Below are 56527 nucleotides of genomic sequence, written 5' to 3'. Positions count from 1 at the left end.
CCTCACCGTCGCCATCTGTTGGTACTTCATCTGCAAGCTCCTCAATGTTCGCGCAGCACCACCACCGCCTGAAGCGTTTGAGGAACGGCCGGCACGTGCAAGCAAAAGGAGGCGTGCATGACTAACGCCTCCGTCAGCAGCGCCACCTCCGGCCCTGCCTGCAGCACACGCGTCCCCATTCTGCCCATTCGTTATCTTACCGCCCAGTCGGTCAATACCATGGTACTCAAATCGGGCGGAGGCGGTGGTTTGAATGCGGGGATGCTGTGGTACAACATCATATCGCTCCAGACGGCCTACAACAGCCTGCAGAAAAGCAATGCCCCGGAATACACCTTGGGTTTTGCTTCGTCGATTTTCGGGGTGATCGGTGCAGCAGCGGCGATGCTGGTCAGCGTAAGGGCGACGCAGAAGGCCGTGATGCTGAGATTAAGTTCGACAGCGCCGGGGATGGCGTTTGGCAAAGGAATTATCAAGTTCTTAAGCAGTAATCTGTTTGCGCGTTTAGCTGGATATCCTGCGATAGCGTTCGGCCTGCTCTCAGATTTGTCAAAGGGATCACGCCAGTTCGATAACGGTAACTCTACAGCTGGCAGATACACAATTGCTGATGGGTTTACCATGGCCATTGGCTCTGCTGTCACCCTTGAAGCAGGTCTTGCCGTTGCGGGCGCGACAACATTGGTACCCTTTGCCGGATGGGCCGCAGCCGCCCTGGTCCTGGTAGGCGTAGCCATCATTGCAGGAGGCCTGTACCTGCACGCTAAGGCACATGAGCACCTTCACAGCCCCATTGAGCTTTGGGCCGCACGCAGCATTTTCGGTAATCGCATCAATGACGGAGAGGTGCGTCCTGATATTACCTTGGACTATGAGAAAAAACTGCCTGCTTACGCCTCACTAAAAGCTGAGGTCAAAGCCTGGCAAAACGAGCATTACGACCCCAAACTACTGTCCGCTGAGCAGGCCCTATCACTCGGTATAACTAAGGTCGACACGAAATGGCATCGAAATGATCACTGGTCTCCGCCCAACTGGACCGCTATCACACACAACGAAGTAGCCACACCTCAAACAACCGTTGAATTCACCGTGCTGCTGCCTGGCTTTAGGCTAGGCGTAAGCGAATGGTCAGGAAGCTTGAGTACCCTCCGTGACGACCAAGGAATGGACGTATTCCCTATCGCCCCGACCAGCCACATCGTAAGTGCGGGCTTGGTCCTGCATTTCGAGAACACACTGGCCAACCAAAATCATGTCTCACTGCATCTAACTTACAGCGCCAATCAAGGATTGGATCAAGACAATTAGGTTTTTTTCAATTTTTCGCCTGGAGCACTGATCATGGCAACCTTCTGGATATTCAACTCATTGTCGGACTCTGGGCACAACCCTGCAATCAGGGGACAATTGGCAAATATATCCGATAACATCTTATGCCTAAGAAACCCATGGGTAACAGACTCCGTGTTTATGGGGAAATTATATTGCGCAATGACGATCACCCTACTAATGGGCACTTACCCTTACCTCTACCCCAGCTTCTTGGACATCTACAACGAAGACATCATATTATTGATCTTGTTTCTAATAACGCCCTTTGTATTCACTCCATTCCTTGCTTATCGAATTTTCTTTATAAAAGGCTTATCAACCATTTGCCTCAACCGCTCAACTCAAAAAATCTACTATCAACGCTTGAGCAAGGTATTCGTCTTTGAGTGGAGCAATACCGGCGGTGGCCTGTTCAAACGCACCGAAAGCGGCGGCTCATCCTTCAGCACCAGCTACGCCCTCGCCTTCGCCCCGCGCCGTGCGGACGGCAGCCTCCACCAAAAAGACTGCCTCTGGGTCGACAGCAACGAACCCACCGAACCCGACGTTAGGCACGTCGCCGAAGTCTGGGAATACCTGCGCCACTTCATGGCCCATGGCCCCGACAAACTCCCCCCACCCGGCGAACCCAACTGGTGGCACAAGCCACTGCATGCCATCTGCCTGACCCCGGCTGAAGCCTGGCGCCACTACGCCCCTTGGCGAACCGGCGAGCCCGGTGAAATGCAGGGTAAGAAAAACTGGCAACTGCCCTTCTGGGCCGTGCTGTTCCCTTACAACCTGACCGTCGCCATCTGCTGGTACGGCATCTGCCGCCTCTTCAACGTTAGAGCCGCGCCACCGCCCCCAGCTGCCTTCGAAGAAGCCCCTGCTAGACTCAACAAAAGGAAGCGCAAATGAGACCCATCGTATTGGTAGGCCATCGCCACAGCTGCCCGATCCATGGCGAAGGCACGGTGCAGACCGGTGCAAGCGCAACCTTCGTGGATGGCAGAGCCGTGGCGCGTGTGGGCGACCGCATCAGTTGTGGCGCCGTCATCGAAACCGGCGCAGCTTGCACGATCATCGAGGGCCAACCCGCGGCAAGGGAGGGGGACACCACCAGCCATGGAGGCACGCTAGTCGAGGGTGACCCGGGTTGGCTCATTGACTGACTACGACTATCAGCACGTTAGCCACTCTCTTTTGCACCTCGCAACCGTTCGATAACCGAACAGTAGCCCGTCTCGTGAATTGACGCTGCCATCTTCACTGCGCACCATGCACCGGCCTTGCGTGCCCCCTGCCTGGGAACCGGCCACGTATCCGTCGTACCGCAGCTGAATACAATTTCAAGAAACGAGCAGTTTATGAACCACTCCAAGATCACCCCCGCCGCACCCCGGATGCACCCGGGTTCGATCGGCGACAAGCTTCGCGGCGCGTTCGGCGTCGGCAAAACCCGTTGGGGCATGCTTGCCCTGGTGTTCTTCGCCACCACCCTGAACTACATCGACCGTGCCGCGCTCGGCATCATGCAACCCGTGCTGGCCAAGGAAATGAGCTGGACGGCGATGGACTACGCCAACATCAACTTCTGGTTCCAGGTCGGCTACGCGATCGGCTTTCTGCTGCAGGGCCGGCTGATCGACAAGGTGGGGGTAAAACGGGCCTTCTTCTTCGCCGTGCTGCTGTGGAGCCTGGCCACCGGTGCTCATGGCCTGGCGACTTCGGCCGCCGGCTTCATGGTCTGCCGCTTCATCCTGGGCCTGACCGAGGCCGCCAACTATCCGGCCTGCGTCAAGACTGTGCGGCTGTGGTTCCCAGCGGGTGAACGGGCGATTGCCACCGGGCTGTTCAACGCCGGCACCAACGTCGGCGCCATGGTTACCCCGGCCCTGCTGCCGCTGATTCTGGCCGTGTGGGGCTGGCAGGCCGCATTCATCGCCATGGGTAGCCTGGGCCTGGTGTGGGTGGTGCTGTGGCTGCTGAAGTACTACAACCCTGAAGACCACCCCAGCGTGCGCCAGAGCGAGGTGCAGTACATCCAGCAGGATGACGAGCCCGAGCCGACCCGCGTGCCGTTCAGCCGCATCCTGCGCCTGCGCGGGACCTGGGCTTTTGCGGTGGCCTATGCGATTACCGCGCCGGTGTTCTGGTTCTACCTGTATTGGCTGCCGCCGTTTCTTAACCAGCAGTACAGCCTGGGCATCAACGTGACCCAGATGGGTATCCCGCTGATCATCATCTGGCTGACGGCGGACTTTGGCAGCATCGGCGGCGGCATTCTGTCGTCGTGGCTGATCGGACGCGGCGTGCGTGCCACCACGGCGCGGCTGGTATCCATGTTGATCTTTGCCTGCACCATGCTCAGCGTCATCTTTGCCGCCAACGCCAGTGGCCTGTGGGTCGCGGTGGCGGCCATCTCGCTGGCGGTGGGCGCGCACCAGGCGTGGACGGCGAATATCTGGAGCCTGGTGATGGACTACACGCCAAAGCACCTGGTGAGCACGGTGTTCGGCTTTGGCAGCATGTGTGCGGCAATTGGCGGAATGTTCATGACGCAGATTGTCGGTAGCGTGCTGACCGCTACCCACAACAACTATGCCGTGCTGTTCACCATGATTCCGGCCATGTACTTCCTGGCGCTGGTGTGGATGTACTTCATGGCACCGCGCAAGGTCGAAAGCGCCTGAGTGCGCTAGCCACTTTCCTCTACGGGGCCCTTGCGGGCCCTTTTTTTGGTCTTGTGATCAGGCCATTACAGCGCGCCGTCGGTATGAGCGCGCTGCTTGTTCGAAGTCAGACTGCGGCCAACACAGCCTTGGCCTTCTCCAGTGCCATACGTGCCCGCTGCTCGCCGCTGATGCCTTGTTCCAGCAACTGCCGCGTGGGAATTTCCAGGCTTAGCGGTACGTTCGACGGCAAGGCGCGCAGCAAGCCTGCAAGGTCGGCATCACCCTCACCCGGGAAGCGTCGCTCGTTACGTGCCTGGCGCAGGATCTCATCCATGTCGGCCGGTACCGGACCGGCAACGTCGCACAGCTGGGCATAACGCATGCGCTGCGGTGCCAACTGCGCCAGGTCATCCAGTGAAGACCGGGAGCGGTTGAAGTGGAAGGCGTCCACCAGCACGCAGCCATTGCCATGGTCGGCGTTGGCCACCACCCGCATGGCCTGGCGCAGGTCACGTACGTCGGTCCAGGGCATGAATTCCAGGTGTGGGTGAATACCATAGCCCGCCGCCAGCTCGCACATGGCAGCAAAACGCTCGGTCAGGCGTGCTTCATCGGGGTCGTTGCCAGCCACCAGCAGTTCAGTGCCACCCAGTTCGGCGCCCACCGCAAGGATCGGCTCGAAATCAGCCACACAGGTCTCCGGCTTCAGGCGCAGGATTTCCAGGTCGAGCACGTTGATGCCGGTGTCGCGCAGGCGCGCCTGGGTCTGCCGGCGCAGCTCGGCATCAGCCACCAGCGGGAAGTGCTGTTCCTGCTCGGTGGCGGGTACCAGGCGCAGGCCAACGTGGCTGTAACCGGCACGGGCTGCCGCCTCTACCATCTCTGGCGGGGACAGTTCGAGTACCGTCAGGGCGGCAAGGGAGAAAATACGGTCAGTCATTTATCGTCACCAAAAGAGTAGAGGTTGCGTCAGGCGATGTGCTCGGGCGCGCAAGCCCGGCCCGTTTCCGCCGCCTGGCGGATCGCTTCGATCAGCGCCAGCGTGCGGCCACCGTCGGCGGCATCGATCAGCGGCGCCTGTTCGCCCCGGGCAACCCGCACGAAGTGCTGCAACTGCAGGGTCAAGGCCTCGCCGGCGGGAATGCTCTCCTCGCTTTGAAGCAGCGGCGTGTGCCAGCCCGAGCCCGCTTCGGCGTAGTGCCAACGCTTGAGCTGGGGAATGCTCAGCGCCCCTTGAGTGCCGGCCAGCAGGTAGCACGGCTGGCCATTCTGGCGCGGGTACACCGGGCTTTCGCCAGCGTCCAGCTCCCAGCTCCACGGCGCCGCCACCGCGTCGGAGCCGGTCAGGCTACCCAGCGCGCCGTTGGCGAACTGCAGTAGCACCGCCGCGCTGTCTTCGTTGGCAAAACCACGTACATCGTTACGGGTGAATGCCTGCACCTGTACCACCTCGCCGCACAGATGGCGCAGCAGGTCGAGGTCGTGGATCAGGTTGGTCAGCAGGAAGCCGGCGCCCGGTTCGCGGCGCCATGGCGTTTCGAAATAGCTGTCGGGTTTTTGCAGTTGCCACAGCGCGGTGACATTGATCAGCCGGCCCAGCTTGCCGTCGGCAATCACCTGGTGCGCCTTGGCGATCAGCGGGTTATGCCGCCGGTGATGGCCGACCAATACGGGTACGCCACAACGGCGCGATGCTTCTACCAAGGCGCGAACCTCATCCAGGTGCACGCCCACCGGTTTTTCGACCAGCACCGGCACGCCGGCTTCGACGCAATCCAGGGCGGTCGCCACATGCAGGTTGTTCGGGTTGGCAACGATTACTGCCTCGGGGCGCGCGCGCTCCAGCATCTGCCGGTGGTCGGCAAAACAGGGCACGCCGCATTCAGCGGCAAAAGCCTCGGCCTGCGGGCCGGGGTCGGCCACCGCGCACAGCTGGGCGTGCGGCACATTGCGCAGGTGCTGGTAGTGCTGGCGGCCCATGATGCCGGCGCCGATCAAGGCAATACGAAGGGGTTCGTTCAACAGCCTGTCCTCTTGTCATTGTTGTTTTATGAATTATGGAACCCTATTCCAAAACTCATACAGCACAATTTAGAACCAAGTTCAGCCTTTCAGAAGAACCCGCAGGACAAGCTGTTCGGTAATCGACCGGAAATGCGCGTCAGGCAAACAATTCGCTTGCCCGGCTGGCCGCCGACAGCTCTTGTGCAGCAGCCAGCAGTAGTGGCGCCAGCTCTGCCAGGCGGCTTTGCGCCATCCGTGCACTGGGCCCGGCAATGCTCAATACGCCGATCACCTCGTCAGTGTGCGGGCGGCGCACCACAGCAGCCAGGGCCGAGGTGCCGATGGCCGAGGTTTCCTCGACCCAGGCATAACCACGCTCGCGGGCACGGTGCAGATAGGCGAGCAGCTCGTCGGTAGAGCGCGGTGCGTTGGGGCCGAACTGCGCAGGGTCGGCAATACCTTGGCGCAACACCATCTGCAGCGCCTGCTCATCGTCCAGGCTGGCCAGCCAGGCATGCCCGGACGCTGTATAGAACAGCGGCGCATCGCGGCCCATGTCGGGGTCGTAGCGCAGTCCGGAACGAGCGCCCTGAGACTTGGCGATCCAGGTCTGGCGGGCACCGTCGATCACGCCAAGACGCACCAGCTCACCACTGTCCTGGGCCAGGCGGTCAAGAATCGGCTGAATGATGTCGGCACCGTTGCTCGACAGGTAGCGAAACCCCAAGGCCACCAGTTTGGCCGACAGTTGGTAACGGCTGTTGTCGCGGTTCTGCCGCACGTAGCCCAGCCGCACCAGCTCGGTGAGCATGCGGTGGGTGGCGCTTTTGGGAATGTCCAGGCGCTCGGCCAGGGTTTGCAACGGCAGCCCCGAGGGTTCGCCGGTAAGGGTTTCTACAAGACTGAAGGCGCGTTCGATCTGACTACCAGCCATGACTACAGGTCCCTGATTTTTTTGCCGATTCTAGAAGATGATTCCACATGAGCGGTAGCGGCCGCAGCGAAGTCGCGCTGAAGTGTCCGGTTATCGCCCAGTTGTTGCCTGCGCGGGCTGCCATACCCTTGCGGGCAAAGACGCCGCTGATAAAAATATGGAACATTGTTCTAATAACAACACAGGAACACCGCGATGCCCTCAGCTGCTCTGGATACCGAATACGATGTACTGGTCATAGGCTCCGGCGCCGCCGGGCTGGCTGCGGCCGTGACGGCGGCCTGGCATGGGCAGAGGGTGATCGTGGTAGAGAAGGAGCCCGTGTTTGGCGGTGCCACCGCCTGGTCCGGCGGCTGGGCCTGGGTGCCACGTAACCCGCTGGCACAGCGGGCCGGCATCGTGGAGGACATCGAGCAGCCGCGAACTTACCTGCGCCATGAACTGGGAACCCACTACAACGCCGAGCGCGTCGATGCCTTCCTTGAGGCTTGCCCGCACATGGTGGCGTTCTTCGAGAAACATACGGCGTTGCAGTTTGCCGATGGCAACGGCATCCCGGACATGCATGGCGACACGCCGGGCGCAGCCCAGGGCGGGCACCAGGTGATCGCGGCGCCGTATGATGCCCGCGAGGTGGGTGCCTTGCTGCCACGCCTGCGCAAGACCCTGCGCGAAACCTCGTTCATGGGCATGCCGATCATGGCCGGTGCCGACCTGGCGGCCTTCCTCAACATGACCCGTTCGCCCAAGGCATTGCTGCACGTATGCAAGCGTTTTGGCCGTCACCTGTATCACCTGGCGCGGTATGGTCGGGCGATGCACCTGGTCAACGGCGTGGCACTGGTGGCGCGGCTGGCCAAATCGGCACAGGACCTGGGTGTGCACCTGCAGGAATCGGCGCCGGCCAAAAGCCTGCTGGTCGAAGATGGCCGGGTGTGCGGGGCTCGGGTGGCCACGCCGCAGGGCGAGCGACAGATACGCGCCAAGGCCGTGGTGCTTGCAGCAGGTGGCTTCCCCAACGACAGCGCCCGGCGCCAGCAGCTGTTCCCGCGCGATGCCAGCGGCCACGACAACCTGGCCCTGCCGCCACAGGGGTGTTCCGGTGACGGGCTGCGCCTTGGCGAGGCGGCCGGCGGCGTGGTGGCCACCAACCTGAAATCGCCGGTGGCCTGGGCGCCGGTTTCGCGCGTGCCACATCGCGATGGCAGCATCGGCCACTTCCCGCACATCATCGAGCGGGGCAAGCCAGGCATCATCGGCGTGCTGGCCAACGGCAAGCGCTTTGTCAATGAAGCGCATGGCTATTACGACTATGTATCAGCCATGGTCGCGGCAGTCCCGCAGGGTGAGGAAGTGTGCTCGTGGCTGGTGTGCGATCATCGCTTCTTGCGCCGCTTTGGCCTGGGCTATGCCCGCCCGGCACCGCTGCCGGTGTGGCCGCATGTGCGCAGCGGTTATCTCAAGCGGGGTGTCACGCTTGAAGCGCTGGCGGACGCCTGTGGCATTGAACCGGCCGGGTTGCGTGCCACGGTCAGCGACTTCAACAAACATGCACGAGATGGCCAGGACCCGGCATTTGGCCGTGGCTCCACGCCGTTCAACCGCAAACAGGGTGACCCGCAGCACAAGGGCCCCAACCCGTGCGTGGCGCCCATCGAACACGGGCCGTTCTATGCAGTGAAGGTGCAACCCGGCTGCTTTGGTACCTTTGCCGGGTTGCGCACCGACGGCAGTGCCCGGGTGCTGAATGAAGCCGGGCAACCCATCGCAGGCCTGTATGCGGCGGGTACGGACATGGCCAGTGTGTTTGGTGGCTGGTACCCGTCGGGCGGCATCAACCTGGGGCCAGCGCTGACCTTTGGCTATGTGGCCGGGCGGCACATTGCCGGGGTGCAGGCGTATGAGTGAGGTGGGCCAACCGGTTCCGGCAAGGAAGTGTTCGCCAAAGCCCTGCATGCCCACTGCTGCCCTCAGGCCCCGTTCGTTGCGATCAACTGCGCGGCCCTGCCCGAAAGCCTGATCGAAGCCGAGCTGTTCGGCTATACCGAAGGCAGCTTCACTGGCGCCCGCAAAGGGGGTGCCATGGGCCTGCTGGAGTCAGCCGGGGACGGTATCCTGCTGCTCGACGAAATTGGCGACATGCCGCTGGCCCTGCAAAGCCGGTTGCTGCGGGCACTGCAGGAACGGCAGGTCACCCGCATTGGCAGCACCACGGCAGCGCCCTTCAAGGCACACATTGTCGCAGCCACCCACAAAGACCTTGGCGCGCTGGTAGCCAACGGGGGTTTTCGCGAAGACCTGTTCTACCGCCTGGACGGCCTGCGTGTCAGCCTGCCCGGTTTGGAACAGCGCCTGGATAAACAACAACTGATCGAAGCCTTTTTCCAGCGTCCGGGCTTTGCGCCGCTGCAGGCCGAGGCCAGGCGCCGGCTGCTGGCCTACCACTGGCCGGGCAACCTGCGGCAACTGGAGAACGTGGCGCGGCTGGTCGGGGTGCTGGCCGCGGGTGAGCCCAGCATAGGTGTGCAGCACCTGCCAGAAGACCTGCAAGGCCAGCCGGTCGCGGCGCCGCGCTCGCTTTCAGAAGCCACCCACGACGTGATCGAACGCGCCTTGCTGGCCCATGAGGGCAATGTCAGTGCTGCCGCCAAGGCGCTGGGTATTTCCCGTACCACCATGTACAAGCGCCTGGGTTCGCGCTAGCACTCAGGCCGGGCAGCGCATCTGCGCCAGCCAGTACGGCACATCCACCTCGTCGATCTGCTCGGCACGCAGGAACTGCTCGGCATACTGGCGGTACACTCCGGTGCTGAGGAACACCTCCAGCAGTTGCCCGTCGATGTGCCGGTCACGGGCCATGAACACCAGGATCTTCACCGATTCGGACAACGTCTTCGGCGGCTTGTAAGGCCGGTCGGCCGCCGTCAGTGCTTCAAATATGTCGGCAATGGCCATTACCCGCTCGGCAATGCCCAGGTCATGCTCACCCAGCCGGCGTGGGTAGCCGCTACCATCCAGCTTTTCATGGTGGTTGCCGGCGATGGCCGGTACGCGTCTCATCTGACGTGGAAACGGCAGCGAGCTGAGCATGATGATGGTTTGCACGATGTGCTCGTTGATCTTGAAACGCTCCTCGTCATTCAGCGTGCCACGCCGGATCGACAGGTTATACAGCTCACCGTGGTTGCTGGCGTGGGCTGGCAGGCGCATGTCGAAGCCCCATCGGTTACACGGGTCGCCCTTGGTCACCGGGGGTTTGCGCTCGCCCCAGGGCACACGATGCTCGGGGCGGTCGGCCAGCAGCGATTCTTCTACCGGCAGCGCGGGTTGCGGTACGCCGGTATAGCGCTGCGCCTCATCGCGGGAGATGCCCAGGCGGTTGTCGAAGTGGCGCTGCCAGCGCTGCTGGCTGATCTGCTGCAGGCGTTCGATATCGGCATCCTGCATGGACTCGCCGCCGATGTTGGCCTGGGCGACAAAGGCGAAGTCATCCTGCAGCTGGGCCTGGCTATGGACTAGCGCGGCTTGCAGCACCTGCGGGTCGGCGCCGCTGGCCAGGCCTCGCCAGTAGGCCAGCTCGGCATCACGCCACAGCACTTCAAAACGCATGCGTACTTCATGAATACGGTTGTACAGGGTCTCCAGCTTGGTCGGCTTGTCCACCACGTACTCAGGGCTGGTGACCTTGCCGCAGTCGTGCAGCCAGGCCGCTACGCGAAATTCGTAGCGTTCGGCTTCAGTCATGCTGAAGCTGGCATAGGGGCCGCTGTCGGCATTCACCACCTGGTCCAGCAGCATCTGCGCCAGTTGCGGCACACGCTCGCAGTGGCCGCCGGTATAGGGACTTTTGGCATCGATGGCGTCGGCCAGCAACTTGATCATGGCATCCATCAGGCGTTGCTGGGCTTCGGCAAGCTGGCGTGTCTCGATGGCCACTGCCGCCACGCCAGAAAGCTCTTCGACAAATTGCCGGAACGGTTGGCCCAGCTGGTCGCGCGCCTGCGCCTCATCCAGCTGCAGCACCAGAATGCCCAGCAGCGCCTGGCTACGGTCTTTCAGCACCACGGCCTGGCTGCGCTCGTCCAGGCCGAGGGCCTGCGTCACCGCAGCGGCCAGCGTGCGCCGGGCACCTTCATCCACGGCAAGCTCGCCGGGGTATTGCTCACCCCGGCAGGCGGCGGCCAGGCGCAGCAGCGTGTGCTCGGCGTCGAACAAATACACCACACCGGCCTCGACCCCGGCAGCGTGCACCAGGTGATCCAGGACGCCGTCGAGCATACGCGCCAGGTCGCGCTCGCGGCTGAGCGTGAGGGTAATGGCCTGGAAACCGCGAATGGTGCCGGCCATGCGGCTCAATACATGGCTCAGCTCTCGTACTTCGGACACCTGCGATTTCACCCCCACTTCGCGGCTGAAATCAAAGCTGGCCAAGCCCTGCACCTGTTCAGCCAGCACCTTCAGCGGGCGGACGATACGCCGGCCGAGCACACCGCCAAGCACCAGCAGCACGGCCATCAACGCCAAGGTCCAGAGCAACTGCTCGAACAACACCTTGCGCGCACCGGCCAGCAGCTCATGGCCCGGCACGGCAATCAACACCTGCAGATCCTGCCCGGCCAGGCTGGTCAGCGGAATGCGCATGCCATACCAGGTCTGGCCGTCCACCTGGTATGGCTGTGCCTGCGTGCCTGACGGCAGGTCAGCGTACAGGTGCTGCAGGCTTGCGATGTCCAGCTCGCTGAGTCGCGACAGGCGCACGCCCTGCCCTTCATGCACGATCACCCGCTGCAAGTCCGGGTAGGCCACAACATTGCCCTGGTCGTCGAGCACGGCAATTTCGGTGCCGGGGGTGATGCGCAAGCCCTGGGTTTCGCTGGCCAGGTCGTTGACCGAAACATCCATGCCGATCACCGTTTCTCCGTCAACGCTGCGCTGCGCCAGGGTCACGCCTATTTCGCGGGTAGTGAAGAACACGTACGGCGGCGTCAGCACAGTGGCGGGCTGCGCACTGGCTTCGGCGAACCACGGGCGTGTGCGCGGGTCGTAGCGGTATTCGGGTTTGGCCTGGGCCTGCAACAGGTTCAACGCCTGGTCGTAGTAGCGCCACTCGCCCTGCACCACCCCGCCCTCGCCACGGCTGACACGCTGCACCAGAAACGCCGTGCCCGGCGGCGCGGCGAAACGCTGCAGCAGCTGCGGGTCACGCAGCCGGCGCACCAACAGGAAATCGCCGCTGGGGTAGCCCATGTAGGCGGCACTGAGCATGCGGTTGGCATTTAGCGTTTCGACCAGTTGCGCCAGGCTATCCAGGCGCTGCGCCTGGGTATGCGCAGCAGGGTTGTGGGCAAGCAGGCGGATGCTGCTTTGCACCGGGTCGATCAGGCGCCGGGCGCGTTCGTCGATGGTCTTGCCCACCTGCTGGGCTGTATCGCCGGCGGCGGCTACCAGGGTCTGGCGGATACCGCGATAACCCTGCCAGGCCAGGGCGGCACCCAGCAGCAGCATGCCCAGCACGATGGCCAACGCCACCAGCCATTGCAGTGAAATGCCACGCCCGGTCCTACCGGTATCACGCCCCGTCGACACGCAGCCCATCCCAGGTACTCCATGTGAGGCAAATTGAGGGAGCAGCCAGAACGATCATGCGGGCCGAAGCCATTCGCAGGCAGCGAGATGGGCCGAATGGTGGCCAATAGCCCTGGTCCATCTTGGCAGGAGTGTAGAGTGCGGCGCGGGATTCTGCCGGGTTGGCAGAAAAAATTAACGTGGCTGGTCACAATGCCCTCAGGTAGACGCCCGCTGCTCCAGCATCACCAGCGTGCCGACATCACCTTGCAGCGCCTGTGCCGGCCATTTCGCGGGTAAATCACGATCGGCAAGGTTCATGTCGATTGGCTCGTTCGAAGAATGAAAAAGGTGGGGCCGGACCGCGCCCCACCTGAGGTGAGTCAGCGTTTGGCCTGCAGGGCCTTTTCGCGGATCTGACTGAGGGTCATGCGCGGGGTCAGGGCTTCAGGGTCGACCTGCACCTCGATCAGCGCCGGCTTGCCGGACGCCTGGCAACGCTCGAAGGCGGCGGCGAAGTCCTCAGTGCGAGTGACCGTTTCACCGTGCAGCCCATAGGCGCGCGCCAGGGCGGCAAAGTCCGGGTTATGCAGTTCGGTGCCAGACACCCGGCCCGGGTAAGTACGCTCCTGGTGCATGCGGATGGTGCCGTACATGCCGTTGTTGACCACCACCGTGATCACCCGGGCGTCGTAGTGCGCCGCCGTGGCCAGCTCCTGGCCATTCATCAGGAAGCAACCGTCGCCGGCAAACGCCACTACCGTGCGCTGCGGGTAGGTCAACTTGGCTGCTACTGCTGCCGGCACGCCGTACCCCATGGATCCGTTGGTAGGCCCGAGCAGCGTACGGAATACGCGGTGCTGGTAGCCACGGTGCACCCAACCGGTGTAGTTACCAGCACCGCAGGTAAGGATGCTATCGGCCGGCAAGGTCTTGTTCAGCCAGGCGATCACTTCGCTCATCTGCACATCACCCGGCGAACGCGGGGTTTCGAAGTTGCCCCGGTAGCCGCTGTTCAGGCTGGCGACCCAGTCGGTGAACGCCGCCGGGCGCACGGTGGGCAAGGTGGCGGCCTGGTTCAGGAAGCTCGCCGGGCCGGCATTGATGCCCAGGGTCGGTTGGTAGACGCGGCCAATTTCTTCGGCGCTGGCGTGCACATGCACCAGTGCCTGTTTTGGTGTCGGGATGTCGACCAGCGCGTAACCGCCCGTGGTCATTTCGCCCAGACGTGCGCCTACCACGATCAATAAGTCAGATCGCTTCACTGCATCGACCAATACCGGGCCGGCAGCCAGGCCAAGGTCGCCGGCATAATGCGGGTCGGTGTTGTCGAACAGGTCCTGGCAGCGGAATGACGCTGCCAGCGGCAAATGCTGCGCCTGCACGAAGCGCTTCAGGTCGGCCACCGCCTGGGCGTTCCAACCACCGCCACCGGCAATTACCAGTGGCCGCTTGGCCTTGGCCAGCAGCGCCTGCAGTTCGCCCAGCGCCTGCGGTGCCGGGGCGGCTTCGACACGCTGGGCCGGACGGGCATCGGCTACCTGTACCACGTCCGTCAGCATGTCTTCCGGCAAGGCGATCACCACAGGCCCAGGGCGGCCGCTGATGGCGCGCTGGAAGGCCTGGTTGACCAGTTCGGGAATGCGTGCGGCATCGTCGATCTGCACCACCCACTTGGCCATCTGGCCGAACATGCGCCGGTAGTCCACTTCCTGGAAGGCTTCGCGTTCGATCTGGTCGCGGGCCACCTGGCCGATGAACAGCAGCATCGGCGTGGAGTCCTGGAAGGCGGTGTGCACGCCCACAGAGGCGTTGGTGGCGCCTGGGCCACGGGTAACGAAGCAGATGCCCGGCTTGCCGGTCAACTTGCCGTAGGCCTCGGCCATGTAGGCGGCACCACCCTCCTGGCGACAGACGATGAGGTCGATTTCGTCCTGCACATCATGCAGCGCATCGAGCACCGCCAGGTAGCTTTCACCCGGCACACAGAACGCACGCTCGACACCATTCACCCGCAGGGCATCGACCAGTACCTGGCCGCCACTGCGCTTCACTTCGGAGTTGCTCATTGTTGTTCTCCCTCAGGCGCTGCGGTCAGATAACCGAGTCTTCCAGGAACGGCTTGTTGTCGATCACCCGCTGGTAGCTCAGCGCGCCCAGGTCGAGCGAGCGGTAGCCGCCATAGGTGATAAGCTCGGACAGCCCGCGGCCAATGGCCGGTGCCTGCTGCAGGCCGTGCCCGCTGAAGCCGTTGCAGAACAGGAAGTTGCTCACTTCGTTATGCGGGCCCACGATGGCGTTGTGGTCGAGCACACAGAAGTCGTAGTGCCCGGCCCAATAGTTGACCACTTTGATGCCCTCGAACGCGGGCACCCGCTCGGCAAGAATCGGCCACACCTCTTCGTCAAACTCCTCGTGCAACACGTCGAAGTCTTCAAAGTCCACTTTCGGGTCGTTTTTGGGGTAGGTGCCGCCCAGGTAGAACTTGCCTTCGGGGCGGAAGAACACCCCGGTCGGGTCGATGGTCAGTGGCACGGTGCCTTCCAGCGGGGTACGGCAGTCGAACACGAACAGCGAGCGGCGCCGTGGCTCGACCGGAATATCCAGGCCCGCCATGCGCGCGACCTTGGTGCCGCGAGTACCGGCACAGTTCACCAACAGGCCGCAGCCGATACGCTCGCCGCTGGCCAGTTGAACGCCGGTAATGCGATCACCTTCGCGCTGGATACCCGCCACCTCGTTCTCGATGTACTCGATGCCCATGGAACGCGCCTTGCGGCGGAAGCCGTTGAGCATGCCAAGGCTGTCGAACCAGCCTTCTCCACTCTGGCCATAACTGGCGCCAGCGAGGCGGTCGATGTTCACCCAGGGAAACTTGCGCTGGAGCTGCTCGGGGTCGAGCAGGTGCACATCCGCGCCGTGAGACACCTGGGTATCGTGCAGGCGGCGCAGCACTTCATAGCCCTTGTCGTCGCCAAGGAACAGGTAGCCATTCTCGTGAAAGGCCAGATCCGGGCGGTCGCCATCCACTTCCATCACGTCGGGGAAGTTGCGCACGAATTCGGCGCCGAACCTGGAGATTTCAATGTTGATCGGGTTGGAAAACTGCTGACGGATCGAACTGCTGGACAACGCGGTGGCCGACTTGTTGTAGGTCCAGTCGCGCTCGATGACCAGCACCGCCCCCTTGAAGTCCGGGTTGTTGGCCAGGAAGTAGGCGGTGGCGCTGCCGTTGACCGCGCCGCCGACGATCACCACATCGTAATTTTGTTGTTTAGCGGTGGAAGCCATGGAATTAGCTCTCTTCTGATGTGGGCGTTACTTCGGGTCTTCGAAATGGCCGGCGCCGGCGAAGTTGCCGCCGTGGTAGCGTGCAGCGGGTTCATTCGGGTGCAGTGGCGGGTGCTTGGCCAGGACCTTGTCGCGGTAGTCGTCGGCGCTGTCCTTGGGCACATAGCCGATCGATGAGGCCAGGCGGTTGTCCCACAGGCTTTCGCGGTTGGCCGACATGCCATAGACGATCATGTGTCCGACCCGTGGCGCCAACAGTGAGCGCTCGGTGAGCTGGGCGAAGTCGTCGAACGATAGCCAGGTGGCGAGCATGCGCCGGTCCAGCGGCTCGGGGAACGACGAGCCGATGCGCAGGTTGACCGACTCGATGGCGAACTTGTCCCAGTAGTAGCGGCCCAGGTCTTCGGCAAAGCACTTGCTGACGCCATACAGGCTGTCGGGGCGATGCGCGGCGGTGGCATCGATGGTCTCGGTGCGGTCATAGAAGCCGATGGCGTGGTTGGAGCTGGTGTACACCACACGCTTCACACCGTTGCGCCGCGCGGCTTCGTAAATGTTGTAGGTGCCGACGATGTTGCCGTTGAGGATTTTCTCGAAGGTGTCCTCCACCGGTACGCCACCGGCATGCACGATGGCGTCAACCCCTTCGGGCAGCGGCAGCACATCGTTGAAGTTGGCCAGGTCGCAGCGCACCAACTGTTCATGGGGCGCAGCGTGGCCCATGTCGGCGATGTCGGTCAGGCGCAACTCGTCGGCGAAGGCGGCCAGGTGCTTGCGCAGCACGCTGCCCAGGCGCCCGGCGGCGCCGGTGATCAGCAGGCGTTTGAAAGGCTTGCTCATGTGTTACCTCGATTGCTTGATGGGCTCAGGACAGCGCCGCGAACGCGTCGCGCAACTGCCCCAGGGCTTGTTCCAGTTCCTGCCGCGACGTGGCGAACGACAGACGAATGTAGGGCTCCAGGCCAAACGCCGAGCCCGGCACGGTCGCGACTTTGCCGACACGCAACAGGTAGGCCGACAGGTCGGCGTCATTGCCAATGACCTGGCCATCCGGGGTGCGCTTGCCGATGAAGGCACTGACCTCGGGGAAGGCATAGAACGCGCCCTGCGGCATCTGCAGCTGCAGCTGCAAGCCCGGGATCTGCGCCAAGCCTTGCACCACCAGCGCGCCACGCGCCTGGTATTCACGGTTGGCCTCCCGCACGAAGTCCTGCGGCCCGTTCAGCGCCGCCACGGCGGCCAGCTGCGAAATGCTCGACGGGCAGGTGGTGGTCTGTGACTGGGTCTTGTTCATGGCCACGACCAGGTCTTTCGGCCCGGCGGCGTAACCCAGGCGGTAGCCGGTCATGGCATACGCCTTGGACACGCCGTTGATCAGCAAGGTGCGCTCACGCAGTTGCGGGCAAGCAGTGACGAACGACACGAACGGCTGATCGCCCAGCACGATGTGCTCGTAGATCTCGTCGGAGATGATCAGCACGTTCGGGTGGCGCGCCAGCACCTTGCCCAACGCGGCGAACTCTTCACGGGTGAAGATCGCCCCGCTCGGGTTGTTCGGCGAGTTGAGCATCACCCAGCGTGTGCGCGGGGTAATGGCCGCTTCCAGCTGCTCGGGCTTGAGCTTGAACCCCTGCTCGGCGCCGCAAGGGATAACCTTGGGCACACCGTCGTTGAGCATGGCCATGTCGGTGTACGACACCCAGTACGGCGCCGGGGTGATGACCTCGTCGCCAGGTTCGAGCGTGGCCAGAAAGGCGTTGAACAACAGCTGCTTGGCACCGTTGCCTACGCAGATTTCGTCCAGGCCGTAGACCAGGTCGTTTTCCCGGGCAAACTTGTCGACGATGGCCTGGCGCAACACCTTCAGACCGTTGGGCCCGGTGTAGTGGTTGTTACCCGCAAGCATCGCCTGGTGGGCGGCTTCGATCACGTGGGCCGGTACGTTGTAATCCGGCTCGCCGAGTGCCAGGTTGATGACCGGTTCGCCCTTGGCCAGCATCTGCTTGGCCAGTACCGACACGGCCATGCTTGGCGAGCTTTTTACCGCGCGCACGCGGCTGCTTTGCACGTCCATCCTCTAGCGCTCCTGAGCGGCGTCAAAGCCGTAGTCGTTACGTGCCTGTTCGGCGCTGATGTAACCGGCACGTACATCGCGCTCAACCTGCTTGCGGTCGCGCTGGCGCGGGTCGCCATAACCACCGCCACCGGGCAGGCGCAGCACCAGGCGGCGCTCAGCGGGTACGAATTGCTGGCCTTTGCCGCGCAGCACGCTGCCGTCATCCAGGCCAACGAAGCCTTGGGCGCCCTCCTTGCCACCCTCCAGGCCGCGAGCCGGGTACTGGATACGGTCGAACATGGCACTGAAGCGCAAGCTGTAGCCTTCGGCGGCCGACACTTCGATTTCCTGGCCCAGGCCACCGCGCAACTGGCCAGCACCGCCGGAGCCTTCACGCAGTTCTTTGCGCCATACCACGACCGGGCCGGCGTGTTCGGTGGCTTCCACCGGCATGGTGTGTACGCCGCTGGGGAACGCCGTGGCGCTCAGGCCATCCATCGCCGAGCGGGCACCCATGCCGCCGCTGTTGAACATCAGCATCTCGGCATTGCGGCCGTTGGGGTTGCTCTCCAGCGGACGCACGCTCAGGTGCAGGTTCCACAGGGCGCTGGCACCCTCGGCCGGCACTTTGCCTGGCAGGCACTTATGCAGCGCGCCGAGCACCAGGTCGGGCACGAAATGGCCCAGCACATGGCGCACCGACACCGGCGCCGGGTGCTTGGCATTGAGGATGCAGCCTTCAGGCGCGGTGACGTCGAAGGGCGCCAGCGAAGCGGTGTTGTTCGGGATTTCCGGTGCGACGATGCACTTGAGGCCATAGCAGGCATAAGCCTTGGCGTAGCCCAGCGGCACGTTGATGCCGAACTGGCTCATGCCCGAAGTGCCGGTAAAGTCGCTCTTGATACCGTCGGGGCCAACAGTGATGGTGACCGCCAGGGTTACCGGCACATCGTAGCCGTCGAGGGTCATGCTGTTGCTGTAGGTGCCGTGGGGCAGCGACTTGAAGCACTCCAGGGTAGCGCGACGGCTGTGTTCGAGGATGAACCCGCCGATGTGCTCCAGGTCGTCCAGCTTGAACTCTTCGAGCATGTCCAGCAGGCGCTTGTGGCCAGTTTCGTTGCACGCCGCCAACGCATAGAAGTCGCCCACTACCCGGTCGTTCTCACGCACGTTGTTGCGCAGGATGTTGATCAGGTCGCGGTTGACCTTGCCGCGCTCGAACAACTTCATGATCGGGATGAACAGGCCTTCTTCGTACACTTCGCGGGCATCGGGGCCGAAGCCCCGGCCACCGATATCGACCACGTGGGCAGTACTGGCGAAATAGCCGATCAGCTTGCCCTTGTAGAAGGATGGCGAAACGATGGTGATGTCGTGCAGGTGGCCAGTGCCCTTCCACGGGTCGTTGGTCACGTAGACATCGCCTTCGAAAATGTTGTCCTCGCCGATGTCATTGATGAAGTGCACCACCGCCTCGGCCATGGTGTTCACATGGCCAGGGGTGCCGGTGACAGCCTGGGCCAGCATGTTGCCGGCGCGGTCGAACACCCCGGCGGACAGGTCGCCGGCTTCGCGCACACTGGTGGAGAAGGCCGTGCGAATCAGGGTCAGGGCCTGCTCTTCGACCACCGAGACCAGGCGGTTCCACATCACCTGCATTTGAATGTCGATCAACGTATCGCTCATGGTTCTGGCTTCCGAATTCAGGCGTTAGCGGCGCACGACCAGCAGGCAGCCGTCTGGCTGGACCGTGGCGGTGAAATTGGAGGTGACGAAGGTCGAGGTTTCGCGCTCGACGATGACCGCCGGGCCGTCGACACGGGCACCGACTTGCAGCTCTTCGCGTGGGTGGATGCCGGCTTCGACAAAACCACCGGCGGCCACGTCGAACACCTGGCGGCGGGAAATTTCATGGGCGCGGTAGGCGGCGCCCACTTCCTCAATCTGCGTGACGGGTGGCAGGGGCGAACTGGCCTTGACCGACCAGCTGACGATCTCGATGTCCGGCCCTTCGATGGGGCGGCCAAAGAAGCGGGTGTAGGCTGCTTCGAAACGGGCCTTGAACTCTAGCGTGTCGGCAGCGCTGAAGGCTTTGAATGGCAAGGCAACCGGGATTTCCCAGCCCTGGCCCACATAACGCATGAACGCGGTGCAGTCCATTTCCGGCTCACCGATCGGCATGCCCTGGCGGAGAAAGCCCAGCGATTCGGCTTTCATCTCGTCGATCAGGTCATTGACCTGCGCGGCCTCGAACTCGGACAAGCGTACGAACGCACTGCGTACGGCCTCGTAACCGAATGGCGCACGCAGGAAGCCGATCGCCGAGCCCACGCCAGCACCCGCCGGGACGATAAAGCGTGCCACACCCATCTTCTCGCACAGCCGTGCAGCGTGCAGCGGGCCGCCACCGCCAAAGGTGATCATGGTGTAGTCGGCAATGTCCTTGCCGCTTTCCACCGCATGCACACGGCCGGCGTTGGCCATGTTCTCGTCAACCACTTCGCACACGCCAAACGCTGCGGTGACGGCCTGCATGCCCAACGGCTGGCCGATGACCCGGGCCATGGCGTTGGCCGCGTTGTCGGTGGACAAACGCAGCGCGCCACCGGCGAAGTTGTCTGCATCCAGGCGGCCGAGCAGCAGGTTGGCGTCGGTGATGGTCGGCTCCAGGCCACCACGGCCGTAACAGGCCGGGCCAGGCTCGGAGGCCGCACTGTGCGGGCCCACGCGGATCTGGCGCATGCTGTCGATGCTGGCGATGGAGCCGCCGCCAGCACCGATTTCGACCATTTCCACCACCGGGATGGAAATCGGCATGCCGCTGCCCTTCTTGAAGCGGTAGGTACGGGCAACCTCGAAGGTTTTCGCGGTTTTCGGTACCTGGTCGTCGATCAGGCAGATTTTCGCCGTGGTGCCACCCATGTCGAACGACAGCACGTTCTCCAGCTGGTAGCGGCGGGCGATGTCGGCCGCAAAGATGGCGCCACCAGCCGGGCCGGACTCCACCAGACGGACCGGGAACTCAGCGGCGCTTTGCACCGAGATGATGCCACCACCGGAGTGAATCATGAACACCGGGCAATGGGCGCCTTCCTGTTTGAGGGTCACCACCAGGCGGTCCAGGTAAGACTTGATCAGCGGTTTGACGTAAGCATTGGCACACACGGTGTTGAAGCGCTCGAACTCACGCATCTGCGGCGAGACTTCGCTGGAAATGGAAATCGACAACTGCGGCAGTCGCGCCTGCAGGGCATCGCGCAACTGGCGTTCGTGAGCACCGTTGACGTAGCTGTGAATGAAGCCAATGGCCACGCTTTCGTAGTTGCCTTCGGCAATGCGCTCGACCAGGGCATCGATCTCGGCCTGCGCAGGGGCGATCAGCACCTGGCCTTTGACATTCAGGCGCTCACGCAGGGTGTAGCGGTGTTCACGATCGATCAGTGGCGGCGGCAAGGCGATGTTGATGTCGTACTGCTCGAAACGATTTTCGGTGCGCATTTCCAGTGTGTCCCGGAAGCCTTCGGTAGTGATGAAGGCGGTGCGCGCGCCACGGCGCTCGATCAGGGCGTTGGTGGCCAAGGTGGTGCCATGGATCAACTGGTCGATGTCCGACAGGGCCAGGCCCGCCTGCTCCACCACCTGGCGCACGCCGGTGAGGATGGCCCGTTCAGGCAGCTCGTAGTCGGTCAGGATCTTGGTCGAATGCAGCACGCCATTCACGTCCAGCGCGATATCGGTGAAGGTGCCGCCTATGTCCACGCCGACCCGGCATGATGTCGCAGTCATCGTCATATCCCCTGCAATGCTTTGTAGTTGTCTCGACCGGCTGAAGCAGTCTTGATGTAAGTTATATGTTGTCTTACATGTGGTCAAGCACCTATTTACTCAAATCTGCATTGCCTGTACCGGCCTCTTCGCGGGCGTGCCCGCGAAGAGGCCGGTACAGGCGATAGAACCGTCGGATCAACCCGCGGTCTTGACCATCCGCCCGCCCCCCACCGCCTGCGCTGTGGGGAACACTTCCAACCGCGAGACATCCACCTGCCGCGGCATCTTTAGCGCCGCCAGCAATAGCTGGGCGATATCTTCCGGCTGGATCGACTCATAACCGTCATACAGTTCACTGCCCGCCGCCTGCATGCCCATGGCGGTCTTGTACAGCTGGGTCTGCACCCGGCCCGGGGCTATCTCGGTCACCCGTACGCCACTGCCCAGCAGGTCGCAGCGCAAGGCATCGCAGAACAGGCTAACCCCGGCCTTGGACGCGCCGTACACCGCTGCGCCCGGGTGCGGCGCTCGGCCAGCACTGGAGCCAATGAAGAACAGGTGCCCCCTTCCCCGCTCGACCATACCTGGCAGCACCTGGCGCGCCAGGTGTAACGGCGCCTTGAGGTTGATGTCGAGCATGTTGTCGATTTCGGCGTCGTCGATGTCCTGGAATGCAGCCCGGGTGGACAGAATGCCCGCGTTGTTGACCAGCACATCCACCGCTTGCCCTTCCAGCGCGGCAGCCAGCGAACCGTAATCACGCACATCCGCCTGCAAGGTGGTCACACCCGGCTCGCCAGCCAGCTCGGCCAACGCCTCAGCGCTGCGCCCCACGGCAATCACTTGCAGGCCGGCATCACGCAGCGCCAGAACGATGGCCTTGCCGATACCGCTGGTAGCCCCGGTCACCAGCGCGCACTGGTAGCCCTCGGGAAATGCGACTTCAGGCATAGATGTAGCCCCCGCTGACAATCACGTTTTCACCGGTGGCGTAGCTGTTGCGGCTGCTGCCCATCATCACGATCCACTCGGCGATTTCTGCCGGTTCCGCAGCACGGCCCAGCGGGTTGGCTGCCGCCAGCTCGCCGAGGAAGCCCAGCTGCTTGGCGCGCTCGGTGGCAAAACCGGCCGGGGCTACCGAGTTGACCAGGATCTGGTCCTTGGCACAGGCCTGGGCAAACGATTTGGTCAGGCTTACCACCGCTGCCTTGGTGGCGGCATAGTGGGCGTTTTGCGGGTGGGCCTTGAAGGCGTCCACCGACGTCACGTTGACGATACGCCCGGTCACCGCCGGGGCCGCCACGTACTGCTGCATGTGGCGCACTGCGGCGACCATCATGTGGTAGGTGCCCTTGATGTTGACGGCGTTCTCCAGGTCCCACTCGTCGTCAGTGATCTCGAAGATGTCCTTACGCGGGTAGATGGCCGCACTGTTGACCAGGCAATGCACCCGCCCAAAGCCTTCGACGATCTGGGCGAAGGCTGCATGGGCGGTGTCCTTGCGGGCAATGTCGCCTACCGCGATTACCACGTCTACACCCTGCCCGCGCAGCTCTTCTGCAGCTTGTACCAGCAATTGCTCGTTGCGGTCGATCAGGCCGATTTTGCCGGCACCACGTTTTACCATCAGCCGAGCTGTTTCCAGGCCCAGACCCGAGGCACCACCTACGATCACCACCGTTTGATTTTCCACAAAACACCTCCGCGATTGAGTCTTTTCGTAAGATGCCTGTTGTCTTACATTTGGTCAAACATCAATTCGCCGACAGGTGCTTCCATGCCCGCTTCCAGCGTCTCGCCTGTACCCACCCCGCACGCTCGGGACCGCCTGCTGGAGGCGGCCAGCGCCTTGTTTGCCAGCCATGGCTACCAGGCCATAGGCCTGCGTGACCTGGCCAGCCACCTGGGCCTGCACGCCGGCTCGCTGTACCACCACATCGAGAGCAAACAGGGGCTGCTGTTCGAACTGATCGAGTCGAGCCTGACCGACCTGCTGTACGAAACCCGACAATGCGTCAAAGGCGCCCGTACCACCAGTGAACGCTTGCCGCGCTTTGTGCAGGCTTTCGTGACGTATAGCCAGGCCAACCCCGACAAACTGGTGTTGCTGACGCGGGAAGCCATGAACCTGAACACAGAGCAACTGTTGCAAATCGAACAGTTGAAAACGCAATACAGCGGGCTGCTCAGTGACATTGTCGCCGCAGAGTGCGGGCTGCCGGCACTCCGAGCGCGGTCGATTGCCCATGCCGTACTGGGTTTGCTGTGCGGGCAGGCGCAATGGGGAAGCGTGATCACCGCGAGGGATCAACTGGTGACGTTCGTACAGGGCATTGTCAATACCGGCAAGACGGCGGCTTATCCATAAAAATGCATAACAATATGAATTCTTATTCTTTTTTTAACGAACGATAATCCTCTATAACTCTCTCCACTGCACAGCCGCCAACACCTGGCCAACTGTTCGCAGCGCAACACCCAATCAACACGAAACGCCCGCCCGGCAACAGCGACGCAAACCTGCTAACGCGATAACTTATTGATTTAGAAGAACATTAGAACCCGGCACGACGATTGCTCAAGCAAAGTCCCCCGCTCAACCCGAACCGGAGACCTGCCCATGAGCCCCCCACTGAATGTCGTAGCCCTGTCCGGCGGCACTTCCCGCCCTTCACGCACCCTGGCCCTGACCGAGGCGATCCTCGCTGAGCTGGCTGAACACCTGCACATCAAGCCGCACCTGATCGAACTGGGCGACATCGCCCGCCCACTGGGCAGCGCCCTGTGGCGCAGCGAACTGCCCGACACCGTCGAGCAGCAACTGCGCCTGGTGGAAAAAGCCGACCTGCTGGTGGTGACCACCCCCGTGTACCGCGGCAGCTTTACTGGCCACTTCAAGCACCTGTTCGACCTGATCGGCCAGGATGCCCTGGTCGACACCCCGGTTCTGCTCGCCGCCACCGGCGGCAGCGAACGCCATGCGCTGGTGCTCGACCATCAGTTGCGCCCGCTGTTCAGCTTCCTGCAAGCCCTGACCCTGCCAATCGGCGTGTTCGCCAGCCAGGCAGAACTGGCCGACTATCGCGTGTCCAGCGATGCCCTCGCCGCCCGCATCCGCCTGGCTGCAGAGCGTGCCGTGCCGCTGTTCGGCGCTCACCACGCACTGCGTAAAAGCGCCTGAGGAGCGATCATGAATGCACCTGTGAATACCCCGCTGCGCCCGGCCTTGGCCATCGCCCGCGAACTGGCCGGGCAGTTTGCCCAGACCGCCGTAGAACGCGACGAGCGCGGCGGCACCCCGAAAGCCGAGCGCGATGCCCTGCGTGACAGCGGCCTGCTGTCGCTGGTGATCCCGCAGGCCTTCGGTGGCCAGGGTGCCAACTGGCACGACACGTTCGCGGTGGTGCGCGAGTTCGCCCGGGTCGACAGCTCCATTGCCCATGTGTTCGGCTTTCACCACCTGATGCTGGCCACCGTGCGCCTGTTCTCACGCCCCGACCAATGGCAGCCCTGGTTCGAACAGACCGCCCGCAAACAGTGGTTTTGGGGCAATGCCCTGAACCCGCTGGACACCCGCACCGTGGTCAAGCACTTCGATGGCTGGTGCGAATTTTCGGGCAAGAAAAGCTTCTGCTCCGGCGCCAGCGACTCGGAAATGCTCATCGCCTCGGCGGTGGACGAACGTGCCGGCGGCAAGCTGCTGATTGCCGCCATCCCCAGTGGCCGCACCGGCATCAGCCTGCATAGCGACTGGAACAACATCGGTCAACGCCAGACCGACAGTGGCAGCGCCACGTTCGAGCGGGTGCGGGTAGAGCACAACGAACTGCTACTCGACCCAGGCCCGCTGAGCACTCCGTTCGCCGCCCTGCGCCCGCTGATTGCCCAGCTGCACTTCGCCAACCTGTTCCTCGGCATTGCCGAAGGCGCCTTCGAAGAAGCCCGCCAGTACACCCTCAAGGAAGGCCGGCCGTGGTTCCGCTCCAGCGCCGCCAGCAGTGCCGAAGACCCTTATGTGCTGCGCCATTACGGCGAGTTCTGGGTTGGCCTTGAAAGCGTGCGTCTGCTGATCGAACGGGCCGCACGCCAGCTGGATGCCGCCTGGGCCAAGGAACATGCCCTCACGGCAGAAGAGCGCGGCGACCTGGCCCTGGCCATCGGCACCGCCAAGGTCGCCGCCAGCCGCCACGGCCTGGACATCTGCAACCGCCTGTTCGAGGTCACCGGCGCACGCGCCACCCATGCCTCGCTGCGCTTCGATCGCCATTGGCGCAACCTGCGCACACAAACCCTGCACGATCCGGTGGACTACCGCATCCACGAACTCGGCGAGTGGGCTCTCAACGACAAGCGCCCTGCCCCATCCTTCTATTCCTGAGGATTGCCCATGCAACTGCTGACCCTTCCCCCGTCACCGACACTGGCTACCTCGATCAGGGCGACCGCACAGGTCTTCGAAGACCCAAGGTCGCAGGCGCTGCTCGCCCACTTGCAACAGGTCGCCCCCAGCGAGGCCAGCGTCCTGATCATCGGCGAAACCGGTACGGGCAAGGAGCTGGTCGCACGCCACACCCACAACCTCAGCGGCCGGCGCAACGGCCCATTCGTGGCAGTCAACTGCGGGGCGTTCTCCGAGTCGCTGGTGGAGGCCGAACTGTTCGGTCATGAGAAAGGCGCCTTCACAGGCGCGCTGGCGGCCAAGGCCGGCTGGTTCGAGGAAGCCAATGGCGGCACGCTGTTCCTCGACGAAATCGGCGACCTGCCCCTGCCTATCCAGGTCAAGTTGCTGCGCGTGCTGCAAGAGCGCGAGGTGGTGCGGCTAGGGTCGCGCAAGAGCATCCCGATCAATGTGCGGGTCCTGGCCGCAACCAACGTGCAGCTGGAAAAGGCCATCAACGCCGGGCATTTTCGTGAAGACCTGTACTACCGGCTCAACGTGGTGACCTTACAGTTGCACCCGCTGCGCGACCGCCCGGGTGACATCCTGCCACTGGCCCGGCACTTCATTCGCAGCTACAGCGACCGGCTGGGCTACGGCCCGGTGGAGCTCAGCGCCAAAGCCCAGGCCAAGCTGGTGGAATACAGCTGGCCGGGCAATATCCGCGAGCTGGAGAACGTGATTCATCACAGCTTGCTCACTTGCGGCGACGGCACGGTGCAGGCGCAGGACCTGCGCCTGTCCAACCTGCGCATCGAGCGGCAAGAGGAAGAGACGGCTGGCAATGGTGTAGACGACTTGTTGCAGCGGGCGTTCAGCCAGCTGTACGAGGAGCAGCCGGGCGACCTGTACGAGAAGGTGGAAAACGCCTTGCTGCGCTCGGCCTACCGGTTCTGCCACTACAACCAGGTGCATACCGCGCAGTTGCTGGGGTTGTCGCGCAACATCACGCGCACGCGGCTGATTGCCATTGGCGAGCTGGTGGTGAACAAGCGGCGGGGGCAAGAACAGCAAGTGCTGGACAACCGGGTGGTACGGTTGTCCATCTGAGCCTTACAGTGCCGCGAAGGCCTCAGGATGCCGTACGCGGCATCAGCTCATACGGATGCTTCCACCCCGGCTGCGCCTGGATTCGCGCCTTCCAAGCCTCGATATGAGTGAACTCTACCAGCGGGATCCCTGTATCTTCAGGCATGAACACATACCCCGCCAACGACAGGTCGGCGATGGTCAGCCGGCCGCCAACCATGAACGGCGTTTTTGCCAGGTGTGCGTCGACAATACGGTAAGCCGCCGTGGCACGCTCACGCAGGAATCGCGTCACGTCCGTTTCCCCCGTTTTCTTCAGGCAGAACAGAAAGCGCAGCGCGGCGTAATAGCTGGTGAACTTGTGGTTGTCGAACAGCATCCAGCGCCAGATCTCGCGTTTTTCGTCTTCATCACGCGGGCCGAACTGGCCGGTCTGTTCGGCAAGGTATTCCAGGATCAGCGCAGACTGGGTGAAGGTTTTGCCCGCGTGCTCCAGCACCGGCACCTCGCCCTGCTCGTTCACCTCATCGCGCCAGCCTGGCTCGCGGGTCTGGCCGTTGAAGAAGTCGACGAAAACCGGCTGCCAGGCCTGGCCAGTGAGTTCAAGCATAAGCGCGGCCTTGTAGGCGTTGCCGGATTCGGCGAAGCAATGCAGCGTGTAGTCGGACATCGGCGAACCTTCATTTTCCTTTGAATGATCGTGTCGGGCCATTCACGGGTTCACCCGCGAAGAAGCCGTAGCGCCGAGCAAATCACGCCCGGCCCGCCACGGTCAATCTATCTTCAGGCAATCTGGACGGCGGTTGCTCGCCTGCAGCCAGAACATCCCATTCCCCGTCCCTCCCGTCATAGCCCCCACACAAACCATTTCGTGGCCCCCCAAGGGAACTACCACCTCCTGCGTGCTCTCTTAATCGTTGAGTGGTTTATTACCTTGGGCTTCACGCTACTGGAGAACACGACATGCGCCACCTACTCCTCGCTCCTGCGCTGCTGCTCCTGCTGCCTGCCGGTGCTGCCCTGGCCCGCGTCGATGCGGGCGACGTCGCCACCTCGGCCGGTATCTCCGCCTCGCTTTACTCGACCTTCAAGGACGATAAACGGATCATCCCGGCACGCGATGAACTTTCTGCCTTCGTTGCCAGTGGCGGTGCAATCCGTGGTGCCTATGTGGAGTCGGCGCTGGAACAAGCCCGCAAGGACCACCCTGGGCTGCAAGCCAATGATGAAGAGCTGGCCCGGGCCATTCTGTCGCAGGATGACCGTATAGCCGATCATTGAAGTCAGCCTGTACCGGCCCTTTCGCGGGCTCGCCCGCGAAAGGGCCGGTACAGGCATACATTCACCCCCAACCATCCATACGCATGGTCGCCCTGACCAGGCGCTGTTCCTCCTGCTCGATTTCCCGCAAACTGTCGCGAATCCCGTTGATATGCTCGCGCGCCGCCCGCTGCGCCTGCTCCGGCAACTGCTCCATCACCGCCTGATACAAGCGTGCATGCTGGCGGTCGATCTGGCGCTTCTGCGCCGGCCGGCAATACAGGTTGTTGACCGAGGCAAACACCGTGCTCAAGGTCAGGTCGCTGAGCGATTGCAAGGTATGCACCAGCACCGGGTTGTGTGACGCCTCACTGATCGCCCGGTGGAAAGCGTGGTCGCGACGTGCGTGTTCACGGGCATCGATCGCGTCTGGTGCCTCGTGCGCGGCCAGCATCTCTTCGTAGCGCCGCCGAATCAGCAAGCGGTCAACCTCGGTGGCCCGTAACGCCGCCAGCCGCGCCGACTCTGCTTCCAGCAGCGCCCGCACTTCCAGCAAGTCGAACAGCGTACGCGGCTGCGAGCCAAACAAATGCATCAACGGTGTGGCACCCGACTGCCCTGTCAGGTCGGCGACGAACGAGCCCCGCCCCTGTTCGGTATCGATGATGCCGCGCCCCCGCAAAATGCGTAGCCCTTCGCGCAGTGCCGAGCGTGAACACCCTAGCTTCTCCACCAACCGCCGCTCCGACGGCAAGGCCTGGCCCACCTTGAGTACGCCGTCAACGATCAGCCGCTCCACACGCTCGGCCACCTGGTCGGCGACCTTGGCCTTGCCCTCAGCACCCATCACGCCTTCTCCTACTGGTAGGACCACCTCGACCGATGGCTCCAATCTAGCCAGGCAAAGCCGTCAATAACCAGCCCTTGGCAGAAAAACTGGTAGGACCAGTGAACGACGCACTCGACCAGTGCCGCTGGCACGTGCAGGCTGCAACGGTGACCGCTTTGCCAACAACAACAAAAACGTTGCCGAGTGAGCCGATGAATATCCTGTACGACGAACGCGTCGATGGCGCGCTGCCCACCGTAGACCAGGCGGACCTGTTGCAGGCGCTGCGCAAGGCCCTGCCAGACCTCGATATCCTGTACCGCGAAGAAGACCTCAAACCCTACGAATGTGACGGCCTGTCGGCCTATCGCACGGTACCGCTGCTGGTGGTGCTGCCCGAGCGCCTGGAGCAGGTGCAGGCCTTGCTCAGGCTCTGCCACCAGCGCGGCGTACCCGTGGTAGCCCGTGGCGCCGGTACCGGCCTGTCGGGCGGCGCCCTGCCGCTGGCCAAGGGGATCCTGCTGGTAATGGCGCGCTTCAACCGCATTCTAGAGGTCAATCCACAGGGCCGTTACGCCCGTGTGCAACCCGGCGTGCGCAACTTGGCCATCTCCCAGGCGGCCGCCCCGCACGGTATGTACTACGCACCAGACCCGTCCTCGCAAATTGCCTGCTCCATCGGTGGCAACGTCGCCGAAAACGCCGGAGGCGTGCACTGCCTGAAATACGGCCTGACCGTGCACAACCTGCTCAAGGTGGAAATCCTCACGGTGGAAGGAGAACGCCTGACCCTCGGCAGCGATGCGCTGGACAGCCCGGGCTTCGACCTGCTGGCGCTGTTCACCGGATCCGAAGGCATGCTCGGCATCGTCACGGAAGTGACCGTCAAGCTGCTCCCCAAGCCCCAGGTGGCGCGGGTGCTGCTGGCCAGTTTCGACAGTGTTGAGGACGCCGGCCGGGCAGTCGCCGAAATCATCGCTGCCGGTATCATTCCCGGCGGCCTGGAGATGATGGACAACCTGGCCATCCGCGCCGCCGAAGACTTCATTCATGCCGGGTACCCGGTGGACGCGGCAGCCATCCTGTTGTGCGAACTGGATGGCGTCGAGGCCGATGTGCATGACGATTGTGAACGGGTGGCCGCCGTCCTGGCGCACGCCGGGGCCCGCGAGGTACGGCTGGCCCGCGACGAAGCGGAGCGCGTGCGTTTCTGGGCCGGGCGCAAGAACGCCTTCCCGGCGGTGGGGCGCATCTCGCCGGATTACTACTGCATGGACGGCACCATCCCGCGCCGCGAACTGCCACGGGTACTCAAGGGCATCAGTGACCTGTCCGCGGAATACGGCCTGCGCGTGGCCAACGTGTTCCATGCCGGCGACGGCAACATGCACCCGCTGATCCTGTTCGATGCCAACCTGCCAGGTGAACTGGAGCGCGCCGAAGCCATCGGCGGCAAGATCCTCGAACTGTGCGTGGCGGTAGGCGGCAGCATTACGGGCGAGCACGGCGTAGGCCGCGAGAAAATCAACCAGATGTGCGCGCAGTTCAACAGCGACGAAATCACCCTGTTCCACGCGGTGAAGGCCGCCTTCGACCCGCAGGGCCTGCTCAACCCCGGTAAGAACATTCCCACGCTGCACCGCTGCGCCGAGTTCGGCGCCATGCATGTGCACCATGGGCAACTGCCCTTCCCCGAGCTGGAGCGCTTCTGATGAGCATGGACCGCGACAACAGCCAGGCCCTGCTGGAGCAGGTCGGCCAGGCGCTGAACCAAGGCACACCGCTGCGTATCCAGGGCAGTAACAGCAAAGCCAGGCTGGGCAACCTTGTAGCTGGCGAAGTACTCGACACCCGCAGCCACCGTGGCATCGTCAGCTACGACCCGACCGAACTGGTGCTCACCGCCCGCGCCGGCACACCGCTGCGCGAGATCGAAGCGGCGCTGCACGAAGCCGGCCAGATGCTTCCCTGTGAACCGCCACACCTGGGCCCGGACGCCACCTTGGGCGGCATGGTCGCCGCCGGCTTGTCTGGCCCCCGGCGGCCATGGGCCGGGTCGGTACGTGATTATGTACTTGGCACGCGGGTGATCACCGGCCACGGCAAGTTGCTGCGCTTTGGTGGCGAAGTGATGAAGAACGTGGCCGGTTACGATGTATCACGGCTGATGGCGGGCAGCTTCGGTTGCCTGGGACTGCTGACCGAGGTTTCGTTGAAAGTACTGCCCCGGCCGCGCCAGTGCCTGAGCCTGCGCCTGCCAATGGGCCGGCATGAGGCGCTGGCCGAGTTGGCCGAATGGGGCCAGCAGCCTCTGCCGATCAGCGCGGCTTGCCATGACGGCGAAGCGCTGTACCTGCGCCTGGAAGGCGGCGAAGGTTCGGTTCAGTCGGCACGTCAGCGACTGGGCGGCGCAACCCTCGACAGCGGGTTCTGGAGCGACCTGCGCGAGCAGCGCCTGGCATTCTTCAACAGCCCTGCACCGCTGTGGCGCCTGTCACTGCCCAACGCCATCGGCGAGCTGGACCTGCCCGGCCAGCAACTGATCGACTGGGGTGGAGCGCAACGCTGGCTCACGTCCAGCGCACCGGCACAGGCCATTCGCGACCTGGTCGCCAACGTGGGCGGCCACGCCACCTGCTACACCGCTGGAGCGGACAGTAGCCCGCCGCTGCCGGCTGCACTGATGCGCTACCACCAGACGCTCAAGCAACAGCTCGACCCCCAGGGCGTGTTCAACCCTGGCCGCCTGTACCCAAACCTGTGAGGCCAGACCATGCAAACCAACCTGAGTGAAGCCTCCCGACGCCTGGCCCGCGCCGACGAGGCGCAAAGCATCCTGCGCTCCTGCGTGCACTGCGGTTTCTGCACCGCCACCTGCCCCACCTACCAGTTGCTGGGCGATGAGCTGGACGGCCCGCGCGGGCGCATCTACCTGATCAAGCAACTGCTCGAAGGCGAGCCGATCACGGCCAGCACGCAACTGCACCTGGACCGTTGCCTGTCCTGCCGCAACTGCGAAACCACTTGCCCCTCAGGGGTGAAGTACCACGACCTGCTGGACATCGGCCGCGCCGTTGTCGAACAACAGGTGCCGCGCCCGCTCGGTCAGCGCCTGCTGCGCCAGGGCCTGCGAGCCGTGGTGCCACGTCCGGCGCTGTTCAAGGCCCTGACCCGTGGCGGCCAGGCCTTGCGCCCGCTGCTGCCGGCCGCACTCAAGCGCAAACTGCCGGCACGGGTGGTCGCCCCTGGCCAGCGCCCGGCACCGCGCCATGCACGCCGGGTGTTGATGCTGGAAGGCTGCGTGCAGCCGGCCTTGTCGCCCAACACCAACGCCGCCGCCGCGCGCCTGCTGGACCGCCTGGGCATCAGCGTGCAGCCGATCCACCAGGCCGGCTGCTGTGGCGCGGTGGACTACCACCTCAATGCCCAAGAGCAAGGCCTGCATCGTGCACGGCGCAATATCGACGCGTGGTGGCCTGCCATCGAAGCGGGGGCCGAGGCCATTGTGCAAACCGCCAGCGGCTGCGGCGCGTTCGTGCGTGATTACGGCCACCTGCTGGAAAAAGACCCCCATTACGCCGCCAAAGCCGCGCGGGTCAGCGCCCTGTCCCGCGATCTGGTAGAAGTGCTGCGCGATGAGCCGATCGAGCAACTAGGCCTGTGCGCCGAACAGCGCCTGGCCTTCCATTGCCCTTGTACCCTGCAGCATGCCCTGAAGCTGGGCGGCGCGGTGGAAGCGCTGCTGACGCGCCTGGGCTTTACCCTCACCGCTGTGCCGGACGGCCATCTGTGCTGCGGCTCGGCGGGCACCTATTCGCTGACCCAGCCCGAATTGTCACTGCAACTGCGTGACAACCGCCTCAACGCACTGGAAAGCGGCAAACCGCACGTCATCGCCACCGCCAACATCGGCTGTCAGGCCCACCTCGACGGGGCCGGGCGTACGCCGGTACGGCACTGGATAGAAATTGTCGAAGCAGCCTTGAACCCGGAGCCCCCCCATGCATAGCAAGTTCGTGATCGGCCAGGCCGAAGTCGCCCGCGTATTGGCCGCCGCCCGCCAGGAAGCCCTGGCCCAACACTGGAACGTCACCATCGCCGTGGTTGACGACGGAGGTCACCCGCTAGCCCTGGAGCGCATGGACGGCTGTGCGCCAGCCAGTGCCTACATTGCCGTGGAAAAGGCTCGGACCTCTGCGCTGGGGCGCAAGGAAACACGGGATTACGAAGAGATGGTCAATGGTGGCCGTACTGCATTTGTCACTGCACCGCTGCTGACCAGCCTGGAAGGTGGCGTGCCGTTGCGGGTGGACGGCCAGGTGGTGGGTGCCATCGGTGTGTCCGGGGTCAAGTCCGAGCAAGACGCCCAGGTGGCCAAGGTCGGGGCAGCTGTTCTGTAAATCCTGTGCTGGCCTCTTCGCGGGCTCACCCGCGAAGAGGCCAGCACAGGCACCCCATTTCCTGAAGACTGAACATCGAGCGGACAGACAATGCCAAACCATCAACTCCAGATAGCCCCCATCCTCCAGCGCTTCATCGAAGACGAAGTGCTCCCCGGCACCGGCATCGAAGCCGCCCCCTTCTGGCAAGGCTTCAGCACCCTGGTCCACGACCTCGCCCCGCAAAACCGTGCCCTGCTCGCCGAACGCGAGCGTCTGCAGGCCGAACTGGACAACTGGCACCGCCAGCACCCCGGCCCGATCCGCGACATGGCCGCCTACCAGCACTTCCTGCAAGGCATCGGCTACCTCGTGGATGCACCCGAAGACGTGCAAATCAGCACCCACAACGTCGACGGCGAGATCGCCGTACAAGCCGGCCCGCAACTGGTCGTGCCGCTGAGTAATGCCCGCTACGCCCTCAACGCCGCCAACGCCCGCTGGGGTTCACTGTACGATGCCCTCTACGGCACCGATGCCATCGCCGAAACCGCGGGTGCCGAGCGCGGCCAAGGCTACAATCCGGTGCGCGGCGCCAAGGTGATTGCCTATGGCCGGCAATTCCTCGATACCTCAGCCCCGCTTGCCGGCGCCTCACACAGCGACGCCAAGGCCTACGCGATCAACCAGGGCGCACTGCTGGTCACCCTGGCCGATGGCCGCCAGGTTGGCTTGCAAAACCCCGCGCAAATGCGTGGCTACCAAGGCGAGCCAAACACGCCAACTGCGATCCTGCTGCAGCACCACCAACTGCATTTCGAAATCCGGATCGACCCGGCCAACATCATCGGCCAGCAGGACCTGGCCGGGGTCAAGGACATCCTGCTGGAAGCCGCACTGACCACCATCATCGACTGCGAAGACTCAGTGGCGGCCGTCGATGCCGACGACAAGGTCAATGTCTATCGCAACTGGCTGGGACTGATGAAAGGCGACCTCAGCGAACAGGTCAGCAAGGGCGGCAAAACCTTCAGCCGCACCTTGGCCGCCGACCGCCAGTATCACGGTGCAAACGGCCAGCCACTGACCTTGCCAGGCCGTTCGCTGCTGTTCATTCGCACCGTTGGCCACCTGATGACCAACCCGGCGATCCACGACCGCGATGGCCGGGAAATCCCGGAAGGCATCCTCGATGCCGTGGTCACCAGCCTGATCGGCCTGCACGACCTCAAGCGCCGAGGCAACTCGCGCGAAGGCAGCCTGTACATCGTCAAGCCGAAAATGCACGGGCCGGCCGAAGTGGCCTTTGCCGACCAGCTGTTCGGCCGCGTCGAGGCCCTGTTGGGCTTACCCGCGCATACCCTGAAGATGGGCATCATGGACGAAGAGCGGCGCACCAGCGTCAACCTCAAAGCCTGCATCGCCAGTGCTGCATCACGGGTGGTGTTCATCAACACCGGTTTCCTCGACCGCACCGGGGACGAGATGCACAGCGCCATGGAAGCCGGTGCCATGCTGCGCAAGGGCGACATGAAAGGCAGTGCCTGGATCCAGGCCTACGAACGCAGCAACGTGCTGGTGGGGCTGGCCTGCGGATTACGCGGCAAGGCGCAGATCGGTAAGGGCATGTGGGCCATGCCCGACCTGATGGCGGCCATGCTCGAACAGAAAATTGCCCAGCCCAAGGCCGGGGCCAACACCGCTTGGGTGCCCTCGCCGACGGCCGCAACGCTGCATGCGCTGCATTACCATGAGGTAGACGTGGCAGCGGTGCAGCAGGCGCTGGAAGCAGTCGATCTGAACGCCCAGCGCCACGCATTGCTGAACGACCTGCTCAGCGTACCGGTCAGCCCAGAGCGGCCCTGGAGTGCCGACGATATCCAGGCTGAACTGGACAACAACTGCCAAGGCATCCTCGGTTACGTGGTGCGCTGGGTCGAACAAGGTGTCGGCTGCTCCAAGGTACCGGATATCCACGATGTGGGCCTGATGGAGGACCGCGCCACCCTGCGCATTTCAGCGCAGCACATCGCCAACTGGCTGCACCATGGCGTGGTGGGTGCCGAGCAGGTCGAGGCGACTCTGCAACGCATGGCCAAGGTGGTAGACCAACAGAATGTCGGAGACCCGGCGTACCGGCCAATGGCGGCCAACTTCGAGGCATCGCATGCGTTTCGCGCCGCCCGAGAGCTGGTGTTCAAAGGGCGCGAACAGCCAAGTGGCTATACCGAGCCGTTGCTGCATGGCTGGCGGTTGCGGTTCAAGCAGCAGGTTCAACGCTAGCCCAAGCTGCGCGGTGGTGCTGCCGGCGCGGGCTTGTGTCGCGCCGGCAGCAAACATCTGCCGCCGGCCCGTCAGGGGTGGTATTCCGGCGCCCTCAGAAATTTCCCACAACGTTTTCGGAAGCATCCTGCTTGCTGCCTCTGCACGCAAAAAACAAGATCGGCACTGGAAACCGCAAGGTCGCGATCCAGAGGAGGCTCCGTATGCACCATTACGCCCGCTCCATTGCCGAACTGCGCAGGAGCTTGTGCGAAATGCTGGCCCATGACATCTGCAACCCCGAAGAGGATCCGCACCTGTCGGGGGTGATGTTCTTCTGCGCCACCGACGAACACTCCCGGCAACTGGTCGAGCGAATCGAGTTGCTGGCCAGCGAGGTGTTCTTCGACCAGAACGGGCGGGCCATCGCGGAACACCTGAAAGCGGCCGCAGTCGACGGCGTGCGCATCAAGCGCAACCGCAAGGCGCCAGCGGATGAAACGGTGATACGCATCGCAGTCGCCGACAAGGGCTATATCACGGTGAGTACGGCCCGGCTCTGAGATTATGGGGGCCGCTTTGCGGCTCCATGCCCCTGTCTGGCCAATCCGCTATCCTGAGCACTCCCCCGCTCCGGACCGCCCCATGGAACTGCACATTCGCCTGGAAGGCCGCAAAGGCCTGGCCGACCAGCTCTACCTGCTGCAGTGGGCGCTGGCGGGCTTTTTGGGCGAAGGCCACCTGAACAAGCACATCCGCCGCTGCCACGAGGTTTACAGCGCCTGCCGCGAACGTATCCTGGCGCGCCTGGGCGGCGACCCGTCACTGTGGTTCAGCAAGGTGGAGGTGGGCCTGTATTCGCTGGCACCGTTGTTCAGCAAAGCCCCGGTACGCCCGGGGCTGTTGCTGGGCTTTGGCGCTATCGAGCTGCTGGACATCGACCCGGCACTGGACCGGGTGCGCGATACCCTTAAACGCCTCAGCTGACCGGCGCGGCCCTGCCCGTCGCGGGAGGGCGCGCGATGGCCGCAGCATAGCCACGCGGGTTGAAACAGGCGGTTACCAGCAACATCGCCATCACGGTCACGGTCAGCAGCGTCCACGATGCTTGGAAGTCGCCACTCACGTCACGCAACCAGCCGGTGATGTACGGCACGATACCGGTGATGATAAAGCCGATCCCCTGTACGAATGCCGCCAGGCTGCCGGCCTCGGCAGGCGTCTTGAGGTGCTCCAGGGTCAGCGTCAGGCTCTGGCTGAAGCAGGCACCCAAGCCAAAGCCGATCATGGCGACCCACAGTCCTGCAGCCACCGTGGGTGCCAGCAGCAGGCCGAGGAAGCCCGCCAGCTGAATCGCCAGTGCCAGCCAAAGGCCTGGGCGTCGGTCTGCCCAGCGCCGCAGCAGCAGTGGCAGGCCGAGCGCACCGGCCACCTGGAAAATGGTCATCAGGCCGACCAGGTCGGCGCCGCCCTGGGCACTGCCTCCGTGCTCGATATGGTAGGCCGGCAACCAGGCCACCATGCTGGTGTAGCCGCCATTGATCAGGCCGAAGTACAAGGCCAGCAACCACGCCCGGCGAGTGCCAAACCAGTGTCCACCCGCAGCACCCGTCAGCCTCGGTACTTCCTGACGTGGCCGCAGCACGGCCCAGGCCAGCACCGCCAGCACGGCCGGGGCTGCCCAAAGGCCCAGGCCGGCCTGCCAGTGGCCGAAGTGGCCGCTGACATGTGGCCCAAGCACGGCCGCCAGGCCACCGCCCGTCATCAGTGCCGCCGAATACAGGCCCATCGCCCCGGCCAGCCGCCCGGGGAACCATCGATTGACCAACCCTGGCATCATACCTTGCACCACCGCCACGCCCAGGCCAGCGACCACTGCACTGGCAATCAACGCCCACGCGCTGTCCAGTTGCAGCCGCCACAGGCAGCCCAGGGCAATCGCAGCCAGGCCACCGAGCATGCCGCCATGCTCGCTGATCCAGCGCCGCAGCCAGGGTTGCTGCAACGGTACCAGCCCCATGCACAGCACCGGCAACGCCGTCAGCAAGGCGGCCTGCTGGTAGCCTAGGCCAGTGCTGGCACGCATAGGTTCGAGTAACGGGCCGATACTGGTCAGGATCGGCCGCAAGTTCAGCGCCAGCAGAATCACCAGCAACAGGTTCAACGCAGCTCTCATTGTGAATCGGTTCTCTTGTAGCAAGACCCGGCCATTATCCCGGCTCGGTCAGCCTGGCAGAAATGAAGAGATTGGATGCCTGTCAGTGGCCACCTGAATGGTCGATTGGCCTCCTGCCTATGCGCAGGATTGGCTATCGGGGTGGCCAAAGGGCACTGGCCTGGGTCGAGAGCCTGACCCGCTTACCTGAGCGTAGGGCGCCGCAGGTGATACATCAACGCCCAGCCAACCGCGCCCGATAGCTCCCTGGGCTCTGCCCGGTCCACTTCTTGAACGCCCGGTGAAACGCACTGGGCTCCTGGAACCCGGCCTGCTCGGCGATTTCGGCGATGCTCAACACCCCTTCACGCAAGCGCTCGAAGGCCATCGCCCGGCGCACCTCATCCTTGATCTGCTGGTATGACCGCCCCTCCCGGTCCAACTGCCTGCGAAAGGTACTGGCGCTAACCCCCTGCTGCTGCGCCAGCGCCGCCAATGTCGGCCACTGGCCGTAACGCAGTGCGCGCAAGCGCCGGTACACCTCGGCCACCAGCCCGTTCTGGTTCCGAAAGCGAATCACCAGCCCCTGTGGCGCAGTGCGCAGGAAGGTTTTCAAGGCTGGCAGGTCCTGTACCACCGGCAACCGCAGGTAGGCACTGTCGAATTCCACCTCGGTACGGCCGCTGCCCAGGCGCAGGTCTGGCCCCCACAGCAGCAGGTCGTCCTCCTGGGCCGGGCGCGACACCGCCAGCTCGGTACGGTCGATGGCAATGCGCCGCCCGGCCAGCCAGCACAGCATGCCAATCATCAGCACCAAATACGTTTCCTCGGCATACACCCGGGTCAGCGGGTCGGCAATGTTCGACTGCACACTGATCTGCGCCCGGCCACCACGTACCGTCAGGCTGCCACGCAGGTCGCGCAGGAACAGGCCGAAGCCGCCCATGCATTGGCGCAAGGCCTTTTCCAAGTTCGGTTCAAGTATCAAGCCCCGGCAGATCAGGGCAAAGCTGCCCAGCGGCATGCCATGGCTGTCGAGGCAGAAAAACTCGTCGTCCAGCCGTTGAATCATCGCCAGCCAGAGCTGGGCGAAGGCCCTGGCCGGCACGCGTGCCTGGGGCTGCTCCAGCAGCTGAGGGTCGATGCCCACGGCACGCAGCTGTGCATCACGCTCGGCGGGGCTGTCGCGCAGGGCATGGAGCATGGCGTTGAGAAAGTACACGGCGACCGAATCGCTATCGCGCATGGCGGTTTTCGCTGTCTATGCTGAGTGGCAAAAAGTGCCAGGTTGTTTGAACAGTTCCGGCATAGGCTGCAACAGAGCCTTTGCCTAGACTCGATCCCACTCCGGGACCGCCGGCCATTCTCGCAGAGCCTGGCCCGGTCCCGCCATGCCTTCGCAATCGGAGCCCCTATGAGCAACGCAGAAATCTACGTCGTCAGTGCCGTCCGTTCAGCCATTGGTGGCTTTGGCGGCTCCCTCAAGGACCTGCCGCTGGCCGACCTGGCCAGCACCATTACCCGTGCTGCCATCGAGCGTTCGGGCCTGGCCGCCGATCAAATTGGCCATCTGGTGATGGGTACGGTAATCCCCACTGAGCCGCGTGACGCCTACCTGGCCCGTGTGGCAGCGATGAACGCCGGCATCCCCAAGGAAACCCCGGCGTTCAACGTCAACCGCCTGTGCGGCTCGGGCCTGCAGGCCATCGTTTCGGCGGCCCAGGGGCTGTTGCTGGGGGACACCGACGTGGCCGTTGCAGCGGGTGCAGAATCCATGAGCCGTGGTCCATACCTGCTGCCACAGGCACGCTGGGGCGCGCGCATGGGTGACCTGCAAGGCATCGACTACACCGTTGGCGTGCTGCAGGACCCGTTCCAGCATTTCCACATGGGCATCACCGCCGAAAACGTCTCGGCCAAACACGGCATCACCCGCGAAATGCAGGACGAACTGGCCCTGACCAGCCAGCGCCGCGCCGCCCGCGCCATTGCCGAAGGCCGCTTCGACAGCCAGATCGTGCCGCTTGAACTGAAAACCCGTAAAGGCAGCGTGCAGTTCAGTGTCGACGAGCATGTACGTGGCGAAGTGACCGCTGAACAACTGGCCGGCATGAAGCCGGTGTTCAAGAAAGACGGCACCGTCACCGCCGGCAACGCCAGCGGCATCAACGACGGCGCCGCCGGCCTGGTGCTGGCGACGGGCGACGCCGTGCGCCGCCTGGGCCTGAAGCCGCTGGCCCGCCTGGTGGGTTACGCCCACGCCGGTGTCGAGCCTGAACTGATGGGCCTGGGCCCGATTCCGGCCACCCGCAAGGTGCTGGAAAAGACCGGGCTGAAGGTGCAGGACCTGGACGTGATCGAGTCCAACGAAGCGTTCGCCGCCCAGGCCTGCGCCGTGGCCCGCGAGCTGGGCTTCGACCCGGAAAAGGTCAACCCCAACGGTTCGGGCATTTCCCTGGGCCACCCGGTGGGCGCCACGGGCGCGATCATCGCCACCAAGGCCATCCATGAGCTGCAGCGCATCCAGGGCCGCTACGCGCTGGCCACCATGTGCATCGGTGGTGGCCAAGGCATCGCCTTGGTCTTCGAACGCGTTTGAGGGAGGCCGACACATGAGCATTGAACAGATCGCCGTGATCGGCGCCGGCACCATGGGCAACGGTATTGCCCAAGTGTGTGCAGTGGCCGGCTACCAGGTGTTGCTGGTGGACGTGTCCGACGCGGCACTGGAGCGTGGCGTGGCCACCTTGAGTAAAAACCTCGAACGCCAGGTCAACAAAGGCACCCTGGAGACGGACAAGGCCGCAGCCGCCAAAGCCCGCATTCGCACCAGCACCGACTACGCCCAGCTCAGCGGTGCGCAGCTGGTGATCGAGGCCGCCACCGAGAACCTGCAGCTCAAGCAGCGCATCCTGCAGCAAGTGGCCGCCAACGTCGCCGCCGACTGCCTGATCGCCACCAACACCTCGTCGCTGTCGGTCACCCAGCTGGCCGCCAGCATCGAGCACCCCGAGCGTTTCATTGGTGTGCATTTCTTCAACCCAGTGCCGATGATGGCGCTGGTGGAGATCATTCGCGGCCTGCAGACCAGCGACAGCACCTATGCCCAGGCGCTGGTGGTGACCGAAAAGGTCGGCAAGACACCGATCACCGCCGGCAACCGTCCGGGCTTTGTGGTCAACCGCATCCTCGTGCCGATGATCAACGAAGCGATCTTCGTGCGCCAGGAAGGCCTGGCCAGCGCCGAGGACATCGACACCGGCATGCGCCTGGGCTGCAACCAGCCCATCGGCCCACTGGCCCTGGCCGACCTGATTGGCCTGGACACGCTGTTGGCGATCATGGAGGCCTTCCATGAGGGCTTCAACGACAGCAAGTACCGCCCTGCCCCGCTGCTCAAGGAAATGGTCGCGGCCGGTTGGCTGGGGCGCAAGAGCGGTCGCGGCTTCTTCACCTATTGAGGACCCTGCGCCATGCCCCCGGTCAATGCCGCAATGCGCTGTGCCAATTTTGAAGAGCGACGTGACCGGGCCATGGCGCTGTTTGCCGAAAAGGGCTTTGGCCAGGTCAGCATGCGCGAGCTGGCGGCCCATGTGGGGCTGACCGCAGGCTCGCTGTACCATCACTTCCCGAGCAAGCAGGACTTGCTGTACGACCTGATCGAGGAGTTGTACGAAGAACTGCAGGCCACCCTGGACCAGGGCCGCCGGGCCATGGCGCGCGGGGCCTCGGCGTTGAGTTGCCTAATTACGGCGCACTGGCAGTTGCATGCCGAGCGGCCCATGCAGTTTCGGCTGGCCGAGCGGGATTTGTGCTGCCTGAGTGACGAGCAGCGGGCGCGTTTGGCGTTGTTGCGTTCGCGTTACGAGGCCGGGCTGCTGAGGCTGATTGCGCCGCAGGCGAAGCTGCAAGGGGAAGCCCTGGTGGCGACGGCGCATGTGGTGGCGACGCTGCTTAACCAGTTGCCGGGGATGTTGAAGGCACTGCCTGAGGAACAGGGAGTGGGGTTGATGGAGAGTATGTTAATAGGGGGTATTGAGCGGACCCTGAGGTAGCCTGTTCCGGCCTCTTCGCGGGTAAAACCGCCAAGAGGCCGGAACAGGTTAACGCAGCAGGCTCTGGATCTGCTCATGCAAGGTATCCAGGTCAAACGGCTTGGCCAGGATCGGTGCCTTGCGGGTGATCGGGCTGCCCGATTCCAGAATCTCCGCCGGGTAGCCACTGATGAAGATCACCTTCAGGTCCGGCCGTAACTTCACCGCAGGCTCGGCAATCTCCACCCCGGAGATGCCACCCGGCAGGCGGAAGTCCGTCACCATCAGGTCCAGGTGCGGTTTGCTGGCCAGGATGGCAAACGCCTGCTCGCCATCTTCGGCCACCAGCACGTGATACCCCTCGCCCGCCAGGTAGTCACGCAGAATCATGCGAATCGCCGGTTCATCCTCGACGATCAGCACCACATCTTGTGCATCTTCACTCATGTTAACGCCTTGAAATGCTTACAGTTGGCCATCAGACCGCAGGCTCATGCAGAGGTTGCCCGCGCCTGGTCGTTTTGTTGTTGGTAGGTTGCCAGCGGCAGTTGCAAGGTAAAAGTGGCACCCTTGCCCTCTTCACTGTCGACCCGGATGCACCCGCCATGGGCCTGCACGATCTGTTCCGATATATACAACCCCAAGCCCAATCCGCCGCTGGCTTGCTGGGTAGCCACCCGCTCGAACTGCTGGAAAATGCGCTGCTGGTTGGCCGCACCAATGCCGATACCCTGGTCCTGCACTTGCACGCACGCCAGGCCGTCCTGTTCGAACACCCGTACCTGCACCGGCTTGCGCTCACCATATCGCAAGGCATTGGACAACAGGTTGACCACCACTTGTTCAATGCGAAATTCGTCCCACTCACCGTGCAGCGGTTCGCACCGTTGAAACTCGATACGCGTGTCCAACGCAGTGGCCTGGGCAGCGAAATTCTCCACCAGGCCACCTACCAGCTGGCTCAAGTCGAAGGCCTTGGGCCGTAGCGACAGCTTGCCGGTGCGGATACGCGACACATCGAGCATGTCTTCGATCAGGCGGATCAGGCTGTTGATCTGCCGTTCATCGCGCTCGACCATCGCCTGCAGCTTCTGGCCACTGAACGCGGCAAGGTTGCCGCGTGCCAGGTGCATCTTGCGCAGCTGGGTTTCCAGGATCAACCCATTGAGCGGCGTGCGAACCTCGTGGGCGACGATCGACATGAAGTCATCACGCATTCGCACGGCATGTTCCAGCTCGCCTCGCGCCGTCTGCAACTGGGTCAACAACAGTTCCTGCTCCTGGCGGCTGCGCTCCAGCGCCTGCAACTGGCGGTCGAGCACCTTGCGCTGGCGGTACAAGTCGACGAACACCGACACCTTGCTCTTCACCGCCAGGGTGTCGAGCGGCTTGTGCAGGAAGTCCACCGCCCCGCTTTCGTAGCCCTTGAAGGCATAGTTCATCTCGCGTCCGGCCGCGGTTACGAAGACGATGGGAATGTTGCGGGTCTTTTCCGTGCCACGCATCAGCTCAGCCAGCTCGAAGCCGTTCATGCCTGGCATTTGCACATCGAGAATGGCCAGGGCGAACTCGTGTTCGAGCAGCAGCGACAACGCGGCTTCTGCCGACTGAGCCTGATGCACCTCGCGGTCTTCGCCCTGAATCAGGGCATCCAGGGCCAGCAGGTTCTCCGGCAGATCGTCGACGATCAGCAGTTTGGCGATGGTGTGGCTTAGCATGCGCTGGGTTCCAGGGCGGCGAGCAACTGCTCGATGCCACTCAGAGAAAGTATATGGTCAGGCTGGTGCAAGGCCAGGGCGGCCTCAGGCATCAGCGCAACCTGTGCGTCACGGGGGTCCTGCACGATGGTCCGGCCCCCGCTGTTCTTGATGTAGGCCAGCCCTTCGGCGCCATCTTCATTGGCACCGGTAAGCAGCACGCCAAGCAGGCCGTCACCGTAGGCGTCTGCCGCCGACATGAACAGAAAATCGATCGATGGCCGGGAAAAATGCCGCGGTGGCTCCTGGCTCAGCGACAGGGTGAAGTCGCGTTCCACCGACAAGTGGTAGCCAGGCCCGGCTACATACACCTGCCCGGGCTTCAGCGGCTGCTTGTCGCGCGCCTCGCACACCGGGCGCTGCAAACGCCGTTGCATCACCTCGGCCAACTGACTGTGGCGGTCATCCGGCAGGTGCAGCACGCACACCACCGGGATGCCATAGCCGGCGGGCAACGCGCCGAGCACGGTGAACAACGCCGTCACGCCGCCTGCCGAGGCGCCAATCACCACTGCGCGTACGCCCTTCATGATTTACGGTAGATCCGTTCAGGCTTGACCAGCGGCTCGAACCGGTCGCTGTAGGCCGAAAAGTCCACCGACTCCTTGCTGCCCAGCACCAGGAAGCCGCGGTGGCACAGGGATTCATGGAACAGGCCCAGGGCGCGGTCTTGCAATTCCTTGTTGAAATAGATGAGTACGTTGCGGCACGACACCAGCTGGGTTTCGGAAAACACGCTGTCGGTGGCCAGGCTATGGTCGGCGAAGGTCACGTTGTCGCGCAGGGTGCTGTCCATGATGGCGTTGCCGTAGGCCGACGTGTAGTACTCGGAAAAGTCCCTGCGCCCGCCCGCGATGCGATAGTTTTCGGCGTACTCGCGCATGCTCTGCATCGAGTAAATACCCTGCTTGGCCTTGTCCAGCGAATGCGGGTTGATGTCGGTGGCATAGATGATGGTGCGCTCCAACAGGCCTTCCTCGCGCAGCAGGATGGCCATGGAGTACACCTCCTCACCCGTGCTGCAACCCGCAATCCACACTTTGATCGAAGGCCAGGTGCGCAGCAGCGGCACCACTTCGTTGCGCAGCGCCAGGCAGTGCCCCGGGTCGCGGAACATTTCGCTGACCGGGATCGTCAGGTACTGCAGCAACTGCATGAACATGCCCGGGTCGTGCAGCACACGCTCCTGCAGCGCCGACACTGTCAGGCAGTCGAACTGGCGCAGCGCGTGCAGGATCCGGCGCTTGATCGAAGCGCCGGAATAGTTGCGGAAATCGTAGCTGTACTTGAGGTAGATGGCCTCGATCAGCAAGCGGATCTCAATGTCGGTGTTACGTTCGCTAGTCAAATTCGCTCCAGTTGCGGCAGCCATACACGGATCAGCGAGAACAGGCGGTCCAGGTCGATCGGTTTGGCCAGGTAATCATTGGCCCCGGCCTGCAGGCAACGCTGCTGGTCATCCTTCATGGCCTTGGCGGTCACGGCGATGATCGGCAGCTTGCGCCAGCGCGGTTGCTGGCGGATCAGACGGGTGGCTTCGAAGCCGTCCATTTCCGGCATCATCACGTCCATCAGCACCAGGTCGATGTCGTCATCCTGCTCCAGGCGCTCGATGGCTTCACGCCCGTTGCGGCCGATTTCCACAATCGCGCCCTTGTGCTCCAAGGCACTGGTGAGGGCAAAGATGTTACGCACATCATCGTCCACCAGCAGTATCTTACGGCCTTCGAACACCTTGTCGCGGCTGCGTGCGGTCTTGAGCATGCGCTGGCGTTCATTGGACAACTGCGACTCCACCTTGTGCAGGAACAGCGTGACTTCGTCCAGCAGGCGCTCCGGCGAGCGTGCGCCCTTGATGATGATCGAACGCGAATACTTGAGCAGGTCGGCTTCTTCTTCGCGGGTCAGGTTGCGACCGGTATACACGATCACCGGCGGGAAGGAACGGATATCCTCGGCGGTCATGCGCTTGAGCAGCTCGTTACCGAGCATGTCGGGCAACTTGAGGTCGATGATCATGCAGTCGTAGATGTTCTCGCGCAGCAGTTCCAGGGCGTCCTGGGCCATGGCCACGGCAGTGATTTCCACGTCGTCGTCACCAATCAGGCGGGCAATGCTTTCGCGCTGCAGGTCGTCGTCTTCCACCAGCAGGATGTGCTTGAGCTTCTGGGTCAGCTTGGCCTCCAGGCGGGCGAACACTTCTTTCAGCTCGTCACGGCTGGTGGGCTTGACCGCGTAGCCGACAGCGCCCATATGCATGGCGGCCTCGACCCGGTCTTCGACAGAAATGATGTGCACCGGAATGTGCCGGGTGCTGGCCTGCTCCTTTAGGCGCTGCAGCACCGTCAGGCCGGAATGGTCGGGCAGGCGCATGTCCAGAAGGATCGCATCGGGGATGTACTGGGCGGCCAGCTCGAACCCTTCGTCGGCGCCCTGCGCCACCAGGCAGCTGTAACCCAGTTCATGGGCCAGGTCGAAGAGGATGCGGGCGAAGTTGGGTTCGTCTTCGATCACCAGGATGCAGCGGTTGCCGAACGGCGCGCGCTCACGGTCGTCGTCAAACGCCGGCAGCGGGCGTTTTGGCGCAGCCGCCACCGGCACCTGGGGGGCGGGCGGCAGGGTGTCGACCGCCGGGCGCAGGCTGAGGGGCTCCACACTTTCGTAGTGCTCTGGCAGGATCAGGCTGAACACACTGCCTTTGCCAGGGCTGCTGTCAACGCTGATCTGCCCGCCCAGCAAATGCGCCAGGTCGAGCGAGATCGACAGGCCCAGGCCAGTGCCGCCGTAACGGCGGTTGCTGGTACCGTCGACCTGATGGAAGGCACCGAAAATGGCCTGCTGCTGGTCGGCGGCAATGCCAATGCCGGTATCGCGCACAGCGAAGACAATGCCAGTGCCAGCCTGGTAGCCGATGTTCAGGCTGACCTGGCCACGCTCGGTGAACTTGACGGCATTGGACAGCAGGTTCTTGAGGATCTGCTCCAGGCGCTGGCGGTCGGTGAACAGGGTGGCGGGTACATTCGGTTCAGCGTTTACCTCGAAGGCCAACCCCTTGTGCCCGGCCAGCGGTTCGAACATGCCGCGCAGGCCTTCGACCAGGCGTTCCACCTGGGTACTTTCAGGGCGCACCTCGAGTTTGCCGGCCTCGACCTTGGCAATGTCGAGAATGTCGTTGATCAGGTTGAGCAGGTCATTGCCGGCCGAATAGATCGAATCTGCGAACTTGACCTGTTCTTCGCTCAAGTTGCCTTCGGCGTTTTCCGACAGCAGTTTGGCCAGAATCAGCGAGCTGTTCAGCGGCGTGCGCAGCTCGTGGGACATATTGGCCAGGAACTCGGACTTGTACTTGCTCGAGCGCTGCAGCTCGTCAGCGCGCGCCTGCAGCTCGTGCTGAGCCTGCATCAGCTCGTCGTTTTTCAGGTCCAGCGCCTCTGTGCGTTCGGATAACTGCTCGTTGGTCTGCTCCAGCTCCGCCTGCTGGGTTTCAAGGTGGGCCTGAGACTCCTTGAGCACACGGGATTGTTCTTCCAGCTCTTCGTTGGCGGTTTTCAGCTCTTCCTGCTGCACTTGCAGCTCTTCGTTCAACTGCTGGGTTTCGGCCAGCACTTCCTGCAGGCGTTGGCGGTAGCGGGCACTTTCGATGGAAATGCCGAGATTGCCGGCAATGCGTTCCAGCATTTCGGCGTCGCGGTCGTCCAATGGGCGCAGGAAGCCCAGTTCCAGCACGCCATTGATCTGCCCGTCGTCACTGACTGGCAGCAACACAGCGCTGCGTGGCAGGCCACTGCCCAGGCCGGAACTCAGCTGGTAATACCCTTGCGGCAGGTCTTCCAGATGCAGCAGGCGCCCTTCACGTACGGCCTGAGCCAGCAGGCCGTCGTGATCGCCCTTTACCTGCTCCCGGGCTTGCTCTTCTGCACTCAGGCCATAGGTGGCCACGCGCACCAGGCGGCCATGCTCATCGCGTACATACACCGCCCCCACCACACTTTCCAGGTAGTCGGCAAAGAAGCGCAGGATGTTGTCACCCAACATGGACAGGGTCAGTTGCCCCAGCACCTGCTCGGCCAGTCGGGTCTGGCCATTGCGCAGCCAGGCCTGGTGCTCCAGGCGCTCGGCCGCACGCTGCTGGGCCTTGAAGTTTTCTTCGTAACTGCCCGACAACGCCAGCAGGTCACGCCGGCCCAGATAGGCCAACATAGCGCTGAGGCCGACGATGAACAGCACGAACACCGAGATGGCAGTGACGGTAACGCTGCTGACTTTCTCATTGCGGGCCATGCGTAACTGCTGTTCGGTGCCGATCAGGCCGTCGAATTCCTTGCGGATCTCGTCGGTCAGGCGCTTGCCCCGGCCATTGCCGATCGACGCCTGGTAATCGCCCTGGCTGCGGCGCAGGGCGATCATCTCGCTGCCGAAATTGTTCCAGGCTTGCTGCAGGGCAACCAGCCGGTCGATGCGGTCGACCTGCTGCGGGTTGTCCTCGACCAGGCCGCGCAGGCTTTGCAAGCTGCCGAGAATACGTGGTTTTGCCACCTCATAGGGGTCAAGGAAGCGCTCGTCGCCGGTGATCAGGAAGCCGCGCATGCCGGTTTCCATGTCGATCGACAGCTTGAGCGTCTCGTTGGCATTGCCGATCACCCGGTCGGTGTGCTCGACCCACTGCATGGCAGACAGCAGGTAGTTGATCACCGCGACAAAGGCCACGGCGCCCAACAGGCCAACCCCCAGAGGAAGAGCGATGTTACGGCTCAACAGCTTGCGAAAGCTTCGTTGGTCCATCGAGGCTGATTGCATCATGTGAAAGGGCCCGAGCAAGAAAAGTCCATTGAAAAGCGTGGCGGATCTACCGCTATCGTTATCTGCCACTGCACCGTCCTGTTAAGCGAGTCTAACCAGCTTTGGCGGGTCTGGCAGGGCATTTAGCCAGTATTTGAAGGTGGCGTGCGCCAATCGTTCCATCTGATTGCATGGATCGGTATCCTCGGGAACTTCTGGTGCCGACCGGAGCACAGATTAAAGACATTCATTGCACAGGACCTGAAACATGCACCTTCTGGTAGTCGAAGACGACGACATCGTACGTATGCTGATGGTCGAAGTGCTCGAAGAGTTGGGCTACGAAGTGATCCAGGCAGAAGATGCCGCGGCCGCCCTGCGGGTGCTCGAAGATCCGAGCCAGGCGCTGGCACTGATGATGACCGATGTGGGTTTGCCGGACATGCGTGGCGAAGCACTGGCGGGTAAAGCGCGCGAATTGCGGCCGCTGCTGCCTGTGCTGTTTGCCAGTGGTTATGCAGACAGCCTCAATGTGCCCGAGGGCATGCACATGATCGGCAAGCCGTTCAGTATCGATCAGTTGCGGGACAAGGTGGTGGCTATTCTGGGTAACACTTGAAATCGCAGTCGCCAACTACACTTCCCTGCGCAAGAGGTAGGTATCCATGATCCACCCCTTGCGACGCCTCTCCTGCTCGCGCACCTCCATAATGCGCGCCTTCACCACCTGCAACGGTCCGGATATCAGTACTTCGTCCTCCGTCCCCAGGTAGGCGCCCCAATAGATCATCAACGCCGGGTCATCGAGCTGGGCAAACGCACCCTGCCCATCGAGCATGACCACCACATTGTCGATACGGCCCTGCCCGGCCAAGCGCCGCCCTGGCAGCACGGTGAGCGGCTCGCCGATGCGATTGAGCGGAATCTGATGGCGTGCCGCCAATGCCTGAACGCTGCTGATGCCGGGGATCACCTGCAGCTGCAGCGCCACCCCCCGTTCGCGGACCAGATCGAGGATCCGAAGGGTGCTGTCGTATAGACAGGGGTCGCCCCATAACAGGAAAGCGCCAATATCCCCAGGTTTCATTTCTTCGTCGATCAGCCGGGCATAAAGGGCAGCGCGTTGGCGATGCCAGGCGTGGACGGCGCCCACATAGTCTTTAGCCTGGCTCTCACGTCTCGGGTCCGCCACCTGCACCAAACGATAGCCGCCTTCGGGTCGGTACCGCTCAAGGATGACCTTGCGTAACCGCACCAGCTCGTCCTTGTCCAAGCCCTTGTCCAGCAGGAAGAAGTGCGTGGCCCGGCGCAACGCCTCGACCGCTTCATAGGTAACCTGGCACGGATCACCTGCTCCGATGCCTATCAACAGTATTGTGGCGACCATGCGCCTACCTCTTGTATAAACAAGCTGCCCTTCATGATAGCGTGAGCCTCTACAGCTGGTAGCTCTGCTAGTACATTCAATAAAGCGAAAGCCTTACGCTCGGGTTCCTTATGTAAATCAGGAACACCCCTGTCATGATGCTCATCACTCACACGGTCCGGGCGACGCTAATTGCGGCGGCCTTGTCTACGGTCGCGCACGCTGCACTAGCGGCGCCGACAGCGCTCAACACATCAAGCCCTCAAGACGAAGTTCAGCGCTTCGTAATACGCGCCGATACGCAATACCCCCGCGGGCCAGACTCCGCCAACCAGCCGAAAGAATCCGCCCGATTGATGACAGAACAGGACAATGCGATCAACCGATGGCGAAATTCATTTGGCGGCAATATTCCCGTTTTCCTGAATGGCGACGTCACCGAGTTCGGCCATGGCCGCGAATGGCGCAAGATGTTCGAACACCTGGCACGGGTGCCCGGCACCTATTGGGGCTTGGGGAACCACGACTATGAGAACAATGTCGATGACTGCGCCAACAACGGCTGCGCGCGAGATTCCATACAGCACCTTGAGGCAGCGGTAGCCGGGTGGCAGGTTGATTCATTCCATATAGCCAAACAGGACAAACGGGATTATTCACGCTGGACGGGTAGCTTCGGCTACAGCAAGACCATTGGCAGCATCACGTTCATCCAGCTCAACAACCACTACAACTATACAAAAAGCTTCTCAAGTAACGGCGGCTTGATTTTCCCCCAAAAGATCTATTTTGACATTACCGGTTCACTTGCCTGGCTTGAACAGCAGATGGAGGTCGCAACCAAAAATGGCAAGTATATTATTATCAATCTGCATCGCCCGCCTGCAGACTCGTCGCTTGGCTCTGAATCTGATCGCAACCGCTTTTACAACCTGGTCAACCAATACCGCGTCCTGAGTATATTCCATGGTCACACTCATAATGCCGGGCGCAGGGCAGCTATTGGCGACACGCCTGTCTATGACGCGGGATCAAGCTTCCGAAGAGGATTCCTGACAGCCGAGCTGGATGAAGGACGGGACAACCTTGTTGTTCGTGTTGCAACCAACAACGACACCGATAGCGCCAAGGCATACACCACGCCATTGCACCTGCTCCCGCCTCTTCCAACGTTCAAGTTCAGCACCCAACCAGGTGGCGATGCAATCAACGGCCTTCTGATGTACAACAACAGGCCGCGTGACACACGGCTGCCATTTGTGGATATCTCGCTCGACGGCCTCCCCTTCAAGCGCTTCGACATATCCAACAACGCCGCGGTGCTCTATGACCTGCGACCAAACACGCAGTACCGCTACACGATCAAAATTTATCGGGCCGAAGGCCAGGCGCCCGCCCGTGAAGACAAAGGCACATTCACAACACCCGCGCTTGCAAAAGCCCCTACTGACTTGTGCGCCGACTACATGGATGGAGAGGCGGGTACCCTGAGGCTGAAATGGAAAAACCCGTCTCCTAACTTCCGAATGCCTTATTACATTCAGGTGGAGGCGACCGAACCCGGTAAACCGCTATGGGTGCTGCGAAGCGTGGGGGCCGATCGCCGTAGCACAACGGAGACCGTTAACTACCAGTATCATGGCCGAGACCCCTTCGCGATGACCTACCACGTGTTCTATTGGAGTGCGAGTGAGGGACACAGTGGCAGGGCCCAACTGGCCGGCAAGGATATCTGGACATCTGGCTGCCAATATCGCACGGATTGAAGGCGGCCAGTGCAACCTGCGCAGGGCGCCTCCCTGCAACGCTCAGAAGATTGAGAAGGTATAGCTTACGATCACCCGCGTCTCGTCCATGTCCCGTGCCCACTTCTCGAAATTGCTGCGGTACGTGGAATTACGCAGCCGTACGCTGACATCCTTGAACGTACCACTTTGCACTTGGTACTTGAACTCGGTGTCGCGTTCCCATTCCTTGCCTTCGGCCGTGCTGCCCGGCACCTTGATATTGTCGCCGTTGATGTAACGGGTGAAGAAGGTCAGGCCGGGCACACCCAGCGCCTTGAAGTCATAGTCATAGCGCACCTGCCAGGAACGCTCCTGGGCGGCAGCGAAGTCGTTGACCTGCGCGTAGTTGACCAGGTACGGGTTGCTGCCATCCAGGTACGGCATGGCGCTGTCGCCATACATGCGTTGCCAGCCGGCACTGACCTTGTGGCCACCCAGGCTGTAGCCGAGCATGCCACTGAAAGCGCGGTGGTCGATTGTCCCGGCGCGGGCATTGCCGATGTCGTCACTCTTGATCAGCCGCAGGTCGGCCGACAGGCTACCCACTGCCAACGGCTGGCTGGCCACCAGGCCGAGGAAGTGCTGGCGGTAGATATTCTCCAGCTTGGCCACCTGGTACTGGGCGCTGAAGCGCTCGTTGAAACGGTAATCGACACCGGCCAAGTCGAAGTGGTCGGCTTCGATATCGCAGGCATAGCGCTTGTTCTTGCAGTGCACGCGAATGTCCTGGCGGTCGGTGGAATCCCGAGCGGTGTATTTGTCCAGGCGAGCCAGGGTGAACTTCAGATCGTGCAGTTCTTCAGAGGTGAGCATGGCGCCATGGAACATGGTCGGCAGCAGGCGGCCATCGTTGTACTTGAGTAACGGCACATCCGGCATCATCGAACCGTACTTGAGCACGGTGTTGGAGACCTTGACCTTTGCCGCCAGGCCCATCTTCGCGTACTGGTCGGCCGAGTGCCGTGGGTCGTGGCCGGAAGACGGCAGCAAACCACTGTTACTGTCGGCCGGGCTGGAATCCAGTTTGAAGCCGACCATACCCAGTGCATCCACACCAAAACCTACCGGGCCCTGGGTATAACCCGACTGCACATTGAGGATGAAGCCTTGTGCCCACTCTTCGCGCTTGGACGCACCCTGGCTGGAACTGCTGTGGCCGTCACGGAAATCCCGGTTGAAATAGACATTGCGCGCTTCAAGCTTCGCACTGCTGTCTTCCAGAAAACCGGCGGCCTGGGCATTGACGCCGGTACACAACAGGAACAGGCCGGCAACACGGCGCCCGGGGGCGAGAGGGAAAGGGGCAAACATGCGAGGAAACATCCAGAATGAAAACGGGTTAACAACCTATGGCACGTGTTGGCCACGGTACTGCGACAGGCCAGAACAATAGCCGACCATCATCTGAAATGATCGCGTAAAGGCTCTGGAACGGGCCATTGGACCATGGTCTAAGCGCCCCGGCAGGCCACCACGGAAAACCGGCGAAATAACGCACGCAAAACTAGGAAAGTTCCCAACTTACTTACAAAAAGTTAGCAGTTTACCCAGTACCCATGAATGACTACACTCGATATCAGCGAACAGCAGAACCCACCCGCGTGGCCGGCGTTTTCATTCTTCTTCAATGTTCGTCACGCCCTGCCACGACCGACGTACAGGAGTGATTACAGTGTCCAGACTTGCAGAGTTTCGTGCTGCCGAAAAAGCGCTCCAGGAACAGATGGCGCAACTGGAAGCGTTGAAAAAGGATGCCGGCCTAAAACGCGAAATCGAATTCGAGCAGAAACTAGTCGGCCTGATGAAAAGCTATGACAAGAACCTGCGCGATATCATCGCCATCCTCGACCCGAAAGCCGTGACCCGGGTATCCGGCGCCGCGCCCAAGCAACAGCGCCGCCCTCGCGTGGTGAAGGTGTATCAAAACCCGCACACCGGAGAGCGAATCGAGACCAAAGGCGGCAACCATCGCGGGCTCAAGGCCTGGAAAGAACAGTACGGCGCCGCGACGGTAGAAAGCTGGGTACGCTGATGAAACGTCCACGCGTACTTCACACTTTTTTCACAAGGGCTGGCTCAGTATCGAGACAGCTAAAGGACTAGCGACCCCATCACGCGCCCGCACATGCGGGCCTCTAATTCCAGCGCCCTGCCTTGTGCAGGGCGCTTTCATTTGCGCTATTGGCGCACTGCCGTATCATGGCCAGCCTGTCCGTTTTGCCGGCGCCCTGCGCCCGGCCCCGTCTCAGGAGTTCCCATGAGCCTGCACGATCTGCAAACCCTGCCTGGCGTCACCGCCCAGCCAGACACCGCCACCGCCCAGTTCGTCTTCAACCACACCATGCTGCGGGTCAAGGACATCGAGAAATCGCTGGACTTCTACACCCGCGTGCTGGGCTTTCGCCTGGTAGACAAGCGCGACTTCCCCGAAGCCGCTTTCAGCCTGTACTTCCTGGCCCTGGTAGACCCGGCGCAGATCCCTGCCGATGACGCCGCACGCCACCAGTGGATGAAGTCGATCCCTGGCGTACTGGAGCTGACCCACAACCACGGCACCGAAAACGATGCCGAGTTTGCTTACCACAACGGCAACACCGACCCACGCGGGTTTGGCCACATCTGCATTTCGGTGCCGGACGTGCGCGCCGCCTGTGCACGCTTCGAAGCACTGGACGTACCGTTCCAGAAACGCCTGCAGGACGGGCGCATGAACCACCTGGCCTTCGTCAAAGACCCGGACGATTACTGGGTTGAAGTGATCCAGCCAACCGAGCTCAAAGGCTAAGCGTTCATCGCCGTGCGCTCGTCGGGCCGGGAACTCCCGGCCCCTTGCTGTGGTATATGAAGGTAACTGCTTCACATGCCACAGCGAGGTAAGGACGATGCAATCTCTTCACTGTGAATACCGCAAGCACACCATCACCGCCAGCGTGATGCCGCACCCCGACTCCCCCCTGCCCTATGCCGCCGGCTGCCTGATCACTACCCCTGACGGGCACACCAGCAGGCGCATGTCGATGCCGATGAAGTTTTTCTCGGACCTTGAGAATGCGCAGCATGTGTCACTGGCCCACGGCCGGGCTTTGGTTGACCAGCAACTGGATGAGGGGCACAAGGTGTTCTGACCCTGCCTTGAACCTGTACCGGCCCTCTAGCTGCGCAAGGGCCGGCACAGCAGCCACTAGATATCCCGCGCGTACGCCACTGCCGCATCCACCTGCGCCCGTGTCGGCCTTACCCCGGTGTACAGCACAAACTGCTCCAGCGCCTGCAACGCAATCACCTCCAGGCCGGTGATGACCGGCTTGCCCAACGCCTGCGCCCGACGGATCAACGGCGTCTGCGCCGGCATCGCCACCACATCGAACACCCGCTCAGCCGCTGCAATGGCAAGCTCGGAAAATGCCAGTTCTCCAGCCTCCGGTCCTCCCGCCATCCCGATCGGCGTCACGTTCACCAGCATCGGCGGGCAGATGTCTCCCAGGTCCGGTACCCAGCGATAGCCACAAGCATCCGCCAACTGGCGCCCGGCTTGCTCGTTGCGCGCAACGATCATGCCCTCGGCAAAGCCGGCATCGCGCAAGGCACTGGCCACGGCCTTGGCCATGCCACCACTGCCGCGCAGGGCAAAGGCAGTCCCCGGGTCGACCTGATGCTGTGCCAGTAACTGACGAACAGCCAGGTAGTCGGTGTTGTAGGCCTTCAGGTGCCCATCGGTGTTGACCAAGGTATTCACCGATTCAATGGCCGCAGCCGACGGGTCGATTTCGTCGACCAGGGCCATGCAGGCCTCCTTGTACGGCATCGACACACCGCAACCGCGGATACCCAACGCTCGGATACCTGCCACCGCCGCGGGCAGGTCATCCGTGCGCATGGCCTTGTAATAGAAGTCCAGGCCCAACTGCTGGTACAGGTGGTTGTGAAAACGCACGCCGAAGGTGCCGGGGCGCCCGGCCAGGGAGATGCACAATACCGTGTCCCTGCTGGGAGTTGTCGACATAACCTGCTCCTTTGTCATAACTGAAACGTTTATTCAGCGTACCAGAGCCAACCACTGGTCGTCCCTTACATAACCTTTACCGTTTCCCTGTGCTCAGCTGACGGAGACCGGAGTCATAGTAGTAAGGCCCCGAACGAGGGGCTTCCCTGCGAGGTTGCGTTATGAACCGTCTCATTCCCGGAATTGCCTTGCTGATCGGTGCCTTGGCCGTCAGCGGGCCTGCTGCTGCGCATGGCGGCCATGGCGGCGGCGGTTGGTATGGGCCGGGCCCACTGCTGGGCGCGGCGGTGGTCGGCGCGGTGGTCGGGGCAATGGTGTATGGCGGACGTGACCGTACCGTGTATGTCGAACGCCAGCCGGTCTACTACGGGCCGCCGCCAGTTTATGTGCAACCGCCACCGCAGCCGGTGTACTACCAGCCGTACTACGCCCCAGCACCACCGCCCCCGGGCTACCGCACCTACTACGGCCCGCCGCCGGCGTATTACGGTCCGCCGCGCTGGTAATGGTTGATAGAACTAATGACCACTATTGAGCACGTTGATTTCAAACCGCCCCGGCTGCTGCGTATGGTAGGGCCATGTCTTGCAGGAGGTCCCCATGGCCACTATCCATATCATGTCCGTCGTCGGCAGCGCCGTTCCCGCCTCACTGCGTGAGCAGGGCCTGCTGGCTTGCTGGTACCTGGTACGCAACGGTGAAGCCGTGAGCGGCCCGATGCCGACACTGGCCTCGGCCCAGGCACTGGTTGAACAGTTGCAACCCGGCACCCTGGTTGCCTGACCCGAATGTGTTGTGCGTTGCTCCCTACGCCCTTATGGCCCGCCAAGATGGTGGGC

Annotated in this window: 51 protein-coding genes and 3 pseudogenes (1 of these 54 cut by a window edge); 30 read left to right on the top strand and 24 right to left on the bottom strand. The window is 62.8% G+C overall.

All coding sequences use genetic code 11. The features are described from left to right. The 5 genes and pseudogenes from PM2_RS30330 to PM2_RS25300 form a co-directional block, all read left to right on the top strand. On the top strand, positions 1-121 hold the 3' end of the coding sequence (locus tag PM2_RS30330; RefSeq protein ID WP_070087246.1) for a hypothetical protein. The gene continues 773 nt to the left of window position 1, outside the view; the window shows 121 of its 894 coding nt (coding positions 774-894); its start codon lies off the left edge, out of view; the stop codon is at positions 119-121. A gap of 101 nt (positions 122-222) precedes the next feature. Further along, a pseudogene (locus PM2_RS25315) lies at positions 223-1342 on the top strand (T6SS effector BTH_I2691 family protein); the annotation flags it as partial. Positions 1343-1344: 2 nt separating this feature from the next. Then, positions 1345-2235, top strand: a complete 891-nt coding sequence (locus PM2_RS25310; RefSeq protein ID WP_028699824.1) for a DUF6708 domain-containing protein — start codon at positions 1345-1347, stop codon at positions 2233-2235. Further along, positions 2232-2489 carry a PAAR domain-containing protein gene (locus PM2_RS25305; RefSeq protein WP_016711089.1) on the top strand — a complete coding sequence of 86 codons (258 nt, stop codon included), beginning with the start codon at positions 2232-2234 and terminating at the stop codon, positions 2487-2489. Before PM2_RS25310 ends, PM2_RS25305 begins: the two co-directional genes overlap by 4 nt. A 231-nt stretch (positions 2490-2720) precedes the next feature. Continuing rightward, positions 2721-4010 carry an MFS transporter gene (locus PM2_RS25300; RefSeq protein WP_371059045.1) on the top strand — a complete coding sequence of 430 codons (1290 nt, stop codon included), beginning with the start codon at positions 2721-2723 and terminating at the stop codon, positions 4008-4010. Positions 4011-4116: 106 nt separating this feature from the next. Here the strand turns inward: PM2_RS25300 and PM2_RS25295 are convergent, their stop codons facing one another. The 3 genes from PM2_RS25295 to PM2_RS25285 form a co-directional block, all read right to left on the bottom strand. Then, positions 4117-4932 (bottom strand): sugar phosphate isomerase/epimerase family protein, encoded by an 816-nt coding sequence (locus PM2_RS25295; RefSeq protein ID WP_028699825.1) that lies wholly within the window; start codon positions 4930-4932, stop codon positions 4117-4119. Between the two features lie 29 nt (positions 4933-4961). Continuing rightward, on the bottom strand, positions 4962-6014 hold the full coding sequence (locus PM2_RS25290; protein ID WP_028699826.1) for a Gfo/Idh/MocA family protein: 1053 nt from the start codon (positions 6012-6014) through the stop codon (positions 4962-4964). 139 nt (positions 6015-6153) lie between these two features. After that, positions 6154-6930: an IclR family transcriptional regulator gene (locus PM2_RS25285; protein WP_016711093.1), complete on the bottom strand. Its 777-nt coding sequence runs from the start codon at positions 6928-6930 to the stop codon at positions 6154-6156. A 195-nt stretch (positions 6931-7125) separates the two neighbouring features. Between PM2_RS25285 and PM2_RS25280 the strand changes: the two genes are divergently transcribed. The 3 genes and pseudogenes from PM2_RS25280 (at position 7126) to PM2_RS32185 (ending at position 9633) form a co-directional block, all read left to right on the top strand. After that, positions 7126-8838: an FAD-dependent oxidoreductase gene (locus PM2_RS25280; protein ID WP_025752629.1), complete on the top strand. Its 1713-nt coding sequence runs from the start codon at positions 7126-7128 to the stop codon at positions 8836-8838. 15 nt (positions 8839-8853) lie between these two features. Then, positions 8854-9486 (top strand): annotated as a pseudogene (locus PM2_RS32190) (sigma 54-interacting transcriptional regulator); the annotation flags it as partial. Positions 9487-9528: 42 nt separating this feature from the next. Continuing rightward, positions 9529-9633, top strand: coding sequence for a helix-turn-helix domain-containing protein (locus PM2_RS32185; protein ID WP_256207231.1), 105 nt, complete (start codon positions 9529-9531; stop codon positions 9631-9633). A 3-nt stretch (positions 9634-9636) separates the two neighbouring features. Here PM2_RS32185 and PM2_RS25270 read toward each other — a convergent pair whose 3' ends face one another. From PM2_RS25270 to PM2_RS25230, 9 genes are all read right to left on the bottom strand, one after another. Continuing rightward, positions 9637-12525: an HD domain-containing phosphohydrolase gene (locus PM2_RS25270; protein WP_028699827.1), complete on the bottom strand. Its 2889-nt coding sequence runs from the start codon at positions 12523-12525 to the stop codon at positions 9637-9639. A gap of 353 nt (positions 12526-12878) precedes the next feature. Beyond that, a complete protein-coding gene (locus tag PM2_RS25265; protein ID WP_028699828.1) occupies positions 12879-14564 on the bottom strand; it encodes a thiamine pyrophosphate-binding protein in 1686 nt (561 codons plus the stop codon). A 25-nt stretch (positions 14565-14589) separates the two neighbouring features. Next, positions 14590-15786 carry an NAD(P)/FAD-dependent oxidoreductase gene (locus PM2_RS25260; RefSeq protein ID WP_016711099.1) on the bottom strand — a complete coding sequence of 399 codons (1197 nt, stop codon included), beginning with the start codon at positions 15784-15786 and terminating at the stop codon, positions 14590-14592. A gap of 27 nt (positions 15787-15813) precedes the next feature. Beyond that, a complete protein-coding gene (locus PM2_RS25255) occupies positions 15814-16626 on the bottom strand; it encodes an NAD-dependent epimerase/dehydratase family protein (protein ID WP_028699829.1) in 813 nt (270 codons plus the stop codon). A 25-nt stretch (positions 16627-16651) separates the two neighbouring features. Continuing rightward, positions 16652-17860, bottom strand: coding sequence for a pyridoxal phosphate-dependent aminotransferase (locus PM2_RS25250; protein WP_028699830.1), 1209 nt, complete (start codon positions 17858-17860; stop codon positions 16652-16654). A gap of 3 nt (positions 17861-17863) precedes the next feature. Next, a complete protein-coding gene (locus PM2_RS25245; RefSeq protein WP_028699831.1) occupies positions 17864-19528 on the bottom strand; it encodes a hydantoinase B/oxoprolinase family protein in 1665 nt (554 codons plus the stop codon). A 24-nt stretch (positions 19529-19552) separates the two neighbouring features. Beyond that, positions 19553-21628, bottom strand: a complete 2076-nt coding sequence (locus PM2_RS25240; RefSeq protein WP_085985027.1) for a hydantoinase/oxoprolinase family protein — start codon at positions 21626-21628, stop codon at positions 19553-19555. A 177-nt stretch (positions 21629-21805) separates the two neighbouring features. Next, entirely contained in the window at positions 21806-22561 is a 756-nt protein-coding gene (locus tag PM2_RS25235; RefSeq protein WP_016711104.1) for an SDR family oxidoreductase, read from the bottom strand. After that, positions 22554-23303, bottom strand: coding sequence for an SDR family NAD(P)-dependent oxidoreductase (locus PM2_RS25230; RefSeq protein WP_028699833.1), 750 nt, complete (start codon positions 23301-23303; stop codon positions 22554-22556). Before PM2_RS25230 ends, PM2_RS25235 begins: the two co-directional genes overlap by 8 nt. 84 nt (positions 23304-23387) lie before the next feature. Between PM2_RS25230 and PM2_RS25225 the strand changes: the two genes are divergently transcribed. From PM2_RS25225 to sfnR, 4 genes are all read left to right on the top strand, one after another. Beyond that, positions 23388-23978: a TetR/AcrR family transcriptional regulator gene (locus tag PM2_RS25225; protein WP_028699834.1), complete on the top strand. Its 591-nt coding sequence runs from the start codon at positions 23388-23390 to the stop codon at positions 23976-23978. 252 nt (positions 23979-24230) lie between these two features. Continuing rightward, on the top strand, positions 24231-24791 hold the full coding sequence (msuE, locus tag PM2_RS25220; RefSeq protein ID WP_028699835.1) for an FMN reductase: 561 nt from the start codon (positions 24231-24233) through the stop codon (positions 24789-24791). Positions 24792-24800: 9 nt separating this feature from the next. Further along, positions 24801-25988, top strand: a complete 1188-nt coding sequence (locus tag PM2_RS25215; protein WP_028699836.1) for an acyl-CoA dehydrogenase family protein — start codon at positions 24801-24803, stop codon at positions 25986-25988. Between the two features lie 9 nt (positions 25989-25997). Beyond that, positions 25998-27098, top strand: coding sequence for a sigma54-dependent transcriptional activator SfnR (gene sfnR, locus PM2_RS25210; RefSeq protein ID WP_028699837.1), 1101 nt, complete (start codon positions 25998-26000; stop codon positions 27096-27098). A 22-nt stretch (positions 27099-27120) separates the two neighbouring features. On the opposite strand, the gene PM2_RS25205 is transcribed toward sfnR, so the two are convergent. Continuing rightward, positions 27121-27747, bottom strand: coding sequence for a glutathione S-transferase family protein (locus PM2_RS25205; RefSeq protein ID WP_016711110.1), 627 nt, complete (start codon positions 27745-27747; stop codon positions 27121-27123). Between the two features lie 293 nt (positions 27748-28040). On the opposite strand from PM2_RS25205, the gene PM2_RS25200 reads away from it, so the two are divergent. After that, on the top strand, positions 28041-28358 hold the full coding sequence (locus PM2_RS25200; protein WP_016711111.1) for a DUF2388 domain-containing protein: 318 nt from the start codon (positions 28041-28043) through the stop codon (positions 28356-28358). 61 nt (positions 28359-28419) lie between these two features. Here the strand turns inward: PM2_RS25200 and glcC are convergent, their stop codons facing one another. Continuing rightward, positions 28420-29184, bottom strand: a complete 765-nt coding sequence (gene glcC / locus PM2_RS25195) for a transcriptional regulator GlcC (protein WP_028699838.1) — start codon at positions 29182-29184, stop codon at positions 28420-28422. Positions 29185-29378: 194 nt separating this feature from the next. Here glcC and glcD point away from each other — a divergent pair, with 194 nt between their 5' ends. The 7 genes and pseudogenes from glcD to PM2_RS25160 form a co-directional block, all read left to right on the top strand. Then, positions 29379-30878, top strand: coding sequence for a glycolate oxidase subunit GlcD (glcD, locus tag PM2_RS25190; protein ID WP_028699839.1), 1500 nt, complete (start codon positions 29379-29381; stop codon positions 30876-30878). After that, positions 30878-31930 (top strand): glycolate oxidase subunit GlcE, encoded by a 1053-nt coding sequence (gene glcE, locus PM2_RS25185; RefSeq protein ID WP_016711114.1) that lies wholly within the window; start codon positions 30878-30880, stop codon positions 31928-31930. Before glcD ends, glcE begins: the two co-directional genes overlap by 1 nt. A gap of 9 nt (positions 31931-31939) precedes the next feature. Then, positions 31940-33175: a glycolate oxidase subunit GlcF gene (gene glcF, locus PM2_RS25180; RefSeq protein WP_028699840.1), complete on the top strand. Its 1236-nt coding sequence runs from the start codon at positions 31940-31942 to the stop codon at positions 33173-33175. After that, positions 33168-33566 carry a heme-binding protein gene (locus tag PM2_RS25175; protein WP_019099230.1) on the top strand — a complete coding sequence of 133 codons (399 nt, stop codon included), beginning with the start codon at positions 33168-33170 and terminating at the stop codon, positions 33564-33566. Before glcF ends, PM2_RS25175 begins: the two co-directional genes overlap by 8 nt. Before the next feature lie 90 nt (positions 33567-33656). Continuing rightward, a complete protein-coding gene (locus tag PM2_RS25170; protein WP_028699841.1) occupies positions 33657-35828 on the top strand; it encodes a malate synthase G in 2172 nt (723 codons plus the stop codon). Between the two features lie 203 nt (positions 35829-36031). Then, positions 36032-36370 carry a hypothetical protein gene (locus PM2_RS25165; RefSeq protein WP_016711118.1) on the top strand — a complete coding sequence of 113 codons (339 nt, stop codon included), beginning with the start codon at positions 36032-36034 and terminating at the stop codon, positions 36368-36370. Positions 36371-36506: 136 nt separating this feature from the next. Continuing rightward, positions 36507-36794: pseudogene (locus tag PM2_RS25160) on the top strand (MocR-like pyridoxine biosynthesis transcription factor PdxR); the annotation flags it as partial. Here the strand turns inward: PM2_RS25160 and PM2_RS25155 are convergent. Both PM2_RS25155 and PM2_RS25150 read right to left on the bottom strand, forming a co-directional pair. Then, entirely contained in the window at positions 36787-37983 is a 1197-nt protein-coding gene (locus tag PM2_RS25155) for a cyanate transporter (RefSeq protein ID WP_016711120.1), read from the bottom strand. The pseudogene PM2_RS25160 and the gene PM2_RS25155 overlap by 8 nt on opposite strands. A gap of 214 nt (positions 37984-38197) precedes the next feature. Next, entirely contained in the window at positions 38198-39208 is a 1011-nt protein-coding gene (locus PM2_RS25150) for an AraC family transcriptional regulator (RefSeq protein ID WP_016711121.1), read from the bottom strand. Between the two features lie 168 nt (positions 39209-39376). On the opposite strand from PM2_RS25150, the gene PM2_RS25145 reads away from it, so the two are divergent. Genes PM2_RS25145 through PM2_RS25135 form a run of 3 tightly spaced genes read left to right on the top strand, consistent with a single transcriptional unit; the run spans position 39377 to position 42017 of the window. Then, positions 39377-40561: an acetyl-CoA C-acyltransferase family protein gene (locus tag PM2_RS25145; protein ID WP_016711122.1), complete on the top strand. Its 1185-nt coding sequence runs from the start codon at positions 39377-39379 to the stop codon at positions 40559-40561. A gap of 13 nt (positions 40562-40574) precedes the next feature. Continuing rightward, the gene (locus PM2_RS25140; RefSeq protein WP_016711123.1) at positions 40575-41423 is read left to right on the top strand and encodes a 3-hydroxybutyryl-CoA dehydrogenase; all 849 of its coding nucleotides are present in this window, start codon (positions 40575-40577) and stop codon (positions 41421-41423) included. Positions 41424-41435: 12 nt separating this feature from the next. Then, positions 41436-42017, top strand: a complete 582-nt coding sequence (locus PM2_RS25135; RefSeq protein WP_028699842.1) for a TetR/AcrR family transcriptional regulator — start codon at positions 41436-41438, stop codon at positions 42015-42017. Between the two features lie 48 nt (positions 42018-42065). Here PM2_RS25135 and PM2_RS25130 read toward each other — a convergent pair whose 3' ends face one another. Genes PM2_RS25130 through PM2_RS25110 form a run of 5 tightly spaced genes read right to left on the bottom strand, consistent with a single transcriptional unit; the run spans position 42066 to position 48553 of the window. Continuing rightward, on the bottom strand, positions 42066-42443 hold the full coding sequence (locus tag PM2_RS25130) for a response regulator (RefSeq protein WP_016711125.1): 378 nt from the start codon (positions 42441-42443) through the stop codon (positions 42066-42068). A 44-nt stretch (positions 42444-42487) separates the two neighbouring features. After that, positions 42488-43714: a hybrid sensor histidine kinase/response regulator gene (locus PM2_RS25125; protein ID WP_016711126.1), complete on the bottom strand. Its 1227-nt coding sequence runs from the start codon at positions 43712-43714 to the stop codon at positions 42488-42490. Continuing rightward, positions 43708-44283 carry a chemotaxis protein CheB gene (locus PM2_RS25120; protein WP_016711127.1) on the bottom strand — a complete coding sequence of 192 codons (576 nt, stop codon included), beginning with the start codon at positions 44281-44283 and terminating at the stop codon, positions 43708-43710. The genes PM2_RS25125 and PM2_RS25120 overlap by 7 nt, the downstream gene beginning before the upstream one ends. Next, the gene (locus PM2_RS25115) at positions 44280-45101 is read right to left on the bottom strand and encodes a CheR family methyltransferase (protein ID WP_016711128.1); all 822 of its coding nucleotides are present in this window, start codon (positions 45099-45101) and stop codon (positions 44280-44282) included. Before PM2_RS25115 ends, PM2_RS25120 begins: the two co-directional genes overlap by 4 nt. Next, positions 45098-48553: a response regulator gene (locus PM2_RS25110; protein WP_028699843.1), complete on the bottom strand. Its 3456-nt coding sequence runs from the start codon at positions 48551-48553 to the stop codon at positions 45098-45100. Before PM2_RS25110 ends, PM2_RS25115 begins: the two co-directional genes overlap by 4 nt. Before the next feature lie 247 nt (positions 48554-48800). Here PM2_RS25110 and PM2_RS25105 point away from each other — a divergent pair, with 247 nt between their 5' ends. Further along, positions 48801-49151 carry a response regulator gene (locus PM2_RS25105; RefSeq protein WP_016711130.1) on the top strand — a complete coding sequence of 117 codons (351 nt, stop codon included), beginning with the start codon at positions 48801-48803 and terminating at the stop codon, positions 49149-49151. Positions 49152-49166: 15 nt separating this feature from the next. Here PM2_RS25105 and cobF read toward each other — a convergent pair whose 3' ends face one another. Continuing rightward, positions 49167-49919 carry a precorrin-6A synthase (deacetylating) gene (gene cobF, locus PM2_RS25100; RefSeq protein ID WP_016711131.1) on the bottom strand — a complete coding sequence of 251 codons (753 nt, stop codon included), beginning with the start codon at positions 49917-49919 and terminating at the stop codon, positions 49167-49169. A gap of 134 nt (positions 49920-50053) precedes the next feature. Here cobF and PM2_RS29560 point away from each other — a divergent pair, with 134 nt between their 5' ends. Next, positions 50054-51664, top strand: coding sequence for a metallophosphoesterase (locus PM2_RS29560; protein ID WP_051564717.1), 1611 nt, complete (start codon positions 50054-50056; stop codon positions 51662-51664). Positions 51665-51706: 42 nt separating this feature from the next. Here PM2_RS29560 and PM2_RS25090 read toward each other — a convergent pair whose 3' ends face one another. Then, a complete protein-coding gene (locus PM2_RS25090) occupies positions 51707-52996 on the bottom strand; it encodes an OprD family porin (protein ID WP_016711133.1) in 1290 nt (429 codons plus the stop codon). A gap of 361 nt (positions 52997-53357) precedes the next feature. Here PM2_RS25090 and PM2_RS25085 point away from each other — a divergent pair, with 361 nt between their 5' ends. From PM2_RS25085 to PM2_RS25075, 3 genes are all read left to right on the top strand, one after another. Next, a complete protein-coding gene (locus tag PM2_RS25085) occupies positions 53358-53717 on the top strand; it encodes a histone-like nucleoid-structuring protein, MvaT/MvaU family (RefSeq protein WP_016711134.1) in 360 nt (119 codons plus the stop codon). A 225-nt stretch (positions 53718-53942) separates the two neighbouring features. Then, positions 53943-54470 (top strand): lactoylglutathione lyase, encoded by a 528-nt coding sequence (gene gloA / locus PM2_RS25080; protein WP_028699844.1) that lies wholly within the window; start codon positions 53943-53945, stop codon positions 54468-54470. 97 nt (positions 54471-54567) lie between these two features. After that, a complete protein-coding gene (locus PM2_RS25075) occupies positions 54568-54810 on the top strand; it encodes a hypothetical protein (RefSeq protein WP_016711136.1) in 243 nt (80 codons plus the stop codon). Between the two features lie 56 nt (positions 54811-54866). Here the strand turns inward: PM2_RS25075 and PM2_RS25070 are convergent, their stop codons facing one another. Next, positions 54867-55688, bottom strand: coding sequence for a shikimate 5-dehydrogenase (locus PM2_RS25070; protein ID WP_016711137.1), 822 nt, complete (start codon positions 55686-55688; stop codon positions 54867-54869). Positions 55689-55849: 161 nt separating this feature from the next. On the opposite strand from PM2_RS25070, the gene PM2_RS25065 reads away from it, so the two are divergent. Beyond that, positions 55850-56194: a hypothetical protein gene (locus PM2_RS25065; RefSeq protein WP_028699845.1), complete on the top strand. Its 345-nt coding sequence runs from the start codon at positions 55850-55852 to the stop codon at positions 56192-56194. Between the two features lie 94 nt (positions 56195-56288). Next, positions 56289-56471, top strand: coding sequence for a hypothetical protein (locus PM2_RS25060; RefSeq protein ID WP_016711139.1), 183 nt, complete (start codon positions 56289-56291; stop codon positions 56469-56471). The last annotated feature ends 56 nt before the right edge of the window (positions 56472-56527 follow it).

Origin of the sequence: Pseudomonas monteilii NBRC 103158 = DSM 14164 (genome assembly GCF_000730605.1) — a bacterium.
In the GTDB taxonomy this organism is placed as follows: Bacteria; Pseudomonadota; Gammaproteobacteria; order Pseudomonadales; family Pseudomonadaceae; genus Aquipseudomonas; species Aquipseudomonas monteilii.
Note: the sequence above shows the minus strand (reverse complement) of the source record. Positions and strands in the feature narration are given on the sequence as shown.

What these genes read in the sequence shown, in the direction of transcription:
- PM2_RS25215 (WP_028699836.1), top strand. Translation starts at nt 24,801, where the DNA reads ATGAATGCACCTGTGAATACCCCGCTGCGCCCGGCCTTGGCCATCGCC.
- sfnR (WP_028699837.1), top strand. Translation starts at nt 25,998, where the DNA reads ATGCAACTGCTGACCCTTCCCCCGTCACCGACACTGGCTACCTCGATC.
- PM2_RS29560 (WP_051564717.1), top strand. Translation starts at nt 50,054, where the DNA reads ATGATGCTCATCACTCACACGGTCCGGGCGACGCTAATTGCGGCGGCC.
- PM2_RS25135 (WP_028699842.1), top strand. Translation starts at nt 41,436, where the DNA reads ATGCCCCCGGTCAATGCCGCAATGCGCTGTGCCAATTTTGAAGAGCGA.
- PM2_RS25250 (WP_028699830.1), bottom strand. Translation starts at nt 17,860, where the DNA reads ATGGACGTGCAAAGCAGCCGCGTGCGCGCGGTAAAAAGCTCGCCAAGC.
- PM2_RS25120 (WP_016711127.1), bottom strand. Translation starts at nt 44,283, where the DNA reads ATGAAGGGCGTACGCGCAGTGGTGATTGGCGCCTCGGCAGGCGGCGTG.
- PM2_RS25280 (WP_025752629.1), top strand. Translation starts at nt 7,126, where the DNA reads ATGCCCTCAGCTGCTCTGGATACCGAATACGATGTACTGGTCATAGGC.
- PM2_RS25235 (WP_016711104.1), bottom strand. Translation starts at nt 22,561, where the DNA reads ATGCCTGAAGTCGCATTTCCCGAGGGCTACCAGTGCGCGCTGGTGACC.
- PM2_RS25170 (WP_028699841.1), top strand. Translation starts at nt 33,657, where the DNA reads ATGCCAAACCATCAACTCCAGATAGCCCCCATCCTCCAGCGCTTCATC.
- PM2_RS25270 (WP_028699827.1), bottom strand. Translation starts at nt 12,525, where the DNA reads ATGGGCTGCGTGTCGACGGGGCGTGATACCGGTAGGACCGGGCGTGGC.
- PM2_RS25125 (WP_016711126.1), bottom strand. Translation starts at nt 43,714, where the DNA reads ATGCTAAGCCACACCATCGCCAAACTGCTGATCGTCGACGATCTGCCG.
- msuE (WP_028699835.1), top strand. Translation starts at nt 24,231, where the DNA reads ATGAGCCCCCCACTGAATGTCGTAGCCCTGTCCGGCGGCACTTCCCGC.
- glcD (WP_028699839.1), top strand. Translation starts at nt 29,379, where the DNA reads ATGAATATCCTGTACGACGAACGCGTCGATGGCGCGCTGCCCACCGTA.
- glcF (WP_028699840.1), top strand. Translation starts at nt 31,940, where the DNA reads ATGCAAACCAACCTGAGTGAAGCCTCCCGACGCCTGGCCCGCGCCGAC.
- PM2_RS25265 (WP_028699828.1), bottom strand. Translation starts at nt 14,564, where the DNA reads ATGAGCAACTCCGAAGTGAAGCGCAGTGGCGGCCAGGTACTGGTCGAT.
- glcE (WP_016711114.1), top strand. Translation starts at nt 30,878, where the DNA reads ATGAGCATGGACCGCGACAACAGCCAGGCCCTGCTGGAGCAGGTCGGC.
- PM2_RS25175 (WP_019099230.1), top strand. Translation starts at nt 33,168, where the DNA reads ATGCATAGCAAGTTCGTGATCGGCCAGGCCGAAGTCGCCCGCGTATTG.
- PM2_RS25205 (WP_016711110.1), bottom strand. Translation starts at nt 27,747, where the DNA reads ATGTCCGACTACACGCTGCATTGCTTCGCCGAATCCGGCAACGCCTAC.
- PM2_RS25300 (WP_371059045.1), top strand. Translation starts at nt 2,721, where the DNA reads ATGCACCCGGGTTCGATCGGCGACAAGCTTCGCGGCGCGTTCGGCGTC.
- cobF (WP_016711131.1), bottom strand. Translation starts at nt 49,919, where the DNA reads ATGGTCGCCACAATACTGTTGATAGGCATCGGAGCAGGTGATCCGTGC.
- PM2_RS25255 (WP_028699829.1), bottom strand. Translation starts at nt 16,626, where the DNA reads ATGAGCAAGCCTTTCAAACGCCTGCTGATCACCGGCGCCGCCGGGCGC.
- PM2_RS25140 (WP_016711123.1), top strand. Translation starts at nt 40,575, where the DNA reads ATGAGCATTGAACAGATCGCCGTGATCGGCGCCGGCACCATGGGCAAC.
- PM2_RS25305 (WP_016711089.1), top strand. Translation starts at nt 2,232, where the DNA reads ATGAGACCCATCGTATTGGTAGGCCATCGCCACAGCTGCCCGATCCAT.
- PM2_RS25165 (WP_016711118.1), top strand. Translation starts at nt 36,032, where the DNA reads ATGCACCATTACGCCCGCTCCATTGCCGAACTGCGCAGGAGCTTGTGC.
- PM2_RS25200 (WP_016711111.1), top strand. Translation starts at nt 28,041, where the DNA reads ATGCGCCACCTACTCCTCGCTCCTGCGCTGCTGCTCCTGCTGCCTGCC.
- PM2_RS25130 (WP_016711125.1), bottom strand. Translation starts at nt 42,443, where the DNA reads ATGAGTGAAGATGCACAAGATGTGGTGCTGATCGTCGAGGATGAACCG.
- PM2_RS25110 (WP_028699843.1), bottom strand. Translation starts at nt 48,553, where the DNA reads ATGATGCAATCAGCCTCGATGGACCAACGAAGCTTTCGCAAGCTGTTG.
- PM2_RS25155 (WP_016711120.1), bottom strand. Translation starts at nt 37,983, where the DNA reads ATGAGAGCTGCGTTGAACCTGTTGCTGGTGATTCTGCTGGCGCTGAAC.
- PM2_RS25090 (WP_016711133.1), bottom strand. Translation starts at nt 52,996, where the DNA reads ATGTTTGCCCCTTTCCCTCTCGCCCCCGGGCGCCGTGTTGCCGGCCTG.
- PM2_RS25060 (WP_016711139.1), top strand. Translation starts at nt 56,289, where the DNA reads ATGGCCACTATCCATATCATGTCCGTCGTCGGCAGCGCCGTTCCCGCC.
- PM2_RS25310 (WP_028699824.1), top strand. Translation starts at nt 1,345, where the DNA reads ATGGCAACCTTCTGGATATTCAACTCATTGTCGGACTCTGGGCACAAC.
- PM2_RS25260 (WP_016711099.1), bottom strand. Translation starts at nt 15,786, where the DNA reads ATGGCTTCCACCGCTAAACAACAAAATTACGATGTGGTGATCGTCGGC.
- PM2_RS25225 (WP_028699834.1), top strand. Translation starts at nt 23,388, where the DNA reads ATGCCCGCTTCCAGCGTCTCGCCTGTACCCACCCCGCACGCTCGGGAC.
- PM2_RS25150 (WP_016711121.1), bottom strand. Translation starts at nt 39,208, where the DNA reads ATGCGCGATAGCGATTCGGTCGCCGTGTACTTTCTCAACGCCATGCTC.
- PM2_RS25075 (WP_016711136.1), top strand. Translation starts at nt 54,568, where the DNA reads ATGCAATCTCTTCACTGTGAATACCGCAAGCACACCATCACCGCCAGC.
- PM2_RS25245 (WP_028699831.1), bottom strand. Translation starts at nt 19,528, where the DNA reads ATGAGCGATACGTTGATCGACATTCAAATGCAGGTGATGTGGAACCGC.
- PM2_RS25240 (WP_085985027.1), bottom strand. Translation starts at nt 21,628, where the DNA reads ATGACTGCGACATCATGCCGGGTCGGCGTGGACATAGGCGGCACCTTC.
- PM2_RS25070 (WP_016711137.1), bottom strand. Translation starts at nt 55,688, where the DNA reads ATGTCGACAACTCCCAGCAGGGACACGGTATTGTGCATCTCCCTGGCC.
- glcC (WP_028699838.1), bottom strand. Translation starts at nt 29,184, where the DNA reads ATGGGTGCTGAGGGCAAGGCCAAGGTCGCCGACCAGGTGGCCGAGCGT.
- PM2_RS25285 (WP_016711093.1), bottom strand. Translation starts at nt 6,930, where the DNA reads ATGGCTGGTAGTCAGATCGAACGCGCCTTCAGTCTTGTAGAAACCCTT.
- PM2_RS25105 (WP_016711130.1), top strand. Translation starts at nt 48,801, where the DNA reads ATGCACCTTCTGGTAGTCGAAGACGACGACATCGTACGTATGCTGATG.
- PM2_RS25295 (WP_028699825.1), bottom strand. Translation starts at nt 4,932, where the DNA reads ATGACTGACCGTATTTTCTCCCTTGCCGCCCTGACGGTACTCGAACTG.
- PM2_RS25065 (WP_028699845.1), top strand. Translation starts at nt 55,850, where the DNA reads ATGAACCGTCTCATTCCCGGAATTGCCTTGCTGATCGGTGCCTTGGCC.
- gloA (WP_028699844.1), top strand. Translation starts at nt 53,943, where the DNA reads ATGAGCCTGCACGATCTGCAAACCCTGCCTGGCGTCACCGCCCAGCCA.
- PM2_RS25145 (WP_016711122.1), top strand. Translation starts at nt 39,377, where the DNA reads ATGAGCAACGCAGAAATCTACGTCGTCAGTGCCGTCCGTTCAGCCATT.